44 protein-coding genes and 2 pseudogenes are annotated in these 50,198 nt (G+C 64.4%); 28 read left to right on the top strand and 18 right to left on the bottom strand.

Annotated features, from left to right (window positions below):
• Window positions 1–429 (bottom strand): SOS response-associated peptidase (locus IOC69_RS03040; RefSeq protein WP_290542052.1); only part of this gene is annotated, 429 nt, incomplete at its 3' end.
• Between the two features lie 19 nt (window positions 430–448).
• On the opposite strand from IOC69_RS03040, the gene IOC69_RS03035 reads away from it, so the two are divergent.
• Window positions 449–898 carry an NUDIX hydrolase gene (locus IOC69_RS03035; protein ID WP_290542051.1) on the top strand — a complete coding sequence of 150 codons (450 nt, stop codon included), beginning with the start codon at window positions 449–451 and terminating at the stop codon, window positions 896–898.
• A gap of 88 nt (window positions 899–986) precedes the next feature.
• Entirely contained in the window at window positions 987–1,244 is a 258-nt protein-coding gene (locus tag IOC69_RS03030) for a hypothetical protein (RefSeq protein WP_290542050.1), read from the top strand.
• Between the two features lies 1 nt (window position 1,245).
• On the opposite strand, the gene IOC69_RS03025 is transcribed toward IOC69_RS03030, so the two are convergent.
• The 3 genes from IOC69_RS03025 to IOC69_RS03015 all read right to left on the bottom strand — a co-directional run bounded on the left by IOC69_RS03025 (window position 1,246) and on the right by IOC69_RS03015 (window position 4,319).
• Entirely contained in the window at window positions 1,246–1,875 is a 630-nt protein-coding gene (locus tag IOC69_RS03025; RefSeq protein ID WP_290542053.1) for a LysE family transporter, read from the bottom strand.
• Window positions 1,876–1,895: 20 nt separating this feature from the next.
• The gene (locus tag IOC69_RS03020) at window positions 1,896–2,879 is read right to left on the bottom strand and encodes an MDR family oxidoreductase (RefSeq protein WP_290542049.1); all 984 of its coding nucleotides are present in this window, start codon (window positions 2,877–2,879) and stop codon (window positions 1,896–1,898) included.
• Window positions 2,880–2,993: 114 nt separating this feature from the next.
• Complete coding sequence (locus IOC69_RS03015) at window positions 2,994–4,319, bottom strand: dihydroorotase (RefSeq protein WP_290542048.1); 1,326 nt, start codon at window positions 4,317–4,319, stop codon at window positions 2,994–2,996.
• Between the two features lie 116 nt (window positions 4,320–4,435).
• Between IOC69_RS03015 and IOC69_RS03010 the strand changes: the two genes are divergently transcribed.
• From IOC69_RS03010 to IOC69_RS02980, 7 genes are all read left to right on the top strand, one after another.
• Entirely contained in the window at window positions 4,436–5,206 is a 771-nt protein-coding gene (locus IOC69_RS03010) for a folate-binding protein (RefSeq protein WP_366935497.1), read from the top strand.
• Window positions 5,203–5,787, top strand: a complete 585-nt coding sequence (locus IOC69_RS03005; RefSeq protein WP_290542046.1) for a DNA-3-methyladenine glycosylase I — start codon at window positions 5,203–5,205, stop codon at window positions 5,785–5,787. Before IOC69_RS03010 ends, IOC69_RS03005 begins: the two co-directional genes overlap by 4 nt.
• Window positions 5,777–6,382 carry an HD family hydrolase gene (locus tag IOC69_RS03000; RefSeq protein ID WP_290542045.1) on the top strand — a complete coding sequence of 202 codons (606 nt, stop codon included), beginning with the start codon at window positions 5,777–5,779 and terminating at the stop codon, window positions 6,380–6,382. Before IOC69_RS03005 ends, IOC69_RS03000 begins: the two co-directional genes overlap by 11 nt.
• Window positions 6,379–6,882 carry a protein-tyrosine phosphatase family protein gene (locus IOC69_RS02995; protein WP_290542044.1) on the top strand — a complete coding sequence of 168 codons (504 nt, stop codon included), beginning with the start codon at window positions 6,379–6,381 and terminating at the stop codon, window positions 6,880–6,882. The genes IOC69_RS03000 and IOC69_RS02995 overlap by 4 nt, the downstream gene beginning before the upstream one ends.
• A 558-nt stretch (window positions 6,883–7,440) precedes the next feature.
• Window positions 7,441–8,088, top strand: a complete 648-nt coding sequence (locus IOC69_RS02990; protein WP_290542043.1) for an MT-A70 family methyltransferase — start codon at window positions 7,441–7,443, stop codon at window positions 8,086–8,088.
• 115 nt (window positions 8,089–8,203) lie between these two features.
• Window positions 8,204–8,434 carry a type II toxin-antitoxin system VapB family antitoxin gene (gene vapB, locus IOC69_RS02985; RefSeq protein WP_290542042.1) on the top strand — a complete coding sequence of 77 codons (231 nt, stop codon included), beginning with the start codon at window positions 8,204–8,206 and terminating at the stop codon, window positions 8,432–8,434.
• Window positions 8,434–8,832, top strand: coding sequence for a type II toxin-antitoxin system VapC family toxin (locus IOC69_RS02980; RefSeq protein WP_290542041.1), 399 nt, complete (start codon window positions 8,434–8,436; stop codon window positions 8,830–8,832). Before vapB ends, IOC69_RS02980 begins: the two co-directional genes overlap by 1 nt.
• 4 nt (window positions 8,833–8,836) lie before the next feature.
• Here the strand turns inward: IOC69_RS02980 and IOC69_RS02975 are convergent, their stop codons facing one another.
• The 3 genes from IOC69_RS02975 to parE all read right to left on the bottom strand — a co-directional run bounded on the left by IOC69_RS02975 (window position 8,837) and on the right by parE (window position 12,475).
• Entirely contained in the window at window positions 8,837–9,553 is a 717-nt protein-coding gene (locus IOC69_RS02975; protein ID WP_290542040.1) for a hypothetical protein, read from the bottom strand.
• Window positions 9,525–10,073: a type II toxin-antitoxin system antitoxin SocA domain-containing protein gene (locus IOC69_RS02970; RefSeq protein ID WP_290542039.1), complete on the bottom strand. Its 549-nt coding sequence runs from the start codon at window positions 10,071–10,073 to the stop codon at window positions 9,525–9,527. The genes IOC69_RS02975 and IOC69_RS02970 overlap by 29 nt, the downstream gene beginning before the upstream one ends.
• Window positions 10,074–10,438: 365 nt before the next feature.
• Entirely contained in the window at window positions 10,439–12,475 is a 2,037-nt protein-coding gene (gene parE, locus IOC69_RS02965) for a DNA topoisomerase IV subunit B (RefSeq protein ID WP_290542038.1), read from the bottom strand.
• A gap of 107 nt (window positions 12,476–12,582) precedes the next feature.
• Between parE and IOC69_RS02960 the strand changes: the two genes are divergently transcribed.
• From IOC69_RS02960 to IOC69_RS02915, 10 genes are all read left to right on the top strand, one after another.
• Entirely contained in the window at window positions 12,583–13,092 is a 510-nt protein-coding gene (locus IOC69_RS02960; protein WP_290542037.1) for a hypothetical protein, read from the top strand.
• 157 nt (window positions 13,093–13,249) lie between these two features.
• A complete protein-coding gene (locus IOC69_RS02955; RefSeq protein ID WP_290542036.1) occupies window positions 13,250–13,534 on the top strand; it encodes a hypothetical protein in 285 nt (94 codons plus the stop codon).
• Window positions 13,535–13,536: 2 nt separating this feature from the next.
• Window positions 13,537–13,923, top strand: coding sequence for a hypothetical protein (locus IOC69_RS02950; protein ID WP_290542035.1), 387 nt, complete (start codon window positions 13,537–13,539; stop codon window positions 13,921–13,923).
• Window positions 13,924–13,933: 10 nt separating this feature from the next.
• Window positions 13,934–14,095, top strand: coding sequence for a hypothetical protein (locus IOC69_RS02945; RefSeq protein WP_290542034.1), 162 nt, complete (start codon window positions 13,934–13,936; stop codon window positions 14,093–14,095).
• A 10-nt stretch (window positions 14,096–14,105) separates the two neighbouring features.
• Window positions 14,106–15,509 carry an amino acid permease gene (locus IOC69_RS02940; RefSeq protein WP_290542033.1) on the top strand — a complete coding sequence of 468 codons (1,404 nt, stop codon included), beginning with the start codon at window positions 14,106–14,108 and terminating at the stop codon, window positions 15,507–15,509.
• Between the two features lie 59 nt (window positions 15,510–15,568).
• Window positions 15,569–16,249, top strand: coding sequence for a hypothetical protein (locus tag IOC69_RS02935; RefSeq protein ID WP_290542032.1), 681 nt, complete (start codon window positions 15,569–15,571; stop codon window positions 16,247–16,249).
• An 11-nt stretch (window positions 16,250–16,260) separates the two neighbouring features.
• Complete coding sequence (locus tag IOC69_RS02930; protein WP_290542031.1) at window positions 16,261–16,548, top strand: hypothetical protein; 288 nt, start codon at window positions 16,261–16,263, stop codon at window positions 16,546–16,548.
• 111 nt (window positions 16,549–16,659) lie between these two features.
• Window positions 16,660–18,090 (top strand): saccharopine dehydrogenase C-terminal domain-containing protein, encoded by a 1,431-nt coding sequence (locus tag IOC69_RS02925; RefSeq protein WP_290542030.1) that lies wholly within the window; start codon window positions 16,660–16,662, stop codon window positions 18,088–18,090.
• Window positions 18,091–18,181: 91 nt separating this feature from the next.
• Window positions 18,182–19,975: an extracellular solute-binding protein gene (locus tag IOC69_RS02920; RefSeq protein ID WP_290542029.1), complete on the top strand. Its 1,794-nt coding sequence runs from the start codon at window positions 18,182–18,184 to the stop codon at window positions 19,973–19,975.
• Between the two features lie 276 nt (window positions 19,976–20,251).
• The gene (locus tag IOC69_RS02915) at window positions 20,252–20,896 is read left to right on the top strand and encodes a DsbA family oxidoreductase (protein ID WP_290542028.1); all 645 of its coding nucleotides are present in this window, start codon (window positions 20,252–20,254) and stop codon (window positions 20,894–20,896) included.
• Between the two features lie 173 nt (window positions 20,897–21,069).
• On the opposite strand, the gene mfd is transcribed toward IOC69_RS02915, so the two are convergent.
• Together mfd and IOC69_RS02905 are read right to left on the bottom strand one after the other, a co-directional pair.
• Complete coding sequence (gene mfd / locus IOC69_RS02910; RefSeq protein ID WP_290542027.1) at window positions 21,070–24,543, bottom strand: transcription-repair coupling factor; 3,474 nt, start codon at window positions 24,541–24,543, stop codon at window positions 21,070–21,072.
• Complete coding sequence (locus IOC69_RS02905; RefSeq protein WP_290542026.1) at window positions 24,540–24,803, bottom strand: succinate dehydrogenase assembly factor 2; 264 nt, start codon at window positions 24,801–24,803, stop codon at window positions 24,540–24,542. Before IOC69_RS02905 ends, mfd begins: the two co-directional genes overlap by 4 nt.
• A gap of 61 nt (window positions 24,804–24,864) precedes the next feature.
• On the opposite strand from IOC69_RS02905, the gene recG reads away from it, so the two are divergent.
• Window positions 24,865–26,982 carry an ATP-dependent DNA helicase RecG gene (recG, locus tag IOC69_RS02900; protein WP_290542025.1) on the top strand — a complete coding sequence of 706 codons (2,118 nt, stop codon included), beginning with the start codon at window positions 24,865–24,867 and terminating at the stop codon, window positions 26,980–26,982.
• On the opposite strand, the gene IOC69_RS02895 is transcribed toward recG, so the two are convergent.
• Window positions 26,960–27,727, bottom strand: coding sequence for a DUF502 domain-containing protein (locus IOC69_RS02895; RefSeq protein ID WP_290542024.1), 768 nt, complete (start codon window positions 27,725–27,727; stop codon window positions 26,960–26,962). The genes recG and IOC69_RS02895 overlap by 23 nt on opposite strands.
• A gap of 21 nt (window positions 27,728–27,748) precedes the next feature.
• On the opposite strand from IOC69_RS02895, the gene IOC69_RS02890 reads away from it, so the two are divergent.
• A complete protein-coding gene (locus IOC69_RS02890; RefSeq protein WP_290542023.1) occupies window positions 27,749–28,126 on the top strand; it encodes a YbaN family protein in 378 nt (125 codons plus the stop codon).
• 73 nt (window positions 28,127–28,199) lie between these two features.
• Here the strand turns inward: IOC69_RS02890 and IOC69_RS02885 are convergent, their stop codons facing one another.
• The 4 genes from IOC69_RS02885 to IOC69_RS02870 all read right to left on the bottom strand — a co-directional run bounded on the left by IOC69_RS02885 (window position 28,200) and on the right by IOC69_RS02870 (window position 34,026).
• A complete protein-coding gene (locus IOC69_RS02885) occupies window positions 28,200–29,135 on the bottom strand; it encodes a tetratricopeptide repeat protein (protein ID WP_290542022.1) in 936 nt (311 codons plus the stop codon).
• 435 nt (window positions 29,136–29,570) lie between these two features.
• Window positions 29,571–31,517, bottom strand: a complete 1,947-nt coding sequence (locus IOC69_RS02880; protein ID WP_290542021.1) for an FAD-dependent oxidoreductase — start codon at window positions 31,515–31,517, stop codon at window positions 29,571–29,573.
• A gap of 41 nt (window positions 31,518–31,558) precedes the next feature.
• The gene (locus tag IOC69_RS02875; protein WP_290542020.1) at window positions 31,559–31,843 is read right to left on the bottom strand and encodes a chorismate mutase; all 285 of its coding nucleotides are present in this window, start codon (window positions 31,841–31,843) and stop codon (window positions 31,559–31,561) included.
• A gap of 32 nt (window positions 31,844–31,875) precedes the next feature.
• On the bottom strand, window positions 31,876–34,026 hold the full coding sequence (locus IOC69_RS02870; protein ID WP_290542019.1) for a ComEC/Rec2 family competence protein: 2,151 nt from the start codon (window positions 34,024–34,026) through the stop codon (window positions 31,876–31,878).
• 156 nt (window positions 34,027–34,182) lie between these two features.
• Here IOC69_RS02870 and gltX point away from each other — a divergent pair, with 156 nt between their 5' ends.
• Complete coding sequence (gene gltX / locus IOC69_RS02865) at window positions 34,183–35,607, top strand: glutamate--tRNA ligase (RefSeq protein ID WP_290542018.1); 1,425 nt, start codon at window positions 34,183–34,185, stop codon at window positions 35,605–35,607.
• A 251-nt stretch (window positions 35,608–35,858) separates the two neighbouring features.
• Window positions 35,859–37,160 (top strand): citrate synthase, encoded by a 1,302-nt coding sequence (gene gltA / locus IOC69_RS02860; RefSeq protein WP_290542017.1) that lies wholly within the window; start codon window positions 35,859–35,861, stop codon window positions 37,158–37,160.
• Between the two features lie 487 nt (window positions 37,161–37,647).
• Here the strand turns inward: gltA and IOC69_RS02855 are convergent, their stop codons facing one another.
• Together IOC69_RS02855 and IOC69_RS02850 are read right to left on the bottom strand one after the other, a co-directional pair.
• Window positions 37,648–39,027: a glutamine synthetase family protein gene (locus IOC69_RS02855; protein WP_290542016.1), complete on the bottom strand. Its 1,380-nt coding sequence runs from the start codon at window positions 39,025–39,027 to the stop codon at window positions 37,648–37,650.
• 12 nt (window positions 39,028–39,039) lie between these two features.
• Window positions 39,040–40,395: an aspartate aminotransferase family protein gene (locus IOC69_RS02850; protein ID WP_290542015.1), complete on the bottom strand. Its 1,356-nt coding sequence runs from the start codon at window positions 40,393–40,395 to the stop codon at window positions 39,040–39,042.
• 123 nt (window positions 40,396–40,518) lie between these two features.
• Here IOC69_RS02850 and IOC69_RS02845 point away from each other — a divergent pair, with 123 nt between their 5' ends.
• Complete coding sequence (locus IOC69_RS02845) at window positions 40,519–41,364, top strand: D-amino-acid transaminase (protein ID WP_290542014.1); 846 nt, start codon at window positions 40,519–40,521, stop codon at window positions 41,362–41,364.
• A 180-nt stretch (window positions 41,365–41,544) separates the two neighbouring features.
• Window positions 41,545–43,818, top strand: a pseudogene (locus IOC69_RS02840) (heavy metal translocating P-type ATPase); the annotation flags it as partial.
• A 454-nt stretch (window positions 43,819–44,272) separates the two neighbouring features.
• Here IOC69_RS02840 and IOC69_RS02835 read toward each other — a convergent pair.
• Window positions 44,273–47,317 carry an N-6 DNA methylase gene (locus IOC69_RS02835; RefSeq protein WP_290542012.1) on the bottom strand — a complete coding sequence of 1,015 codons (3,045 nt, stop codon included), beginning with the start codon at window positions 47,315–47,317 and terminating at the stop codon, window positions 44,273–44,275.
• Between the two features lie 54 nt (window positions 47,318–47,371).
• On the opposite strand from IOC69_RS02835, the gene IOC69_RS02830 reads away from it, so the two are divergent.
• Genes IOC69_RS02830 through IOC69_RS02820 form a run of 3 tightly spaced genes read left to right on the top strand, consistent with a single transcriptional unit; the run spans window position 47,372 to window position 49,977 of the window.
• On the top strand, window positions 47,372–47,599 hold the full coding sequence (locus IOC69_RS02830; protein WP_290542011.1) for a hypothetical protein: 228 nt from the start codon (window positions 47,372–47,374) through the stop codon (window positions 47,597–47,599).
• Window position 47,600: 1 nt separating this feature from the next.
• Window positions 47,601–48,557 (top strand): MBL fold metallo-hydrolase, encoded by a 957-nt coding sequence (locus IOC69_RS02825; protein ID WP_290542010.1) that lies wholly within the window; start codon window positions 47,601–47,603, stop codon window positions 48,555–48,557.
• A gap of 7 nt (window positions 48,558–48,564) precedes the next feature.
• Complete coding sequence (locus IOC69_RS02820) at window positions 48,565–49,977, top strand: sodium:proton antiporter (RefSeq protein ID WP_290542009.1); 1,413 nt, start codon at window positions 48,565–48,567, stop codon at window positions 49,975–49,977.
• Between the two features lie 102 nt (window positions 49,978–50,079).
• On the opposite strand, the pseudogene IOC69_RS02815 reads toward IOC69_RS02820, so the two are convergent.
• Window positions 50,080–50,198, bottom strand: a pseudogene (locus IOC69_RS02815) (IS110 family transposase); the annotation flags it as partial.

The raw sequence follows: 50,198 nt of genomic DNA, 5'->3' as shown, positions 1-50,198 counted from the left end.
GGTTTCGAGTTCGGAGCCATCAGCCCCCATCCAGTGCTCCCACAGGCCGGCGAGCGCGAAGAGGCCCTTGTCCGGGCGTTGCACGAAGAAGGGCGTCTTGCGGCCCTCGGCGCCTGACCATTCGTAATAGCCATCGGCCGGCACGAGGCAGCGGCGGCGGCGCATGGCGCTCCTGAAGGAGGGCTTCTCCATCACCGTTTCGCCGCGCGCGTTGATGAGCGGCTTGCCGGGCTTCACCTGCCTCACCCAGGAGGGGATGAAGCCCCAGCGCACCAGCGCGAAATGGCGGGCGCCATTGTCCATCCGCACCACGGCGATGGGCTGGCCCGGCGCCACATGGGCGCGCGGCGGGAAATCCTCATCCTCCGGGTATCCGAACCAGGCTTTGGTTTCCCGCGGCGTCTTCGACAGGCTATAGAGTCCGCACATGGGGCGGAGATAATCACGAATGGCGGATGAGCAACAGTGGCCGAAGCTCGGCGTCTCGGCCTCCATCTGGCGTGACGGCAAGGTGCTGCTGGTCGAGCGGGCAAAGCCGCCGAAGGGCATCTGGGCTTTCCCCGGAGGCCACGTGGAACCGGGCGAGACACTCCAAGACGCCGCCGCCCGCGAACTGCGCGAGGAAACGGGAATGACGGCGGAGTTCCGCGGCCTGCTCGGCCTTTATGACGTGATCCGCAGAGATGGCAGCGGCCTCCTCGCGGCGCACTACGTGATCGCCTCCTATCTCGGCGTTGCGGGCCCCGGGGAGCCCTTGCCTGCGAGCGATGCGGCGGCGGCCGTCTGGGCCGACCCGGACCGGCTGCAAGGCTTCAGGCTTGCTCCCAACATGCACGAAGCCATTGCCAGGGCGCGCCAGATGCTTAACGGCGTTCAAGATTTGGGCCGCGGCGGTTAACCCTCCTTTAAGCGGCGGCTGGCCCGCGCCGGGCCGCTTGCTATGATCGCCTCAGAGTGCGGAGCGATGCCGCGAAACGATGGACAGCATGCTGAAGAATTTCTCCCGCCCGATCGATGCCGGCGCCGCCGCCGAAAAGCAGCTGGCGCTGCAATTCCTGCGCGATGCCTGGGATGAAGCCGCCTATGAAGGCGTGGACCCGGACTGCATTGCCACCGCCGCGATCTTCGCCGCGCTGTCCGAACTCATCTCCACCTATGGCGAGGAGCCGGTGGCGGAGATGTGCGCGCGCCTGCCGGAGCGCGTGCGCAGCGGCGAGTTCTCGCTCGTCCGCGCCCGCCAGTAGGTCAGGCGAGCGCCTGCATCAGCAACGCGAAACCGAAGGCGGCGATCAGAATTCCCGTCCAGCGGCTGATGCGCGCCAGCATGGTTCCGCCGATCCGGGCGCGGAAGCGCGAGACCAGAAAACTCAGCAACAGCCACCATACAATTCCGCCCAGGGCCACGCCTGCGATCACCGTGGGCGGCCTTGCCGCATCCTCATGCAGCCGCAACACGCCGCTCATGGCGCCGAAGATGGCGAGGAACCCGAAGAACTCTCCCGGGTTCGAGATGGTGAGGCCGAAACCCGCCAATATATTGCTGGCAAGTTTCGCGGTCTGCACTTCGCCGACCCCGGTCATGGAGAGCTCCGGCCGCTTGCGCGCCAGCCAGACGCCGGTGATGACCAGCAGCACGCCGCCGCCGAGGAGCAGCGGCCGGGCATAGGCCCCGATCAGATGTGACACCCAGCTGACGCCGTAGGCAGCGGCCGCGGCATAAAGCACGTCCGCCGCCACCGCGCCGAAGCCCACGAGAAACGCCACCGCGAAGCCGCGCCGGATGGCGTTGCGGATGACGAGAATACTGACCGGCCCGAGCGGCGCTGTCACCGCAAGGCCGATGGCCATGCCGATGAAGAGCAGCGAGACATCCATCACTTTTTGCGGATCATGCCCTATGCGATATCGACGACGACCCGGCCCTTCACCTTGCCCGCCACGATGTCGGCGGCGACCCGCGGCACGTCTTCGAGCTTCACATGCGTCGTCAGCGCGTGGAGCTTCGCGAGGTCAAGGTCCTGCACCAGCCGTTCCCACACCTTGAGGCGGCGCGGCATGGGTGTCGAGACGGAATTGACGCCGACGAGTTTGACGCCGCGCAGGATGAAGGGGGCAACGTTGGTGGGAAGGTCCATGCCTTGCGCATTGCCGCAGGCGGCGACGGTTGCGTCCGGGTTCATCTGCGAGATGACATTGGCCAGCGTGGTGGAGCCAACGCTGTCGATGCAACCCGCCCAGCGCGCCTTGGCCAGCGCCTTCACCGGCCCGTTGAACCCGTCGCGGTCAACGACGCCGGCCGCACCGAGGCTCTTGAGGAACGGCTCCTCCGAGACGCGGCCCGTCGAGGCGATAACGCGGTAGCCGAGCCCGGCGAGGATGACGACCGCCGTCGTGCCCACGCCGCCCGCCGCACCGGTGACGAGAATCTCGCCATCCGACGGCTTCACGCCCTGCTCTTCCAGCGCCATGACGCAGAGCATGGCGGTGTAGCCCGCGACACCGGCCGACATGCAGTCGGCCGCCGTCCAGCCCTCAGGCGCAGGAACCAGCCAATCGCCGCTGAGGCGGGCGACTTCCGAAAAGCCGCCGTGGTGGCCCTCGCCCACGCCATAGCCGTTCAACACCACGCGGTCGCCCGCCTTCCAGCGCGGATTGGCGGAGGCGCGCACGACGCCGGCGAAGTCGATGCCGGGGATCAACGGAAAGCGCCGCGCGATCGGCGCCTTGCCGGTGATGTTGAGGCCGTCCTTGTAGTTGACGGAGGAGTGCGTGACATCGACGGTGACGTCACCCTCCATCAGGTCTGACTCCTCAAGGCGGGTCAGTTCCGCCTTCTGGCCGGCGTCTGTCTCGCTGATGAGAATGGCACGGAAGGACATGGTGTTTTCCTTTTTCTAAGCACTCTCAGGTCAAATGGACACCGGTTGACCGTCGAAAATGCGACCAAACAAAGAGACAGAGCAGGTTTCGAGTCCACTGAACCGAAACCCGCTCTAAAGCGCTTCCACGAAGCGGATGGGCCGGCCATGGGCCTTGCCGATGATCTCGCCGTTCCACATGACGCGGCGGCCGCGGATCATGGCACCGACGGGCCAGCCCGTCACCTCGCGGCCGTCATGCGGCGTCCACTTGCAGCGGCTTTCGATCCAGCCGTTGGTGATGGTGCGTTTCGCCTTCAGGTCGACGATGGTGAAGTCAGCATCATAGCCTTCAGCGATGCGGCCCTTGGAGGCCATGCCGAAGATGCGGTTGGGGCCGTGCGAGGTGAGGTCGACAAAGCGTTCGATGGTGAGGAGCCCTTTGTTCACGCAGTCGAGCATGACGGGCACCAGCGTCTGCACGCCGGGCATGCCCGAAGGCGAGGCGGGATAGGGCCTGGCCTTCTCCTCCAGCGTGTGGGGCGCATGGTCCGAGCCCAGCACATCGACGAGACCCGATTGCACAGCCTTCCAGATGCCGTCTTTGTGATGGGGCTCGCGCATCGGCGGGTTCATCTGCAGCAGGTTGCCGAGGCGGGCGTAATCCTCCGACGTGAAGACGAGGTGGTTGGGCGTCACCTCCAGGCTCGCCACGTCGCGCGCGGCGGCGAGAATGGGGAACTCGTCGGCGGTGGAAATGTGCAGCACATGAATGCGCTTGTGCGCCTCGCGGGCAAGCCTGACGAGGCGCTCGGTGCACAGCCGCGCGGCCTCGGCATCGCGCCAGACATAGTGGCTCGATGGGTCGCCCGCGACGCGCAGGTGCTTCCTTTCGTTCAGCCGGTCCTCGTCTTCCGAGTGGAAGGCGGCGCGGCGGCGGATATTGGCGAGGATGCGGGCCACGCCCTTGTCGTCATCAACCAGCAGCGAACCGGTGGAGGAGCCCATGAACACCTTGACGCCGACGCAGCCGGGCAGCAGCTCCAGCTCGCCCAGCATATGCGCGTTCTCCCGCGTGCCGCCCATGTAGAAGGCGAAGTCGCAATACATGCGGTTGGTGGCGCGGCGAACCTTGTCGGCGAGCGTGTCCGCGTCCGTGGTGAGGGGGCTGGTGTTGGGCATCTCGAAGACGCCGGTGACGCCGCCCATCACGGCAGCACGGCCGCCGGTTTCGAGGTCTTCCTTATGCTCGGCCCCGGGCTCCCTGAGGTGCACCTGGCTGTCGACGACGCCTGGCAGGATATGGAGGCCCGTGCAGTCGATGACCTCGCCCGCCTGATCCGCGCCAAAAGAGCCGATTGCGGCGATGCGCCCTCCGGACACGGCAATGTCACGCTGGCCCACCCCGTCATGGTTGACGACGATGCCGCCCTTCAGGATCAATTCGGCGTGGAACGGCATGGAATGGCCCGGCTTTCCTTGCAGGTTGTTCCCGGTCTTCGTAAATGTGGATCGCGAACGAAGCAACAGAGATGCAAAACTTTGATTTTCGGGCCGGACGCCTCCCCGGCCGGTCCGTGATTGCGGTCCGGGGGCCGGAGGCTGGCCATTTCCTGCACAACCTGCTCACGTCCGACATCGACCACCTGGGCCCGGGCCAGGCGGCCTATGCCGCGCTGCTGACCCCGCAAGGCAAAATCCTGTTCGACATCATGGTGCTGAGGGACGGCGACGGCTATCTGATCGACTGCGCGGCGGGGCAGCGGTCGGATTTGATGAAGCGGCTTGCGATGTACAGGCTCCGCGCCAAAGTGGAGATCGCGGCGCGGGACGAGCTTGCGGTTGGAGTTTCGCCGGTGGCGGCAGCCGGCGGCTACCGCGACCCGCGCAGTGAGGACATCGGCTGGCGGATGATGGGCGCGCCCGAGGGCGAGGCCGAGGGCTATGATGCGGCGCGCATCGCGGCGGGGCTTGCGGATTCGGAGGCCGACCTGGGTTCAGGCGAGTTCTTCCCGCATGAGGCCAATCTCGACCAGCTTGGCGGGGTGAATTTCAGGAAGGGCTGCTATGTGGGCCAGGAAGTGGTGTCACGCATGGAGCACCGGGGCACGGCGAGAAGCCGCATCCTGCCGGTGGTGGTGGGCGGAGCTGCGCCGCACAGGGGCACCGGGATCAGCTCAGGCGTCAAACAGATCGGCACCCTGCTCTCCTCATCAGGGACACGGGCACTGGCTCTTATCCGTCTTGACCGGCTGGCGGAGGCCACGGCCCCGCTTGTCGCCGATGGCGCGACCGTGACGGTGCTGAAGCCCGCCTGGGCCAGATACGAAGTTCCGGGGGCGGCATGAGCGCGGTGAAACACGCGGACGGCCTGTGCCGCTGCGGCTGGTGCGGCGCCGACCCGCTCTATGTGGCCTATCACGACACGGAATGGGGCGTGCCGGAATATGACTCGCAGGCACTGTTTGAGAAGCTGCTGCTCGACGGCTTCCAGGCGGGGCTGTCATGGATCACCATCCTCCGGAAGCGCGACAATTTCCGCGCCGCCTTCGACGGTTTCGATCCGGAAAAGATGGCGCGCTACAGCCCCGCAAAGCTCGAGCGCCTGATGCAGGATGCGGGCATCGTGCGCAATCGCCTGAAGATCGAAGCGAGCGTCACCAATGCGCGGGCCTATCTGGCGATTCCGGATTTCTCCGCCTATCTGTGGGACTTTCTTGACGGCGTGCCGCTGCAGAACCGCTTGCGGAGCATGAGCGACATCCCGGCCAGGACGCCGCTGGCCGAAAAGATGTCAAAGGACCTCGCAAAGCGCGGCTTCCGCTTCGTCGGCCCCACCATCGTCTATGCCTTCATGCAGGCCTGCGGGCTGGTGAACGACCACCTCGTCGATTGCCACCGGCACGAGGCGGTCAAGCATGCCGCGTGATGCGACGCCGCGCGCCTGGCAGCGCATGCTGTCCGGGCGCAGGCTCGACCTGCTCAACCCCTCGCCGCTCGACATTGAAATCGAGGACATTGCCCATGGCCTGGCGCGCGTGGCGCGGTGGAATGGGCAGACCAAGGGCGACCATGCCTTTTCCGTCGCCCAGCATTGCGTGCTGGTGGAGGAGCTGGCGGTGCATATCGACTCATCCCTCGACATCAAGGCGCGGCTTGCCGCCCTGCTGCATGATGCGCCGGAATATGTGGTGGGCGATATGATCTCGCCTTTCAAGGCGGCGCTGGGCCTCGACTACAAGGCTTTCGAGAACCGGTTGCTGGCGGCGATCCGCATCCGCTTCGGGCTGCCGCCGCAGGGCGCGCTGGCACTGGAGACCTTCATCAAGAAATGCGACCGCCTCGCCGCCTATCTGGAAGCAACACAGCTTGCGGGTTTCGCGGTGGACGAGGCGGAGAAATTCTTCGGCAAGCCGAAGGGTTTGACGGGCGAGGCCGCGCAACGCTTCTTCCGCCTCACGCCGCTGACGCCCAATGATTCGGCCGCGCTTTATCTCAGGACATTCAGGAAGCTTGCCCCATGATCGTCGTCGGCCCGCTCAATAAGGTTCAAGCCCTCGTCGATGAACACGGCGTGAGCCATGTGGTGACGCTGCTCGCACCCGACACGCCGCACGATGCGCCGGTGGGCATTGCACCCGGACAGCACCTCAGGCTCTATTTCCATGATATCGTGCAGCCCATCGATGGCCATGTGCCGCCGCGCGCGGCCGATGCGGAAAAGATGATCGCCTTTTTCCAGGACTGGGACCGGGCAGCGCCGATGCTGGTCCACTGCTGGGCCGGCATCAGCCGCTCCACGGCGGCGGCCTTTACCGCGCTCTGCCTGCTCCGGCCGCAGGCGGACGAGGAGGAGCTGGCCTTCGAACTGCGCGCCGCCTCGCCGTCCGCCACGCCGAACCGGTTGATCGTGTCGCTGGCGGATGAGGTGCTGGGGCGAAATGGCAGGATGGTGAAGGCCATCGAAAAGATCGGCCGCGGCGCGGATGCCTTCGAGGGCGCGCCATTCGTGCTGAGGCCGTAAGACTGTCTTCCGTGGCTCCCCGAGCAAGAGAAGAAGGGACACGTTGCCTGCCATGCAACGGGGAGATGAGGGGTTTACCATGGAGAACAGGAACGGCCTGATCGCCGGTTGCAAACTGACCAGGGCCACGGGCTCAACCGAACGCGGGGCCGCACGCGCCATGACCGGGCGCGGCTGGAAGACAGCCGATCCGCGGCGCTTCCGCAAAATCGTCCTCGCGATCTTCGCCGACCTGGCCATGCCGCCGACGGCGAAGGCTCCGCAAACCCGTTCGCACGGCATGCCGCGAAACCTGCGGGAGTTCCGGCGGGTCGAGGGGTTGAGGGTCGAGAGGCGGTGCGATCCCAGACAGACCGTTGACCGGGGGCATGAAAGAACATATCATGAACATTCTTTGGATTTGTCTTGCGACTTTACCCTGGACATCATCATGGCATGCAGAATCATCCGCTGGTCCCGCCGGACATTGCTGAGCGTTACGATGTCCGCGAATGGCGGAACGGGGCGGCGGCTGCCCGGTCGTGGTGATCGCGATCAGACCAGAGGCGTACAAGGACGATGGACAAGCTCAATAAGACGATCATCGATCTCGCCTCGTCCTTGCGGGGGCAAAGATTTCACACGGTGCTGGCCGATCCGCCATGGCGCTTCACCAACCGCACCGGCAAGGTGGCGCCGGAGCACCGCCGCCTGACGCGCTATGAGACCATGACGACGAATGACATCGGCGCACTTCCCGTGTCCGATGTGGTGAAGGAGCCCGCACATCTTTACATGTGGGTGCCGAATGCACTGCTGCCTGAAGGGCTGTCGGTGATGAAGGCATGGGGGTTCGACTACAAGAGCAACATCGTCTGGCACAAGATCCGGAAGGACGGCGGCTCTGACGGACGCGGCGTGGGCTTCTATTTCCGCAATGTCACCGAGATCCTGCTGTTCGGCACCCGCGGCAAGAACGCCCGCACCCTGGCACCGGGTCGGCGTCAGGTGAACATGATCGAGACTCGGAAACGCGAACACTCACGGAAGCCTGACGAGCAATATGATGTGATCGAGAGTTGCTCGCGCGGGCCGTATCTTGAGCTGTTTGCAAGAGGTACGCGCCCCGGCTGGACCTATTGGGGCAATCAGGCGAATGAGGGGTATGCCCCGACGTGGGATACCTACGCGAACCATTCGCAGGCAGGGCGGATTGCGGCGGAGTGAGCAGGCGAGGGTAGATTGGCAAGCTCAATCCGAGATACGTCCACTCTCCCACAATTCAGCGCGTTTGGCTTTCAGCACACTTGAATTGTATACACCACGGGTGTATACACACTCCATGAACAAATCCACCGTTTTCAAGTCCAATAAGACCCAGGCCGTGCGCCTGCCGAAGGCCGTGGCCTTGCCGGACCATGTCAAGAAGGTGGAGATCATCGCCAACGGCAGCGCCCGGCTGATCCTGCCAGCGGGCGGCACATGGGCGGATTTCTTCGCCGGACCGCGGCTGGACGATGATTTCCTCGGCGACCGCAAGCAGCCTTCGCCCCAGCGGCGCGGCGAGACTTGATGCTCGCCTATCTGCTGGACACCGACATCTGCATCCACGCCCTCAAACGGCGCAAGGCCGCGCTCGCCGAGCGGTTCAGCGCGCATGACGGCCGCATGGCCGTATCCGACGTGACGCTCTTCGAACTCTATTATGGAGCGGAGCGCTACGACGATCCGTCCGCCCGCACTGCCATCATCGAGAGCTTCGCGGCACGGCTGGAAGTTCTGCCATTCGACACTCGCGCCGCCCTCCATGCCGGAAACATCCGGGCCACGCTTGAACGCCAAGGCCAGATGATCGGCGCCTATGACCTGATGATCGCCGCCATCGCCCGCTCACAAGGGTTAGTGCTGGTGACCGGGAACGTGCGGGAGTTCGGGCGGGTGGAGGGGCTGAGGGTGGAGAGGTGGGGGTGACTAACTATATACCCAGTGACCCAACGCGACCACCGGCTGCCCTTCGCTTTTCCGCCTCGCGATCCGAAAGGACCTCTTCCCAAACCTCGTATACCTCTTGGATCATCTGCTCCAAGTCATCGTACGAATACAATTCAGCGCCATCGGAAGAGTGAATACTTAGACGCCTTGATTCAGCACCCTCGCTAGGGAATTTATAGATAGCGAACTCCGCCGATGCAAAATCCCCACCGTCTGCTCTGATCCTTTGATGCATCAAAGAGAATGCAACGTTTCGCGCAATCGGACCTAGTCCATTCGAGCGCCGGGGATCAATGAACGGGAAAACGGGCACACCATCGACAACGATGTAAAAGTCGCTCCACAGAACCGCTCCGCCAGAAATTCCGATTTTCAAGGGGAACAACTGATGTTGGTAACCAGTCAATCGACGCTGCGTTGAATCCTCAAATACCCGCTTCCCGACAGCGAGATTTTGTATTCTCTCAGCAACGTGCAGACACCGAGATGAGATTGCATTTGCGATTTCTGACCAGCAGCTGGCGGTAGGTTCGAGACAACCAGGCCGAACATTAAACAAATCCGGCGTTACTGCCCTGACCGCTCGATAAGTCAAGGTAGGCCGAAAAAACTTCACTTTCTGGAGCAACGCTCGCTTCTCTATGCGAGACAGCGGCATGGCTCTAACCAAATCAATCTGAGGCAAAAGGCGCTTCTTCATTCGGTTCTCCTGACCGCGGTTGATTCGCAACAGACACTTTGTGAAATTTGAAGCGCTCGCGAATTAGATTATCGCTGATTCGCAAGCCGAGCATTGGTCGCACCTTGGCGTTTTCCACAACATAGTACCAAGGTGAATTCGCTGCATGAGAGAGATCAACTAATCGGCCGGGACTTAGACCTCCATAGGCTTGAACAACCAGAGAAACGATCTGTTTCGCATTCGTGTCTTCGATAGGGGGAAATTCTTGAGGCACCCGTGTGACAGGATCAAAACCAGAGGCTCGGAATTCAATGGGTTTGTCACCTGCAGCTTTGAATGCCCCGTAGGCGGTAGGATGGACTGGACCAAATTGCCATGCTTCAAAATACCCCGACACCAACGGACTACCCGTCTTGAGTAAGTAGGAACCATGGCTAAAGTATAGCAACTTTTGCAAGCTTAAATTGGTTATCCGATACTCGGATTTCGCGGCAACCTCCAGAATTAGGTTTCCAACAGCTCTTGCATCAAATGCCATGATTACTCACGGATCTCCACAAAACTGGAACATACAAGGAACGTCCTGGGGCCTGCAACTGTTTTTTACCTTACCCCACGTTTTTTCCTCAAATCTCCAGACTTTATTCGCTCTCAAACTCAGGATGTATTGGGATGGATTGCTCCTCGGGCTTATAACCCATGAGATGATCCACAGTATTTGCAATCGCGGAACGGGCTAACAAAATTTCCGTCATTCCGGCGAAAGCCGGAATCCAGCTTTCTGCCCGCGTGGTTGCCGTCCAAAGCTGGACCCCAGCTTTCGCTGGGGTGACGGCGCTTGGAGGGGGTGGTGGACGGCGTACTGGGAGGTGGTGACGGCGCTGCCCGTACGGCGCTCCGGATCTAAATATCCAGCCCCTCCTCGCTCACGAACTCCGCCCGCTCCGAGATGAAGTTGAAGCGTTCCTCCGGCTTGTTGCCCATGAGTTGCTCCACGATTCTGGCGGTGTCGGCGCGGGCGGCGGTTTCGAGGGTGACGCGCAGCAGATGGCGCTTCCTGGGGTCCATTGTTGTTTCCTTCAGCTGGCTGGGAAGCATTTCGCCGAGGCCCTTGAAGCGGCTCACTTCGACCTTGCCGCGGCCGGTGAGTTCGGTGCGCATCAGTTCCTCGCGGTGCTTCTCGTCCCTCGCATAAGCAACCTTGGGGCCCTGGGCCAGCTTATAGAGCGGCGGCACGGCGAGGTAGAGGTGGCCCTGGTCGATCAGGAGCGGCATCTGGCGGTAGAAGAAGGTCATCAGCAGGGATGCGATGTGGGCGCCGTCAACGTCCGCATCCGTCATGATGATGATCTTGTCGTAGCGCAGGTCCTCCTCGCGGTAGGAGGAACCCGTGCCGCAGCCAAGGGCCTGGATGAGGTCGGCGAGCTGCTGGTTTCCGGCCAGCTTGTCCCTGGTGGCGGAGGCCACGTTGAGGATCTTGCCGCGCAAGGGCAGCACGGCCTGCGTCTCCCGGTTCCGCGCCTGCTTGGCGGAGCCGCCGGCCGAGTCGCCCTCGACGATGAAGAGCTCGGAGCCATCCTTCTGGGTGGCGGAGCAATCGGCCAGCTTGCCGGGAAGGCGGAGTTTCCGCACCGCCGTCTTGCGCGAGACGTCCTTCTCCTGGCGGCGCCTGATGCGCTCCTCGGCGCGCTCGACGATGAAGTTGAGAAGGCGGTCGGCCTGGGCCGGATGGCCGGTGAGCCAGTGGTCGAAATGGTCCCTGACCGCGGTCTCGACGATGCGCATGGCCTCGACGGTCGCCAGCTTGTCCTTGGTCTGGCCCTGGAACTCCGGCTCGCGGATGAAAACGGACAGGAGCGCTCCCGACGAGGTCATCACGTCATCCGCCGTGATGATGGCGGCGCGCCTGTTCTGGGTGAGGTCGGCGTAATTGCGGATCGAGCGGGTGAGCGCGGTGCGCAGGCCCTGCTCATGCGTGCCGCCTTCGGGCGTGGGGATGGTGTTGCAGTAGGACGACGAGAAGCCGTCATCGCCGCCGAACCAGGCCACCGCCCATTCCACCGTGCCGTGGCCGCCTTCCTTCTCCACACGGCCGGCGAAGATCTCCTCCACCACGCGGGTGGCGCCCTCCAGCCGCTCGGCGAGGAAGTCCCTGAGGCCGCCGGGGAAGTGGAGGACGGCCTTCTCCGGCGTCTCCTTGTCCCTGATGAGGGCGGCGTCGCAGGACCAGCGGATCTCGACGCCGCCGAAGAGATAGGACTTGGAGCGCGACATCCTGTAAAGCCGCGCCGCCTGGAAGGCGGTGTTGCCCCTGCCGAAAATCTGCTCGTCCGGGCGGAAGGAGACTTTCGTGCCGCGGCGGCCCGAGACCTTGCCGAGATTCTGGATGGTTCCCACGGGCTTGCCGCGGCGGAATTCCTGCCGGTAAAGCTGCTGGCCGCGCGCCACCTCGACGATCACGTGGTCCGACAGCGCATTGACCACCGAGACGCCGACGCCGTGCAACCCGCCTGAGGTTTCATAAGCGCCGGAATCGAATTTGCCGCCCGCGTGCAGCGTGGTCATGATGACTTCAAGGGCGGACTTGTCCTTGAACCTGGGGTGCGGGTCGACGGGGATGCCGCGGCCATTGTCCGTCACCGTCAGGTAGCCGTCAGCCGTATGGCTGACGTCGATCCAGGTGGCATGGCCCGCCACCGCCTCGTCCATGGCATTGTCCAGCACCTCGGCGAAGAGGTGGTGCAGCGCCTTTTCGTCCGTGCCGCCAATATACATGCCGGGGCGGCGGCGCACGGGCTCCAGCCCTTCGAGCACCTCGATGTCGGCCGCGGTGTAGCTCTCCTCGCCGCGCGACCTGGCAGGCCCCCTGGAAGGCTGCGGGCGCGGCGCGGCGGGAAGGTCGCCGAAGAGTGAGTCAGCGGTTTTGGCGGGCTTTGCCATTTTTGTTCCTGAATCGTTTCTGTCGGTGAGTATCCCCTCATGGGGGTGAGTTGCAACACTTGACTTCACAGGGCCGTCCCGGGCCTTCTTCCGCCATGCGAGCACCCGTGATCATCCCCAACCGCCCGCTGCTGCCCCGCCTGCTGCTGCTGTTCTGGGTGGCGGAAATTGCCGTAGGGTTGCTTTTTGCCGCCGCCGGTTATGAGCTGCTGGGCCAGGCGGGGAATGGCGGTGCCGCGGTGCTGATGCTGATGGGCGTGGTGCTGGCGGTGGTGGGGGCCGTGATGGCCGGCCATTGCTGGCGCAGCGCCCGCCTCGCCGGCAACGCCATTGAGATGACCGGGGCCGGGCTGATGGACCGCCGCCTCTCGGCGCACCCCATCCCGTGGGAAGCGGTCTCGTGGAAGGTGATCTTCAACGGCCGTTCCTATGCGCTGCAGATGGACATTGCCGAACCCGCGCGCAGTGCCGCCGCCATCGCCTGGCCCGCCCGCGCCCTGGGGGTGTTCAGCCGCATGCTCCGGCAACCGGAGTTCAACGTCGCCGCACTCGGCACCGCCATGACGGCCGAGGAGATCGGCAAGCGCATGGCAGGCTTCAAGCCCCCGACAGCCTGAATCCGGCCACGTCATGACTTTCAGCGTCTGACAGCTTGACATCGGCAACCAGCGGGAGTTTCCTCGCAGACAACTAAATTGCTTCGCAGCAATCGACTCACACAGGGGATTGGCCCAGCCGGCTGCGGGGAAAATGGCTGGTCAATGGGAGAAACGCATGTCTGACCTCAATCAACGCATTGAGGCGATGTACCAGGGCGATCGCCGTGGTGCATGGCTGTTCGTGATGGCGCTTTGGGTGGCCATCATCTTCGTCCTCGTCATGTCGTGGCCGTATATCCCGGACACCGGGGTGCGGGCCGTGGTGCTGATCGCGGCTGTCGCGCTGCTCATCTTCAACACGGCATCCGTCATCGCCATGCTGCGCCACTACGCGGAGGACAAGACGTTCATCTATTCTCTCGACATCAAGCATCTCGACGAGATGAGGAAGGGACGCTGACCATGGCCCGCTATACCCCTCCCGAACAAAGCCGCTTCATGCAATGGATCGACATCATTTTCGTGGTCGCCGCCATTTTCCTCGCCTTGTGGCTTCCGCTGCAGGCAGGCTGGGCGGGCGTGTCCCGTTCGATCGTGAAGATCGAGAACCCGACATGGGAAGCACTTGGCCAGACCCCGGCGCAGGTCGAGCAGTGGGTCAAGCTGGGCTTCGCCGACGCGGCAGCCGCGCATGACATCATCCAGAACAAGTTCGACTATTCGATCGACTGGGTGCAGCTCATCATCCTCGCGGCGGTGATCGCCGGTTATTTCATCTTCCTCTTCCGCGCCTCCGACAGGGAATACCGCGAGGTGATCGCGGAAAAATTCGACGGCAAGGGAAAGTGAGGGAACGGCCATGTGGATTACAATTGCGAATATCGGCTGGGTCCTGTCCGCCGCGCTGCTCCTCTGGATGCTCTATGACTGGTTCCGGGTCGATACGAGCTATTCGGAAGCAACCCTGACCTCTTCCCGCGAAGGCGAGATCGAGGGCGTCCAAGAATCCCACAAGGTCTGAGGGGGGTCAGATGTCGAACGCAACCGCTTCCGCCGCAGACACGGTGAAGAAAGTTTCTCTGCTGCGCATCCTCGGCCCCGGCCATGTCTGGGCGCTGGGTGTCGGCATCGTTCTCGTCGGCGAATACACCGGCTGGAACTTTGCCGTCGACAAGGGCGGCACGCTCGCCGCGCTGATCATCTGCTGGGTGATCGGGCTTCTTTACACCTCCGTCGCCATGATCGATTCCGAGGTGACATCAACCGTCGCCGCGGCCGGCGGGCAGTATGCGCAGGCCAAGCACATCGTCGGCCCGCTGATGGCGTTCAATGTGGCCCTCTACCTCGTCTTCGCCTACACCATGCTGGAGGTGTCCAACGCCATCCTCATCGCCGATACGGTGAAAGCCTATGCCGGCGACGGTTTCAGCGACTGGCACTACAAAGGCATCATCGCCATTGTCATCGTGGGCCTCGCCGCCCTGAACTACCGTGGCGTGCTGATGACGCTGAACGTCAACTTCGTCATCACGGCCATTGCCTATCTGGCCATCATCGTCCTGTTCTTCTCGGTCCAGCCGTGGAGCCAGGGAACGATCCTGAAGCTGAACGAGATGGTGACGCCGGAGAATGCCCTGCCCTATGGCTGGATCGGCGTGATTGCAGCGTTCCACTGGGGCATCTGGTTCTACCTCGGCATCGAGGGGACGACGCAGGCGGCGGAGGAAGTTCGCTCGCCTTCCCGCTCGCTGCCCTATGGCACCATGGCCGGCATGATCACGCTGCTCATCGGCGCGTCCCTGACCTGGTACATCTGCGCTTCGCTGATGCCCTGGCAGTATCTGGGATTCACCTATTACCCGCTCCTCGACGCCGGCAAACTGACCGGAAGCGCGCTGCTGGAGAATATGATGTTCACGGCCACCATCCTTGCCGCGCTGGCCTCGGCCAACGGCTGCATCAACGATGCGGCACGGGCGTGGTTCTCACTCGGCCGCGACCGCTATTTGCCGCCGTGGTTCTCGGCGGTGCACCCCGTGTACAGGACCCCCTACCGGTCCATCATCTTCCTGGTGCCGATCGCGCTGGCCTTCGCCTTCATCGCGAACCTGGGACAGGCGATCACGTTCTCGATCCTTTCGGGCGTGCTGCACTACACGTTCATGAGCGTCAACATCATGATGTTCCGGAACAAGTGGCCGCTTGGCACGATCCAGCGCGGATACACGCACCCCTTCCACCCGTTGCCGGCGATCATCCTGCTGGCGCTGTGCGTGGTGACCTATTTCGCCATCTTCCTCGGCTATGGAGCGCAGCTCACGGCCATGGTGGTGTTCTACATCATCATGTCGCTGTGGTTCCACTTCTACCGCTATCGCTATGTGAAGCGCGGCGACCAGTTCACCATGCCCTGGCCGAAGCCCCGGGGATACTGAGCATCGACAAGAAACCGGCCCGCCTTTCGAGGCGGGCCTCATAGATTCTGGCGGCCTGCATGTGGCAAGCGATCATCGGAACGGCTCTGGCCGCGGCCCTTGCGGGGCTCCTCGCGCGGCACGCGATCTCCGCGGCGCGACGGCGCAAAGCCGAGCCGGACCGCCTGCTCTCCGCGGCAGCCGCAATGCTGGACGAACCCCGCGTCAGCGCGGGCATAACGGCCGGGACATATGTCCTGACCGGCCGCTACAAGGGCCGCATCGCGGAGGTGAAGGTGGTGGCCGACACACTGGCGGTGCGCAAGCTGCCCAGCCTGTGGTTGATGGTTACCATGCCAGGTCCATTTCCGGTGAGAGCGACACTTGACTTGATGATGCGTCCCGCCGGATTCACCAGCTTCTCGAACTTCGATGATCTGCCGGTTACCGTTTCAAACCCTCCTGACTTCCCGCATGACGCCGTCATCCGAACGGACGACGCGGCGCACATGCCGGACCCGCGAATCCTCTCCCGCCATCTTGCGCTCTTCCGGGGACGACATGGCAAGGAACTCCTGCTCACTCCAAAGGGGCTGCGCGTTGTGTTGCTCGCAGGAGAGGCGGACCGGGCGCGCTATGGCGTGTTACGCCAAGCTGACTTTGGCGATGTCACCATCGATCCCCTGATGGTAACGGACAGCCTTGACCTTCTCATGGCTGTGCGCGCCGACGTCGAAACATCATCGGCGGCTTCATCATGATTGCAAAGCCCTTGAACCCCCATGCCGTGCTCGCCGCCGCCGTCATTCTGCCCGGCGCGGGCCATGTGCTGCTCGGCAAGGCGCAGCGCGGACTGATGTTTTTGTTCTTCACCGTCATTCTCGGATGGGTCAGCCTGCGTCTGACCCCGGAGACGGCAAGTTTCTTCACCCGTCATGCGGGCGGCATTCTGATCTACGGCTTTTCGGTGATAGATGCCTACAAGACAGCGCGGATCGAATGGGAAATGGCGAAGTTCTCCCGCCGCAAAGGCGAAGCACATCTTCCACCGGATGACTGATCGACACGGCGCAAGACCGGCCCGGTCGTAATCTCACAATTCTCTTTTGAATGGCGGGTCAAGGCGCTATAGGCGCAGTCTTCGACCCTCAAACACAGGAGTTCCGATGAAATGACCAACTGGCCCGTGCACGCCGCGTGGAAAGGCCCCATCGTGATGATCGGCTTCGGCTCGATCGGCAGGGGAGCGCTTCCCCTGATCTTGCGGCACATCGAATGCGATCCCAAACAGATCACGGTCATCGATCCCGACGCGACCCACAGCCAGCTGGCCGAAAAGCAGGGCGCCGCCTTCCTGAAGGCTGCGGTCACCCGGAAGAACTTCCGTCAGTTGCTGAAGCCGCTCCTCACGGCGGGTCCCGGCCCAGCCTTCATCGTCAACCTCTCGGTCGATGTCGACAGCCTCGACATCATGCGCCTGGCGCGCGAGACGCACGCGCTTTACATCGACACGGTGATCGAGCCGTGGCCGGGCTTCTACTACAACACCAGGGTTCCACAGGGCGAACGCACAAATTACGCCATGCGCGAGAAGATGCTCGACCTGAAGCGGGCGCTGGGGCCGGGCCCCACGGCCGTGTCCTGCTGCGGCGCCAACCCTGGCATGGTGTCATGGTTCGTCAAACGGGCGCTGATGGACATCGCCAGGGCCACCAAGACCAAGGCCGCCGAACCCACCACGCGCGACGGCTGGGCCAGGCTGATGATGAAGCTGGGCATCAAGGGCATTCACATCGCCGAGCGCGACACGCAGCGCTCCAGGCAGCCGAAACCCTTCGGCGCCTTCGTCAACACCTGGTCCGTCGAGGGCTTCATCTCGGAAGGCCTGCAGCCCGCCGAACTGGGCTGGGGCACGCATGAGAAGAAGCTGCCGCCCAAAGGCAAGCGCCACAAGACGGGCTGCGGCGCGGCGATCTATATCGAGACGCCGGGCGCTGACACGCGCGTGCGCACCTGGACGCCGACGGAGGGCCCGCATTTCGGCTTCCTTGTCACGCATAATGAGGCCATCTCGATCTCGGACCATTTCACCGTGCGCTCGGGCCGCAAGGTGACCTACCGTCCCACCTGCCATTATGCCTATCACCCGTCCAACGACGCCGTGCTGTCGTGGATCGAGATGCTGGGCAATGGCGGCAAGCACCCGAAGAACGCCTATGTCCTCGACGAGGCTCAGATCGCCGACGGGCGCGACGAGCTCGGCGTGCTGCTCTACGGCCACAAGAAGAATGCCTATTGGTATGGCTCGCAGCTCTCGATCGAGGAGGCGCGGACGCTCGCCCCCTACCAGAGCGCCACGGGCCTGCAGGTGACCTCCGCCGTGCTGAGCGGCATGATCTGGGCCATCGAAAACCCCATGGCCGGCATCGTCGAGACCGATGAGATGGACTACAAGCGCTGCCTCGAGATCCAATCGCCCTATTTGGGGCCGATGCGCGGGGTCTTTACCGGCTGGACCCCGCTTGACTCGGCCGTTGAACTCTTTGCCACCGGCCTCGACCGGAAAGACCCCTGGCAGTTCCAGAACATTCTCGTTCGCTGAGGGACGCTTTGCGCTGAAGCGGGACTTTCATGGCCGGGCTTGCCCGGCCATGATGTGTCCCGATTCGCATTGCAATCGAAGGTCCATGTTCATGCTCCGCCGCGCCGTCCTGCTCGCCATGGCCCTCCTCGCCACGGCCCTCCTGGCCTTCGCCCCGCCCGTCCGGGCCGAACCGAGGCACGGCATCGCCATGCTGGGCGAACCGGCGCTCCCGGCCGATTTCAAGAACCTGCCCTATGCCAACCCGGAGGCGCCCCAGGGCGGCGATCTGCGCCAGGCCATCACCGGCTCCTTCGACAGCGTCAATCCCTTCATCGTGAAGGGCCAGCCGGCCGACTTCGTGCGGACCTACGTCGTCGAGAGCCTCATGGGGCGAAACTGGGGCGAGCCCTTCTCCCTGTACGGTCTATTGGCTGAGTCCATCGACACCTCGGATGACCGGCAGACCTTTACGTTCCGGATCAGGCCAGAAGCCAGCTTCTCAGACGGCACGCCCGTGACAGCGGCGGACGTCGCTTTTTCCATGGAAACCCTGCGGGACAAGGGCAGGCCCAATTTCAAGACCAATTTTTCGAAGATCACCAGGGTCGAGACGCCGGATGACCGCACCATAACCTTCCATCAGGAAGCAGGCGACCGGGAATTGCCGATGATTGTGGGGCTGATGCCAATATTCCCAAGGAAGGCGTGGGAAGGCAAGGACTTCTCTGTCTCGTCGTTGAATCCAATGATTGGGTCCGGACCCTATGTGATGGACAAGATAAAGCCCGGTGAATCCATCACCTACCGCAAGAACCCCGGATATTGGGGCAGAGACCTTCCCCTGAACAAGGGCCTGTGGAATTTCGACACGGTGCGCATCGACTACTACCGCGATGCCAACGCCACCTTCGAGGCCTTCAAATCTGGCCTTGCGGACGTCAGAATCGAGACAGACCCCACCCGCTGGAGCTCTGGATATGATTTTCCCGCGGTCAAGGACGGCAAGGTCACGCTCGAGAAGATTGAGCAAAAGACTCCCTTCCCGGCATCGGGCTTCGTCTTCAACACAAGGCGCCCGATGTTCCAGGACCCCCGGGTGCGCGAGGCGCTCGCAATGGTCTTCGATTTCGAGTGGATCAACGCCAATCTCTTCGCCAGTGCCTATCGCCGGACCTACGGCTATTACGGCGGTTCGGAACTTTCTTCGCAGGGCAGGCCGGTGAACGAGGCCGAAAAGAAGGTGCTGGGGGATGACCTCGCGAAACTGCGCCCGGATTTCGTGGACGGCAGCTATGCAGTGCCCGTCAGCGACGGCTCCGGCCGCGACCGCAAGATTCTCGGAAAGGCAATGGCGCTGCTGGGCGGCGCGGGCTGGACAATGTCCGGCAACAGCCTGGTGAACGCCAGGGGCGAACCATTCGCCTTCACCATCACCCTCACCGATCCCCAACAGGAGAAGGTTGCGCTCGCCTATCAGAGGACACTCAGGTCGATTGGCGTCTCCGCCAGTGTGAAGTTCGTCGATGCGGCCCAATTCCTCCGGATACGGAACAGTTACGATTTTGACGTCATCAGCTGGACCTGGTTCAACTCGCTGTCGCCGGGCAACGAGCAGGTGCTGTATTTCGGCTCCGGGGGGCGCGGCAATGAGGGCACCCGGAACTATGCCGGAGTGGCCGATCCGGCCGTGGACCGGGCAATTCAGGCCATGCTGAGCGCCAGAACCCGCGACGAGTTCATCGCGGCTGTCCGGGCAGAAGACCGGCTGCTGACCGCGGGGTTCTACATGGCGCCCTTCTACAATGCCGGCGGCCAGTGGGTGGCGCGCTGGAATAGCATCGGCCGCCCGGATGCCCAGCCGCTGACGGGTTTCGAGGCCACGACGCTCTGGCGCAACAAGTGACCTTCACCGGCGCACCCCGCCGGGCGCGGCGGGGCTCCTCGACAATGGCGAACTGGCCGTGCATCGCAGCGACCCCGGCCTGTTGCCCGGCTTGAGCATCATCTTATCGCAAAACCAGTTCCACTTTTGCGGATCACGCTCTCATCGGGCGGAGAACGCCTTTCCGGGGAGCGGTTCGCGGCCTATAAGTTCCCGAAGCGGATATGGTTCGTGCCCGCGCTCCCACGGACCGCTAACGGCAAGCTCAACCGGAAAGCGCTGGAGAGGCCCTGAGCCATGGCCGGTCGTTTCGCCATCGACGTCGTGTCCGACGTCATCTGCCCCTGGTGCTTCCTCGGCAAGCGCCGCCTTGACGCCGCGCTCGCCGTCCTCGACATGGACGTATTGATCCGCTGGCGGCCCTTCATGCTGGACCCCGGCATCCCGCCGGAGGGCCTCGACCGGCATGACTACATGCTCAACAAGTTCGGCGCGGAGAAGCTGAAGACCATCCATGACCCGCTGATCGAGGCGGGCAAGGAACTGGACGTGCCCTACCGTTTCGACCTGATCAGGCGCACGCCCAACACGCTGGACGCCCATCGCCTGATCCGCTGGTCGCACACGGTGGACCGGCAGACCGAAATGGTCGAGCGACTGTTCATGGCCTACTGGAGCGAGGGCAAAGACGTGGGCGACCGCAACGTGCTTGCCGCCTGCGCGGGCGAGGCCGGCATCAACGCCCAGCAGATCCGCGAACTGCTCGACACCGCGCAGGATGTTGAGGAAACCAGGGCGGAGATCGAGCATGCAACCAACATCGGCGTGACGGGTGTGCCGACCTTCATCCTGGGGCAGAGCTATGCGCTGGCGGGCGCGCAGTCACCCGCCGTGCTGATCGATGCGATCTCGCGCGTATCGAAAGAGGTCGGCGAGGCGTAACGCATGATCGGATCGCAAAAGCGGAACCCACTTTTGCGGATCATGCGCCGGATCATATGCTTGAGCATGATCTTATCGCAAAAGCGGAACCCACTTTTGCGGATCATGCGCCAGATCATATGCTTGAGCATGATCTTATCGCAAAAGCGGAATCCACTTTTGCGGATCATGCTCTATGCCGCCAGTTTCACCAGCGTCTGCATCAGCTGTCTTGTCCCTTTCAGGCGCTCTTCCGGCGTCTCCCATTCGCGCATGACGACGAGCTTCATATCCGGGCGCAGCCTGGCCCTGGCGCCCTGCCCGGTAATCCACTGAACGAGGGCGCCGGGGTTGGCGAAGGCGCCGCCGCGGAAGGCCATGACGGCCCCTTTCGGTCCCGCATCCACGCTCTGCACATTGGCGGTGCGGCACAGGAGCTTGATCGAGACGACGGCGAGCAGATGGTTGACTTCTTCCGGCAGCGGACCGAAGCGGTCGCGCAGCTCGGCGCTGAACGCATCAACCGCCTGCTGGCCGTCCAGGTCCGCCAGGCGGCGGTAGAGGCCGAGGCGCACCTGCAGGTCCTCCACATATGTTTCAGGGATCAGGACCGAGGCGCCGATGTTGATCTGCGGCGACCACTGGCCATCCGTCTCCAGCGTATCCCCGCCGGTGCGCAGCTTGGCCACCGCCTCCTCGATCATCTGCTGGTAGAGCTCGTAGCCGACTTCCCTGATGTGGCCCGACTGCTCGTCACCCAGCAAATTGCCAGCACCGCGCAGGTCAAGATCATGGCTCGCCAGCGTGAAGCCCGCGCCCAGCGAATCCAGCGACTGCAGCACCTTGAGGCGCCTGTCGGCAGCCTGGGTGAGCGGCTTGTTGGCAGGCGTTGTGAAGATCGCATAAGCGCGCTGCTTCGAGCGGCCGACGCGGCCGCGCAGCTGGTAGAGCTGGGCAAGGCCGAACATGTCCGCCCGGTGGATGATCAGCGTGTTGGCGGTCGGGATGTCGAGGCCCGACTCCACGATGGTGGTGGAGAGCAGCACATCGAACTTCCGGTCATAGAAACCGGTCATGATGTCCTCGAGCTCGGTGGGCGCCATGCGGCCATGGGCCACGCGGAACTTCACCTCCGGCGCCGTCTCCTTCAGGAAGGCGGCGATCTCGTCCAGGTCGGAGATGCGCGGCGCGACATAGAAGCTCTGGCCGCCGCGGAAATGCTCGCGCAGCAGGCTCTCGCGGATGATGACGGGGTCGAAGGGGGTAATATAGGTGCGGACCGCCAGGCGGTCGAGCGGCGGCGTGGTGATGAGCGAGAGTTCGCGAACGCCCGACAGCGCCAGTTGCAGGGTGCGCGGGATGGGCGTGGCGGTGAGGGTGAGGACATGCACATTGGCGCGCATCTCCTTCAGCCGTTCCTTGTGCCTGACGCCGAAGTGCTGCTCCTCGTCGACGATCATCAGGCCGAGATCGCGGAACCTCACCGACTCCGCCAGCAGCGCATGGGTGCCGATGACGATGTCGATATCGCCCGCCGCAATCCCCGCCTTCACCTTGTCCAGCTCCTTTCTGGGCACCATGCGCGAGGCCTGGGCGATGTTGACGGGAAGCCCCTTGAACCGCGCCTCGAAGGTGGCGAAGTGCTGGCGCGAGAGCAGCGTCGTCGGCGCCACCACGGCCACCTGCTTGCCGTTCATGGCGGCCACGAAGGCGGAGCGCAGCGCCACTTCCGTCTTGCCGAAGCCCACGTCGCCGCAGACGAGGCGGTCCATGGGACGGCCCTTCTGGAAATCCTCGATAACGGCCTCGATGGCGGTGAGCTGGTCCTCCGTCTCCTCATAGGGGAAGCGGGCGGCGAATTCCTCGTAGGCGCCCTCGGGCGGCGGCAGCACGTCACCGGGCTTCAGCTCCCGCGCGGCCGCCGTATGGATCAGTCCCTCGGCGATCTTGAGGATGCGTTCCCTGAGCCTGGCCTTCTTGGCCTGCCAGGCGCCGCCGCCAAGCTTGTCGAGCTGCACGCCCTGCTCGTCCGAGCCATAGCGCGACAGGAGCTCGATGTTCTCCACGGGCAGGAACAGCCTGTCGCCGCCGGCATAGGAGAGGAACAGGCAGTCATGGGGTGCGCCCTGCACCTCGATGGTCTTCAGCCCCTCGAAGCGGCCGATGCCGTGATCGACATGCACCACAAGGTCGCCCGGCGAGAGCGCCGAGAGCTCGCTGATGAAGCCCGAGGCCTTGTTGTTGCGCCGGCCGCGGCGCACCATGCGGTCGCCGAGAATGTCCTGCTCGGAGATGATGGCGAATTCACCGGTCTCGAAGCCTTCTTCCAGCCCGAGCACCAGAAGGCCGGCGATGGCCTTGTCCCAGGCGAGGAACTCCGGCCAGTCCCTGGCGGCAGCGAGCGGCGCCACCTCATGGTCCCTCAGAATGGTCTCCATGCGCTCGCGCGAACCTTCGGTCCATGAGGCAATTGCCACGCGCCGCCCGGCGCGGCGAATATCGTCCGCATGAGCCCTGACGGCCTCATAAACATTGCCGCCCGTCTGCGCGCGCTCGGCGGCGAAGCTGCGGCCGCGGCGGCCTCCGAACGAGATGGCGTCCGGGCTCTCGAAGGGCGAGAAGGCGAGAACGGTATGATTCGTCTGCGCCTCCGCCCACTGCGCTTCGGTGACGTAGAGTGTCGCGGGCCTCACCGGCTTGTAGGGGGCCGCGCCATAGGTTTCCTTCTTGTCGAGGGCCTCGCGCCGGGCATTGTAGAACTCCGCCACCTGCTCCTGCCGCGCCGCCGCGGCTTCGTCCGCCGAATGGTCGAGCGTGATGACGGGGTCATCGAGATAATCGAACAGCGTCGAGAGCTCGTCGTGGAACAGCGGCAGCCAGTGTTCCATGCCCTGATACTTGCGGCCTGCGGTGACGCTCTCATACAGCGGATCGTTGATGTCGATGCCGCCGAAGGCCGCGGCATAGTTGACGCGGAATTTGCCGATCGAGGTTTCGTTCAGCAGCACCTCGCTGGCGGGGTTCAGGGTGAAGCGCCTGAGCGTCGACGTCGTGCGCTGCGACTCCGGGTCGAAGCCGCGGATCGATTCCAGCGTGTCGCCGAAAAAATCGAGCCGCACCGGCGCGTCCGATCCGGGCGGGAAGATGTCAATAATGCCGCCGCGCACCGCGAAGTCGCCGGGGTCCACCACCGTGCCGGTGCGCGAGAAGCCGTTCCCGGCGAGGAAGCCGATGAGCTGGCCGGAATTGACCCGGTTGCCCGGAGCGGCGGAGAAGCTCTGCCCCTCGATCAGCGGGCGCGGCGCCACGCGCTGCAGGATGGCGGGAACGGTGGTGAGCAGAACGGTGGGCTTCGTCACCGGCTCCAGGAGGCGCGCCAGCGTGGCGAGACGGCGGGCGACGATGACGGCCACCGGCGACACCCGGTCATAGGGCAGGCAGTCCCAGGCGGGCAAGCGCAGCACCTCGAGCGCCGGTGCGAAATAGGCAAGCTGGTCCGCGAGAACGGCAGCGCGGCTGTCGTCCACCGCCACATGCACAACCACGCGCCTGCCCGCCGCCCCAGCGATCCCGGGCAGCAGCATCGCATCCAGCCCCTGCGGCACGCCCGAGACGGCGGTGCGGCCGGGCTGTGAGAGCCTGGGCATCAGCTTCGAAAGATCGATCATGGCGTATGGGCGAGAAGGCGGGTCAACAATGGCGACACGTATTCGCGCGGCACGTCCACCTGCTTCGTGGCCCAGGAAAGCATGTCCTGGTCGGGAATCTCCATGATGCGCTCCAGTTCGGCGATCTCGACATCGGAGAAGCCATCGAGGTGCTTCACCACGAAGCCGCCGAGGATCAGGTCCATCTCCTTGATGCCACGATGGGTGGCGCGCCACAGCAGGCGCTTGCGTCGGGTGTGGGTTTCGGGGACGTGCGTCATCGCCCGGGTCTCATGCCCCAAGCGCTCTTGCGCCGCAACCGGTTCCCGGTGAAATAGGCCCATGCGCCCACCGCTCCTCAATCCGCTGTTTGCCGGGGCCGCCGGCCTCAAGGGAATCGGCGCCAGGCTGGACAAGCTGCTCACTTCTTTCCTGCGCCCGGCGCACGGAACGCCCGGGGATACGACGCGCATCGTCGACCTGCTGTTCCACCTGCCCTCCGGCATCGTCGACCGCCGCTTCCGACCGAAGATCAACGCCCTGCCGCGTGACGGCGTGGTGACGGTGGAAGCCACCGTCATGCGCCACCGCCCGCCGCCGCCCGGCAACAAGCGCGCGCCATACCGGGTGGACGTCTCCGACGGCACCGGGCCGCTGACGCTCGTGTTCTTCCACGCCTTTGCAGATTCGATCCGCCGGGCGCTCCCCGAGGGGGAAACGCGCTTCATCTCCGGCAAGATCGACTGGTTCAACGACGAGCCGCAAATCGCCCACCCCGACCACATCGTGGCAGCGGACGAGTTCGGGCGCATGCCGCTCATCGAGCCGGTCTATCCGCTCACCGAGGGCCTTTCGCCCAAGGTGCTGGCCAAGGCCATCGCCCAGGCGCTGGAGAAACTGCCCGGGCTTCCCGAATGGCAGGACCTGCCCTTCCTGCAGCGCCACGGCTGGCCGGACTTCGCGGCGGCGCTGCGCACGCTGCATCACCCGGTGGCCCCTGCCGCCGTCGGTCAGGAAAGTCCGGCACGCCGCAGGCTCGCCTATGACGAGTTGCTTGCGAACCAGCTGGCCCTCACCCTCGTTCGCGCCAACATGAAGCGCGCGCGGGGCCGCAAGTTGCCGGGCACGGGCGACCTCCGCGCGAAGCTCATCAAGGCCCTGCCCTACAGCCTCACCGCCGCGCAAAGCGAGGCGGTCAAAGACATCCTGCGCGACATGGCCTCGGGCGACCGGATGCTGCGCCTCCTCCAGGGTGACGTGGGTTCCGGCAAGACGGTGGTCGCCCTTCTGGCGCTCGCCACCGCCATCGAAAGCGGCGCGCAGGGTGCGCTGATGGCGCCCACCGAAATCCTCGCCCGCCAGCACCATGCGACGCTGTCGAAGCTGGGCGCCGCCGCGGGCATCTCCGTCTCGCTTCTCACGGGCCGCGAGAAGGGCAAGACGCGCGAGGATATCCTCGCGCTCATCGCGGCGGGCGAAACCTCCCTCGTCGTCGGCACCCATGCGCTGTTCCAGGAGCACGTGGCGTTCAGGGACCTGGGGCTGGTGGTCATCGACGAGCAGCACCGTTTCGGCGTCCACCAGCGCCTCGCCCTGCAGGCCAAGGGCGGCGGCGCGACCGATCTCCTCGTCATGACGGCAACACCCATCCCGCGCACTCTGGCGCTGACTGTCTATGGCGACATGGACGTTTCGAAACTCACCGAAAAGCCGGCAGGCCGCCTTCCCATCGACACCCGCGTCATCCCCATGGCGCGCATGGACGACGTGATCGAAGGCCTCGCGCGCTCCATGGCGCTGGGCAACCGCGCCTATTGGGTCTGCCCCCTTGTCGAGGAGAGCGAACAGGTGGACCTCGCCGCGGCCGAGGAGCGCTTCCTGCAGCTCGCCTCCCGCTTCAAAGGCCAGGCCGGCCTCATCCATGGCCGCATGAAGGGGCCGGACAAGGACCGGGTGATGCAGGAGTTCAAGGATGGCACGCTGCAACTGCTCGTCTCCACCACTGTCATCGAGGTCGGCGTCGACGTGCCGGAGGCGACGGCCATCGTCATCGAGAATGCCGAGCGCTTCGGCCTTGCCCAATTGCACCAGTTGAGGGGCCGTGTGGGCCGCGGTTCGGGCAAGTCATCCTGCCTGCTGCTCTATCAGGAGCCGCTGGGCGAGACAGCCAGGGCGCGGCTCTCCATCATGCGCGGGACGGAGGACGGATTCCGCATCGCCGAGGAGGATTTGCGGCTGCGCGGTGCGGGCGAGATGCTGGGCACGCGGCAATCGGGACTGCCGCTGTTCCGCATGGCGGACCTCTCCACCGATGGCGACCTGCTGCAGGCGGCGCGCGACGACGCCCAATTGGCGCTGAACAAAAACCCTGAACTGACAGGCCCCCGCGGCGAAGCGCTGCGCCTGCTGCTCTACCTCTTCGAGCGGGACGAGGCGATCAGGCTCCTGTCGGCCGGCTGACGGCGACGGCCGCCTCCTTTTCCGGCGGCAACGGCTTGTCCGGGAACACGAGGCCCATGGAAATGACAAGCTTCAATCCGTCCTCGACGCTCATGTCGATGATCTTGACGTCCTCCAAATCGACAAAAAACACATAACCCGACGTGGGATTGGGCGTCGTCGACATGTAGACAGCATACATCGCGCGCCCCTGCTCCAGCCCGATCTGCCCGCCATCCACCTCGCGCGAGATGAAGGCAAGGGACCACGTGCCGCGCCGGGGCCACTCGACCAGGCAGACATAACGGAAAGAGGCGCCTTTTTGCGAAAAAAGGGTCTCGAAAATCTGCTTCGAACCCTTATAGATCGATCTCACCACCGGGGTTGAATTAAGTATTTTATCCCATATTGCGATCATCGTCCGGCCAGCGAGATTGGCGGCCATGAAGCCGATCAGCGTGATGGCAAGGAGCGCGAAGATCAGCCCGAACCCCGGCACCTTGACCGGCAGATAGGTGTCCGGGTTATAGCTTGCCGGCAGGAACGGCTTGATCCATGAGTCGAAAAGCGTGACGAACCAGTAAGTTGCCCAGATCGTGATGGCGATGGGCGCGGTGATCACCAGTCCGGTGAAGAAATAGGCGCGCAGCTTGCTGAAAACGGAGCTGTGCGCCTTGATTTCGACGTCAGCGCCCTTCACGCGAGACTTGGGATTAATGGGATCGGGCATGGGACAATCACTAGACATGAATCGGCTTGCGATCACAAGCCCCGCAGGGGCGGAGCGGTGAAAGCCCTGCGCCGCCCGGTTCTTCCCTGCACCGGCTGGCTCTGCGCGGCGCTGGGGGTCTTCGGCATCGTCATGCCGCTGTTCCCGACCACACCCTTCCTGCTGGCGGCCATCTGGGCCTTCTCGCGCTCAAGTCCGGAGATGGCCCAGAAAATCCGCTCCCATCGCCATGCTGGCAAATATGTCCGCGATTGGGAAGACCATGGCATTATCCCCACCGGCGCCAAGGTCATCGCCGTGGTAATGATGACGGCGATGTTCGGTTACCTCCACTTTGTCGCCGAAGCCCCCGCCTGGGTCGAAATCGGCGCGGCGCTGGCAATGGGGGCGACAGCAGGATTCATCCTGTCGCGCCCGGGACGGCGCGCCTCATAGGCGCTTTCGCCCGCCCCTCCGGACACAAGCCGGATTGGATCGCCGGAGCATCGCGCGCGCCCGATGTTCTCGATCAGTCGCCCGCCGGCTTTGCCTTTTCGGCCGGATACTGGTCGTCCCACACTTTGGCGCGGGCTTCGGCCTCGATTCGTTCGTCCTCGCCCACGCTGGCCTCGATCTGCGCGGCGCGGGCATGGATTTCCGGGTTTTCGTCAGGCCGGGCCGATTGGCGCGCGAGGATGTACCACATCACGGCGCGGGTCCGGTCAGCATTGACGATCTGGCCAGACCAGTAGAGATCGCCGAGATAGGCTTCCGCAGGGGCATATCGTTTGCGGGCCGCGGCCATCAGCCATTTCAGGCCCTGGCTTGGATTTTTCTTCAAACCCTCGCCCTTGATGCTCATCACGCCAAGCGCGAACTGAGCGGCGGGGTGGCCATAGGCCGTGGCGATCTTGAGATAGTTCTGCGCCGCAGCCTTCGGGTCGGGCTGAAGGCCGGCATTGACAGCGCCGGTGCGCTGGTAGTCGGCCAGCCGCACCATGGCATCGACAGTGATTTTGAGGCGTTTCGGATCGGTTTCCTCGGGGTCATAGTGCTCGGCCACGCGCGTGTAGTAGGTATAGGCCATCGCGTCGTCGCGGGGCACGCCCACGCCCTGGCTGTACATGTGGCCAAGGTACCAGTCGGCCACGATGTTGCCGTCGTCAGAAACACGGCGGAACAGCGTCAGCGCACGGGCATAGTCGCCGTTTTTATAGGCGCGCTTCGCCTTCTTGAGGTCATCTGTCCAGAACGGGATCTGGATTTCTGGAAGATGGATGTCAGGCGCCGCGGGCAGGTAGGAATAGAATTCGGAAAGCGGTCCCTTTCCGTCATCATCGGCGGCGGCGGCGGGCGCCAGCGTCAGCATCAGCACGCCAACGGCAAGGGCGGCATGGCGGCTGCTGAACCGAACCCGATGCATGCCCCTGAGCAGCGCCGGCCACATCACGGTTCCCGGGCGCATGTTCCGTTCAGGCGGAATCGCCTGAACGAAAAGAACATGCGCCGGGTCAATAGCTTGAGCATGATCTTGTCGCAAAACCGGTTCCACTTTTGCGGATCACGCTCCAAGCCCCCCAGCCGTGCTTTGCGATTGCAAAGCTCAAGGTGTGAACGGGATGACCCATGCTCGACGACGCCACTTTTTCTCTTCCACATCACGCGGGACACGCCGACGGCCTCCGCCAACGCGACGCTTCCCCTCGCCCGGCCAATGTCCACGCGATGGTAAAGCGCCGCTCTGCCCTGAGCCCCTATCGACCGCGCAGATAGAGTTTTTTCCCCTGCACGCTGACCACGCTAAGCAGCAATTTGGGCGGATAAAAGATTGTGATTCTGGCGGAATTGGACAGTGCTCACAAATCGGGCGGCTGTTGCATCCGCGCCACAGTTGCGCCGGTCAAACCGCCAAAGCCGCGCGCATTCCCTCGTAGACAGCTTCCTCCGCGGTGCGCGGGGTCAAGGCGTCGCCGACGATCTGGTGGGGAATTCCAAATTCCTCCAGCACGGGCGCCAGCCCGTCCTCCTGCAGATTGGGGGTGTTGAGCACAATGGTGTCGACGTCCTCCATCACCACCGCCCCGCGCGAGGGCGTGTGAATGAAAAAAACCGTCCGCCCGTCGCCGCCGTAAAGCCGCAGCCACGGGTGAACCTCGACGCCCAGCTTGTGCAGGCGCGCGACCTGCTCGAAGCGGATATAGGCCTGGATCGAGGCCGAGGCGCAGTGGTGGTTCACGGCGAGGCGTATGTGGGCACCCTCGGCGGCCAGCTTCTCGGCGATGCCGGAGCCCGCCCAATCGCCCATCCAGTCATAAACCACCACCCTCTGGCCGGTGGTGGCCCGCCCGGCGAGGATGTCGGCGACATGGACCATCTGCGCCGCCTCGCCCTCGAAAGGCGGAGTGTGGGGCTTGGAGCCGGTGGCGAGGATGACGGCGTCCGGCTTCTCCGCCAGCAGCATGTCCCGCGTCACCTCGCTGCGGCGGTGGATTCTGGCGCCATGGCGTTCCGCCTCGGCCGTGAGGTTGGTGGCAATGCCGCCGAACTCGGCGCGCCTGGGGAGAAGCTGCGCCAGGCGGGTCTGGCCGCCGGTCTGGCGCTCGCGCTCATGGAGGTGCACCTCATGGCCGCGCTCGGCCGCCACGGCAGCCGCCTTCAGACCGGCCGGCCCGCCGCCGATGACAATGACCCTTTTGCGGATTGCGGCAGGCGGCTTGCGGGCATATTCCAGTTCGCGCCCGGTCTCCGGATGCTGGATGCAGGAGATCGGCAAGCCGAGCTGGAAGTGCCCGATACAGGCCTGGTTGCAGCCGATGCAGGCGCGGATGTCATCGACCTTCCCGGCCTTCGCCTTGTTGGCCATCTCGGGGTCCGCGATCATGGCGCGGGTCATGCCGCACATGTCGGCCGAGCCCGAAGCGAGCACCTGCTCGGCGATCTGCGGTTGGTTGATGCGACCCGCGACGAACACGGCCTTGCCCGTCGCTTGCTTCACTTTTTGGGCGAAGGGCGCAACATAAGCCGTTGAATTTGCCATGGAAGGAACGATGTGAGCAGCGCCCGAGGCGGTGGCCGACGTGCCGGCGATGACATTCAGGTAGTCAAGCTCCGGCGCCAGTGCCCGCGCGATGGCGACCGAGTCATCCTCCACCAGGCCGTCCTCGTCATGCTCGTCGCCGGACATGCGCATGCCGACGATGAATTCGCCTGGCGCCTGGGCGCGGATGGCGGAAATGACCTCGCGGGTGAAGCGCAAACGGTTATCGGGCGATCCGCCATACTGGTCCTGCCGTCGGTTGACCCAGGGGTTCATGAACTGGGCCGGCAGATAGCCGTGGCTGGCCACGATCTCGACACCGTCTGCCCCCGCCTCCGCCATGCGGCGCGCGGCCTGGGCGAAGCCATCGACGATTTCGCCGATCATCGATTGCGGCATCTCGCGAGGAATGACCTTGAAGCGCTCTGAAGGGGAATGCGACGGCGCGAAGGCCGGTTGCACCACGCCGTTGGGCCGGCCCAGCAGCTCACGGCCCGGATGGAAGAGCTGGATGAAGACTTTTGCACCCTCGCCGTGGATGGCATCCACCAGCCGGCTGAAGGGCTTGATGCAGTCATCCGAGGTGCCCATCAAAAGCGCCTCGGTGTAGCGCGAAGTCTCGTGCACGCCGACGACCTGGACGACGATGAGCCCCGCACCGCCCCTGGCGCGGGCGCGCTGGTAGGCGATCAGAGCGTCGGACGGCAGGCCGCCCTCCGGCAGATAGGTGTCATGCCCGGTCGAGAAAATGCGGTTGCGCATCTCGGTGGACTTAATTGTGAAGGGCGAGAACAGGTGCGGGAACATCATGATGGCTGATGATAACCAGCCGCCCCGCCCGCCGTCGAGCCTCACATCGAACGTTCCTCATATGCGATGAACCATTCGACCATTTCCGTCCACATGGTCTCGACCAGGGCCGGATCGACATGGTGGCCGCGGGCCAGAACGCGCACATGGTCAATGACCTGGCGCACGCGGGCGTCATCGCGCGCCGGAAGCCCGTCACGTTTCTTGACGACGACAGCCTTCTCGACCCAGCGCTGGCGCTCGGCCAGCATCTTGATGAGACTCTCGTCGATGCGGTCGATCTCCTTGCGGATCTCGCCCATGGTGAGGTTCGGGGGCTTGCTCATGGCCTGCCTCTTGCCTGCAACCGGTCCTGCCGTCAATCGGCGGGAGGGCGGGGTTCAGGCGCCACCACCCAGGGCCGCCGCCCCTGCGCACCGCGTGCCGTGGTCACCAGCGGCTCGGGACCGCTGAGGCCGATGGCATGCGCGCCATGCCGCCACAGATCGAAGCGGTCAATGCGCAAGGCCACGTTCCGGCAGTCGCCGCGCAACGGAAAACTTGCGATGAGAATGTCCACCCCTTCGCAATTCAAGGGTTTTCCCTCTCCTCCGGCGAGATAGACGACGGCCCTGCCCCGCACGGTGGCGGTGCAGCGCCCGTCGCTGCAGTTCCAGCCGGGGCGTTTGGCGGCCTCGGCCAGGCTCGCCTCCTCGCCATTGGCCTGCAGCCATTTCTCAACCGCAAAGCGCGCCCGGCGTGGCTGGGCGGGCACCAGTTGACCCGCCGTGTCGCGCAGCGCCACGTTGGCGCCCGCCGCCTCGATCAAGAGATCGGGCGGCGGCGGGGCCGGCAGAACGAGCAGCGCGCCCAGCGCCATCACCGCAAGCCCGGCAAGCCGCACCGGACCGGCCAGCAGGCAGAGCAGCACCATGCCAGCAACCATCGTCAGCATGGCCGTCAGCGGCGGCCGGGCAATGACTTCGTTGGCGCCCGGAAGCGCCGCAACGCCATTGGCAATCGCAATGACGAGTTCCAGACCCTTGCCCATCACCGTGAGCGGAAGCTGCTCCAGCCCGAACGGCATCAGCAGCACCGACAGCAGGGCGAAGGGCATGACCAGAACGCCGACCACGGGAATGGCCAGCCCATTGGCCAGCACACCATAGGGCGAGATGCGCCCGAAGTGATAGGCCGCTGGCAGGGATGACGAAAAACCGGCAATCAGCGAGGTGACGAGGCTGGCGATGAAGGCCGCGGCGGCCCAGCGCGCAATGCGCCACGCCCAGTGCGGCGTGGGTTCCTGCCCGGCGCCGTGTTCCTCCTTCCGGCGCGCCCAGAACTCATAGAAGGCGACAAGGCCCAGCACCGCCAGGAAGGACATCTGAAAACTCGCCTCGACAGCGGCCTGCGGATCGAGCACGAGGATCGCCACGGCGGCCAGCGCAAGGTTGCGCATGGAAAGCGCCGGACGGTCGACGATGACGGCAAAGAAAACAATGGCGACCATGAGGAAGGAGCGCGCCGTCGCCGTGCCGCCTTGCGCCAGCAGCATGTAGAACAGGCCCATCAGCAGCGCCGCTCCGGCAGCCCATTTGCGGATGGGAAAGCGCAGCGCCAGGCCGGGCGCCAGCGCCAGCCCCGCGCGCACCGCCCAAAACACGCTGCCCGCCACCAGCCACATATGCAGACCCGAGATCGAGAGGATGTGGTATAGCCCTGATATCAACAGGCTTTTGTTGACTTCCGGCGGAATGCTGCTGCGCTCGCCGGTGATCAGCGCCTCGGCGAAGGAGGAATAGGGTTCAGCAAGTGCGGCGCGGATGCGCGCGCCCATGGCGGCGCGGATGGCGGAGAGCCAGCTTTCGAGCGGCAGTATGGTCCGTGGAACATCAAGAATTTCAATGGTTTGTGAGGTCACCCGGCCGGTGCCGCCAACGCCGCCGAACCACAGGCTGCGGCCATAGTCGAAGGCGCCGGGCGCCACGGGTGAGGGCAAGGGCGCCAGACGGGCCCTGAAGGTGACGCGCGCGCCGGGCGGCGTGGCCCCGGCCCTCTCCGGCAGCGTAAGGCGCAAGTGATTTGGCAGGCGCTCCGGCGCAAGGCCCGCGATCTGCTCCGGTGCCAGGATCATCACCAGCCGGGTGCGCGACGAGCGATCGACGGAGACCGCCCGTCCGGTGACCGTGACCTCGCCCATGGTGAAGGCGAGGAGCGGCGTCGCGGATCGCCAGGACTGGAAACCCGCCAGTGCGAAGCCCCAGAACACAAGCCCCGCGAGCAGCAGCGGGCCTGTTGCGCGGCCCAGCCAGAAGAGCCCGGCACCCGCCGCCGCAAGGCTCGCGAGAAGCAGGGTTCCGGGCTCCTGGTCGAGGGCGAAATAGGCCCCGATTCCAAGGCTCAAGGCTGGCGCGGCCCAAAGGAAGCCGCGGCCCTGCTGGGCCTCCAGCGCCGCGCCGGTGGCGGCGGAAAACCACGCGCGGCGGGGCCGGTCATCCGCCGCCGCAGGGTCCAGCGTGGCAAGCGACATGGCACTCCCCTTACAGGCCGCGCACAGCTGTGCTAAGGCATGATCCGCAAAAGCGGAACCCGCTTTTGCGACAAGATCATGCTCAAGCTTTTGATCTGGCGGCCCGGAGCACGCAATCATCTTCCCCAACGTCAGTCAATAAGGAGAACGGCGTTCATGTCATCGCCAGTCGTCACGCGCTTCGCCCCCTCGCCCACCGGCTACCTTCACATCGGCGGCGGGCGCACGGCGCTGTTCAACTGGGCCTATGCGCGGCACATGGGCGGTAAGATGTTGTTACGCATAGAAGATACCGACCGTGAGCGGTCGACGGCGGAGGCCATTGACGCGATCATCGAGGGGCTGACCTGGCTCGGCCTGGACTGGGCGGGGGAGCCCGTCTCGCAGTTCGGGCGGGCCGGGCGGCACCGGCAGGTGGCGGAGGAATTGCTCGCGCAGGGAAAGGCTTACCGCTGCTATTGCACGCCGGAGGAGCTGGAGGCGATGCGGGCCAGGGCGGAGGCCGAGAAGCGGCCGATCCGCTATGACGGGACGTGGCGCGACCGCGCCCCCCAGGAGGTGCGGGCGGGGGTGAAGCCGGCCATCCGCTTCAGGGCGCCACAGCAGGGCGAGACCGTGATCGAGGATGCTGTCCAGGGCAGAGTCGTCTTTCCGAACAAGGACTTGGATGATCTGATCATCCTGCGCTCGGATGGCAATCCGACCTATAATCTGTCCGTCGTGGTGGATGACCATGACATGGGTGTGACCCACATCATCCGCGGTGTGGACCACCTGACCAACGCGGCCCGGCAGAGCCAGATTTACCAGGCCATGGGCTGGCGGGCGCCGCACATGAGCCATATCCCGCTGATCCACGGGCCGGATGGGGCAAAGCTCTCCAAGAGGCATGGGGCACTGGGTGTCGAGGCCTATCGGGCCATGGGCTATCTCCCTGAAGCGATGAGGAATTATCTGGCCCGCTTAAGCTGGAGCCATGGCGATGACGAGATCTTTTCGACCGGGCAGCTGGTCGAGTGGTTCGACCTCGACGCCATCGGCAAGTCGGCGGCGCGGTTCGATTTTGCCAGGCTGGAGAACCTGAACGGCCACTATATGCGCCATATGCCGGATGACAAGTTATTGATATCGTTCATTGATTTCCTGCCGTATGGTGAGGGCGGCAAGGCCATGAGGGCGAAGATCGACGACGCGATGAGAGTTAAGCTGCTGCGTGCGATTCCCGGATTGAAGGAGCGTGCCAAGACATTGGTGGAATTGAAGAATGGCGCGCAATTCCTGTTCGCGGAACGGCCCCTGCCGATGGATGACAAGGCGCGGCAGATCATCCGGGATGGCGGCGCCCACGTGCTGGGCGCGGTGATTCCGGTGCTTGAGCAGGTTGTGAACTGGCAGGCGCATGATCTTGAAACGGCTGTAAAATCCTACGCCGAGGCGGCCGGGCTGAAGCTCGGCAAGGTGGCGCAGCCCTTGCGCGCGGCGTTGACCGGCGCCTCGACCTCGCCCGGCATCTTCGACGTGCTGGACGTGCTGGGCCGGGGGGAGTCGCTCGGCCGGTTGCGCGATCAGGCGTCGTCCTGATGCAGTTTTCCGGTCGCAAACAGGTTGCTGCCGGTGCACAAAAGCGTTGTCGCCGTAGCGTGCCGGTTGCCGTCCGAAGTGCAACTGACTCATGTTGCGGCAGATGCCAAAATGCATGCCGCCGCAGGATGGCGATGGGCGGCGGACAGCCAGGCGGCCGGCGGACCAGCGCATCAGGTCAGTGACGTTGACCTTTCCATGGTGCGGTGCAATAGTCGGTAACGGAAAAAATTCAGACACGGGAGGCCGCAATGGCTGACGATCCGAAGAAGGCAGTTCTCGAATTCGCGGGAAAGTCGGTGGACATGCCGGTCAGATCCGGCACCATCGGGCCGGACGTGGTCGACATCACGAGGCTCTATGCCCAGACCGGCGCCTTCACCTTTGACCCCGGCTTCACCTCCACCGCCTCCTGCGAATCCAAGATCACCTATATCGACGGCGATGCGGGCGTGCTGCTCTACCGCGGCTACCCCATCGAGCAGCTGGCCGAGCACGGCGACTTCCTGGAGACCTGCTACCTGCTCTATTACGGCGAGCTTCCCACCCCCCCGCAGAGGCAGGAGTTCGACAGGAACATCACCTACCACACCATGGTGCACGAGCAGATGACCCGCTTCTACCAGGGCTTCCGCCGCGACGCGCATCCGATGGCGGTGATGGTGGCGGTGGTCGGCGCCATGTCGGCCTTCTACCATGACTCGACCGACGTCAACGACGCCCGCCAGCGCGAGATCGCCTGCCACCGGATGATCGCCAAGCTGCCGACGATCGCCGCCATGGCCTATAAGTATCACATCGGCCAGCCCTTCGTTTACCCGCGGAACAGCCTTTCCTACGCGGCGAACTTTCTGCGCATGTGCTTTGCCGTGCCGTGCGAGGACTATGCGGTGAATCCGGTCCTGGCGCGCGCCATGGACCGGATTTTCATCCTGCACGCCGACCATGAGCAGAATGCGTCCACCTCCACGGTGCGGCTTGCGGGCTCGTCGGGCGCCAACCCCTTCGCCTGCATCGCGGCGGGCATTGCCTGCCTGTGGGGCCCGGCCCATGGCGGCGCCAACGAGGCGGCGCTGGAAATGCTGCAGCAGATCGGCGACCCGGCCAGGGTTCCGGACTTCATCGCCAGGGTGAAGGACAAGACCTCCCACATCCGGCTGATGGGCTTTGGCCACCGCGTCTATAAAAACTATGACCCGCGCGCCAAGATCATGCAGAAGACGGCGCATGAGGTGCTGGCCGAACTCGGCATCAAGGACGACCCGCTGCTGGAAGTGGCGCGCGTTCTCGAACAGGCGGCGCTGTCCGACCCGTATTTCATCGAACGCAAGCTTTACCCGAATGTGGATTTCTATTCCGGCATCATCCTGCGCGCCCTTGGCTTCCCCACCTCGATGTTCACCGTGCTCTTCGCGCTCGCCCGCACCGTGGGCTGGATCTCGCAGTGGAAGGAAATGATCGAAGAGCCCGGCCAGAAAATCGGCCGCCCCCGCCAGCTCTACACCGGCGCGCCCCGCCGCGATTACGTGCCGCTGACAAAGCGCGGGACGTGAGCCGCGCCCGCGGGGGCAATTGGGATACTGCGGCGCGGCAACTCCGCTGGTCAGCAGGCAGACGCGCCAGTCGGATTGCTTTTTGTCGGCTTCCAAATCGCTTGGGGCATGATCCGCAAAGGTGAAACCGCTTTTGCGGATCATGCTCCTCGAGCGGCGGGCGGTCATGCAGAATCGGGGTCTTTTACCTCCCCCTCGTGGGGAGGCGAATCGCATATGGCGGCGGCGTGTCTTGTGCCATGTCAATTTTCCCTTCTCCCGTCGCGGTACGCGATGGGAGAAGGGAACCCATATGCGATAGCCCTGCCCACGAGGGGGAGGGAAATCCTAATGGAGTCAATTGACCGCCCGCCGCTCCAGCGGCAGACAAGTCCCCTCATCTCCCCGTTGCGTTCCGCAACGGGTCCCTTCTTCTCCCGCTGAAGGAGCGGGAGAAGACAGGCCGCACGTCGCAAGACCACATGATTCGACTTGAGCGCTCTTCGCTTTAGACTGTCCTGAGATACCATTCGAAGTCGCGCGCCGTGGGCTCGGCATAGAAGCGGTCGGCCTCGACTTCCTTCAGCGTGCAGTAAGTGTCGATGAATTCCTTGCCGAAATATTCCTTGAGGATCGAGGCGCGCCAGAAGGCGTCAATGGCGTCGAACCAGTTGCCCGGAATGTATTTGGCCCGCCGCTCATAGCCATTGCCGCTGACCGGGTTGCCGGGGTCGCATTTTCCGGTGATGCCGTGATGCATGCCCGCGAGGACCGCCGCCATCACGAGATAGGGGTTGGCGTCAGCGCCCGAGGGGCGATGTTCGATGTGGCAGGCCTCGGGCGGGCCGGCGGGAATGCGCAGGGACACCGTGCGGTTGTTGATGCCCCAGCTGGCCGAGACGGGCGCATAGGAGTTGCGGCGGAAGCGGCGGTAGGAGTTCGCATTGGGCGCGAAGATCAGCATCGACTCCGCCATCGCCGCCTTGAGGCCGCCGATGGCGTGCATCAGCAGCCCGTTCCGTGTGGGGTCCTCCGCGGCGAACAGGTTGTTGCCGTCTTGATCGCCGAGCGAGACGTGGATGTGCATGCCCGATCCCGTCCAGGCGGAATAGGGCTTGGCCATGAAGGTGGCGGCCAGGCCGTGCTTCTCGGCCACGTTCTTGATCAGCCGCTTCAGCAGGATGCCCTCGTCGCAGGCCTTGAGAACATCGGCGCGGTGGCGCAGCACGATCTCCATCTGGCCCGGCGCATATTCCGAGATCAGCGTCCTGGCCGGCAGACCCTGAACCCCGCACATGGCATAGAGGTCCTGGAAGAAGGGCGCGAAGTCCTCCGTATCCTGAAGATAATAGGCCTGGTAATGCCGAGGCCGCGCCTCGTTGATCAGCGACTTGGGCGCAACCGGCCTGCCGGCCAGCGCGGACGCCCGGTCCATCAGGAAGAACTCGAGCTCGACCGCGCCCACCGGCCTCATGCCGAGTTCGGTCTCGAAGCGCCTGACGATCTTCTCCAGCGCATTGCGCGGGTCGGCGTAATGCGGCGTGCCGTCGAGGTCATGCACGGTGGCGATGTATTGCGCGGTGGGCGCCTGCGCCCAGGGCACGCGCATCATGGAGCCCGGCACCGGCCACATCAGCATGTCGCGGTCGCCTTCGTCGAAGACGAGGCCGGTTTCCGGCACGTCCTGACCGGTCACATCGAGCACGAGCGCCGAGATCGGCAGGAAGCGGCCGTCCTTCCAGGCCGGCGCCGCCTCGTCGCGGCGCAGCACCTTGCCGCGGGCCACGCCGCACATGTCGGTCCAGATCACATGGACGCTTTCGATGTCCGGGTTCTGGTCGAGGAAGGCCTGCGCTTCCGCCTCCCGGCGGGGGAACACGAGTGTCATTCTGCTTGCTCCTCAGCCCATCAATTCAGCGAGACAGCGGTCGAGTCCATCGACCAGCCGGTCCACATGCGCCCCGACCGTCGCCGGGCAGATGAGCATCATGTTGTGGAAGGGGGTGACGATCACCCCGCGATTGAGCAGATAGTGATGCACGGCTTTATCGATGGGCCGATGGATCACTCTTGCGGCCTCGCCGCCGTTGCGGGGCCTTTGGGGAGTGCACATGAACTCCACCCGGGCGCCGGCACGGACGACGTGCCACGGCGCGTCATGTTTGATGATGACATCGGCAATCCCCTTCTCGAGGCGCCTGGCCAGCGCCAGGAGGGGACCGAACGCCTCCCCGGTGAAATAGTTTTCCAGCACGGCGCGCATCAGCGCCAGCTGGATCCTGGAGCCCGACAGCGTGGTGCCGATGCCGGAATGGCCGGGCGTGCGCGTCTCGAGGAACGTCCGGATGCGGTCCGCCACGTCCTGTGTGAAGCCATAGACCGCGGCGGGAATGCCCCCGGCAATGGGCTTGCCCAGCACCATGGCGTCGGGCTCCAGCCCATATTCGCGGGTGTAGCCGCCGGGGCCTGACGACATGCAATGCGTCTCGTCGATCGCCAGCAGCGTGCCGTATTCGCGGGTGAGGGCGCGGAGCGCCGCGTGATAGCCGTCATCCGCCAGCACCATGCCCACATTGGTCATGATCGGTTCGGCCAGCACGCAGGCGACGTCCCTGTCCGCCAGCGCCTTCCGGAGGGCCGGGATATCGTTGAACTCGACGGCCTTGGTGAACTGCGTAAGGTCGCGCACCTCGCCGATCAGGGCCGGGTCGGCATGGGGCGTGCCGCCATCGATGGTGACGTAAGTCTCGTCCACCGCGCCGTGGTAGCAATGGTTGAAGACCAGGATCTTGCTCCGGCCGGTGATCGCCCGGCACCATTTGATGACGGCGCGGTTGGCGTCCGACGCGGTGGCCGTCACCTGCCAGCAGGGCAGGCCGAAGCGGTCTTCCAGCAGCTTGCCGACAACCGCCGCATCGGGTGAGGGCATCATGGTGGTGAGGCCGTTCGCGCCCTCGCGTGCGAGTGCATCGGCCACGGGCGGCGGCGAATGGCCGAACATGGCGCCGGTGTCGCCCAGGCAGAAGTCGATATAGCGGTGGCCATCAGCGTCAATGAGGTCCACGCCTTGCGCATTGGCGATGAAGAGGGGAAAGGGGGTGCCCCAGTCCACCATCCAGTGCATCGGAACACCCTTCAGCCAGTTGCGCGCCGCGTCGTCCGAGAGCTTTTTGGAAGTGGGGTTGCGCTGGGTGAAGAGGGCCTCTTCGCGGCTCAGCATGGCCTTTATCGCTTGCTCCGGAATGCTGCGCGGCATGATATCCTTCTGGACGGTTGACGTTGGCCACTTTCCTAGCCCCCCGCCCCCGAAGCCACAACCCCCATGGATTCAGATGGCGGAATCATGCTTAGAGCGGGTCAGCATGAGGGAGCCCGGTCCATGGCCCGCACCGTCTTCGTGAACGGCGAGTATCTTCCGGAAACGGAAGCGAAAATATCGATATTCGACCGTGGCTTCCTGTTCGCCGACGGAGTTTATGAAGTGAGCGCGGTGATCGGCGGCAGGCTGGTTGACTACACCGCGCATATGGAGCGGCTTGGCCGTTCGCTGAACGAACTCCGCATGGCCTGGCCCTGCCCGCGCGAGGCGCTTGACGCGATGCATGCGGAGCTCATCAGGCGCAATGGGCTCGCGGAGGGCATCATCTACATGCAGGTGACGCGGGGTGCGGCGGACCGCGCCTTCAACTTCCCCAGGGGCGACGTGAAGCCAACCCTGATCGCCTTCACCCAGGCCATGAGCCTGGTCAGCAATCCCAATGCGGTGACGGGCATCAAGGTCATCACCACGCCGGACCTGCGCTGGGCGCGGCGCGACATCAAGACGGTGATGCTGCTGGCCCCCGCGCTGGGCAAGCAGGAGGCCTATGAGAAGGGCGCGCAGGAGGCCTGGATGGTGGAGCACGGCTTCGTCACCGAGGGCACGTCCTCCAACGCCTATATCGTCAAGGACGGCAAGGTCATCACGAGGCATCTCTCCAGCGAGATCCTCGCCGGCTGCACCAGGCGGGCACTGATGCGGCTGGCCCGGGAAGAGGGGGTCGAGATCGTCGAAGGCAAGTTCACGGTGGCGGAGGCGCTCGCGGCCGACGAAGCCTTCCTCACCTCCGCCTCGCAATTCGTCATGCCCATCGTGGAGATCGACGGCAAAAGGATCGGCGGCGGCCAACCGGGGCCGGTGGTCAGAAAGCTGCGCGAGCTGTTCCTGAAGGAAGCCGCGGCGTAGGCAGCGGCGCGCCCCGGACCCCCGATGCCGTCACCCCGGCGGCAAGCAGGACCCCAGCTTCGGGCGCAACCGGCTGAGGGGTGGCCGCCACGCCGGGCCACGCCCTGAATTGCCGCTTGACCCCTCATCATGGGAAGGTCCACACCCATGACCCAAATGTCACCCGCCCCGCTCCAGAGCCTCCCCGTGGAGGGCATGACCTGCGCCTCCTGCGTGCGCCGGGTGGAGAAGGCCATCGCCGCCGTGCCGGGCGTCGTCTCCGCGACCGTCAACCTCGCCACGGAGCGCGCCACGGTGGAGCTCCTCGCCGGCACGCCGCTCTCCTCCGTCGAGGCCGCCATTCGTCAGGCGGGCTATGAGACGCGTCGTCCCGATGCGGCCGATCCCGATGCGCTCCGGGCGGCTAAGGACAAGGAGCACGCCAGCCTCACGCGGGACTTTCTCATTGCCGCCGTCTTCACCCTGCCGCTTTTCATCATGGAGATGGGCGGCCATCTCATCCCCGCCGTGGGCCACTGGCTCCATGGCGTGGACCGCTTCAAGCTCCATCTCCTCTACTTCGTGCTGGCGACCATCGTGCAGTTCGGCCCCGGCCTGCGCTTCTACAGGACGGGCGTTCCCAACCTTCTGAAGCTCGCGCCGGACATGAATTCGCTGGTGGTGCTGGGCTCCACCGCGGCCTGGGGCTATTCCGTGGCCGCCACATTCTGGCCCGCGCTGCTGCCGGAAGGCACGCAGAACGTCTATTACGAATCCTCCGCCGTCATCGTCACGCTGATCCTCCTGGGCCGCCTGCTGGAAGCCCGCGCCAGGGGCCGCACCGGCGCGGCCGTCGCAAAGCTCGTCGGCCTTCAGGCCAAGTCGGCGCGCGTCGAACGCGATGGCATGACCGTGGAACTGCCTCTCGACCAGGTGGTGGTGGGCGACATCGTGCAGGTGCGACCGGGCGACCGGCTGCCGGTCGATGGCGTGGTGGTCGCGGGTTCGTCCTTCGTCGATGAGGCGATGATCACCGGCGAGCCCGTTCCCGTGGCGAAGGCACAAGGCGTGGAGGTTGTCGGCGGCACTATCAACAAGACCGGCAGTTTCACCTATCGCGCCACCAAGGTGGGGGCCGACACGCTCCTCGCCCAGATCATCCGCATGGTGGAGCAGGCGCAGGGCGCCAGGCTGCCGATCCAGGCGCTGGTCGACCGCATCACCGCCTGGTTCGTGCCCGCGGTGATGGCGGTGGCGGGCTTGACCTTCCTCGTCTGGCTCCTCCTCGGCCCGCAGCCCGCGCTTGCCTTCGGCCTCGTCAATGCCGTCGCCGTGCTCATCATCGCCTGTCCCTGCGCCATGGGCCTCGCGACGCCCACGTCCATCATGGTCGGCACGGGCCGCGCCGCCGAACTCGGCGTCCTCTTCCGCAGGGGCGAGGCGCTGCAAGCCTTGCGCGACGTCGCGGTGGTGGCGCTGGACAAGACCGGCACGCTCACCGAAGGCCGCCCGGAGCTCACCGATTTCGAGCTTCACGGCGTCCCACCCGGTGACGCGCTGGCCCTTGTCGCCGCGGTCGAGAACTCCTCCGAACACCCCATCGCCGCCGCCATCGTCTCCGCCGCCCGGGCAAGGGGCCTCGCCATTCCCGCCGTCCATGGCTTCGAGGCCATCCCCGGCTTCGGCGCGCGCGGGCTTGCCGGGGGCCATGACGTCGCCGTGGGTGCCGGCCGCTATATGGCGAAGCTTGGCCTCGACGTGTCCTCTTTCGCCGCAAGCGCCGAACGTCTGGGCCGGCAGGGCAAGACTCCGTTTTATGCCGCCATCGACGGCAAGCTCGCCGCCATCATCGCCGTGGCCGATCCGGTGAAGCCCACGACCCCCGCCGCCATCGCAGCGCTCCACGCCATGGGTCTCAAGGTCGCGATGATCACCGGCGACAACCGCCGCACGGCGGAGGCCATCGCCAGGACGCTGGGCATCGACGAGGTCGTCGCCGAGGTGCTGCCGGAGGGCAAGGTGGAGGCCATCGCGCGCCTCAAGGCGCAAGGCCCGGTCGCTTTCGTGGGCGACGGCATCAACGATGCGCCGGCACTGGCCGCGGCGGACACCGGCATCGCCATCGGCACCGGCACGGACATCGCCATCGAGAGCGCTGACGTGGTGCTGATGTCGGGCGACCTCCGCGGCGTGCCCACCGCCATCGGCCTCTCCCGGGCCGTCGTCCGCAACATCAAGCAAAACCTGTTCTGGGCCTTCGCATACAACGTCTTGCTCATACCCGTCGCCGCCGGGGCGCTCTATCCGGTCAACGGCACGCTCCTGTCGCCCATGATCGGGGCGGGGGCCATGGCGCTCTCCAGCGTCTTCGTCGTCAGCAATGCCCTCAGGCTCCGCCGCTACCGTCCGACGGAGGATCGCGCCGGAGCATGGCAAAGCGCCCCTCTGACAAGCCCCGCGAAAGCGCGGACATAACCACCCGATCGAAGTCGATTGTCATGGTGACAGCAGGCCCAGTTGTGCAATCACCGGGAGCCAGGCGGAGGGCTGCCCGCGTGCGACCCCCGGCCATCCCGGCAAGGGCTTCGCAAAACACTGCTCGCCGCCACCTCCAGAACGGGCGCGGGCAAGGTTTGCAACACCCGCATCATTGCCCCGAAGGGCAGCCGCGACAGCTCATCCATCACAAGCAACTCATTGAAAGCATTGCGTGTTTCGCTGTCGATTCCGGGCATGCCTGTGTCCAATCGTTTTCAGAGAACGATTGTAGCAGCATCCCGCAACGAGTCCCGCGGGAACCGTGGCAAGGTATGTGCATCCTCACCACGCCGGTTTGAACTTTCTGAAACTTTTCAATAATGACAATCAAGGGCGCGCCTCGCGGGCGGCTTCACCGTCAGACGCCGCACCGCGCCTCGGAACACGACCGTCACGCGCCGTCGAGCAGCCTTGCCACCAGCTTGTCGATCTTCTGGGCGATGCCGGCCTCGGTGAGGGCGTCACGGACCAGCCTCCTGGCGCGCTGGAACTTCATGCCATCGGGAATTTCGACTGTTGACGCCAGGTTCTCCGCATCAGCCGCTGCGGCAGCGAGACGCCGATGAAGATTTGAGTCCGGATCAAAAACGGGCCAATTCAAGTTAAACATAACTTTGGCAAAGTCTCGCGCACCCCATTGCCCCCGGCTCTGATACATCTCTACCCTTCTCCGCGACTCTTCACTATTGAAAAAGGCTGACAGATATCTTGCTTCCTCGATTGTCTTCACTTTCGACCAATAAAGAGCAAAATCGATAATTGTTCTGTCATCCTGCAGGATGGCGGAGGCTTGGAGACTGCCAGATCGGCAATAAAGTACCTTAATTCCGCCTATCGGAAACTGCGAACCGAGCTCATTGTGATAGTTCCATCTCCCGACAAGAGTCATTTTTCCGCTTTCGGCGTTCTCCTCCCACACCTTTTCCGCCCTCATCATCCAGGATGTCAGGCCGGAATATCCCCGGTTTGCGGCGGCATCCGCGTCGAGCACCGCTCCCTTTTCGGTCACGGGAACCACGCCCTCGAAGGGCCTCAAGACTCGGTAAGGCAAGATGCTCTCGCCCAGCAGCACCGGGCGGATGAATTCCGCCTCCACACGGCCTTCGATGCCGCTGAGTGACTTCCAGGGCTCCTTTTCCTGGCTGTTGCGGCGGCTGACGACGAAGGGTGAGGATCTATCGGGGGCCAGCCGTCCACCCGTCTGGCCGCGTTCGACGAGGCACAGCATGCGGGGAACCAGCGTTGCGCCTTGCCGGAAAGCCTTGCGGTAAGCCGAGCCGCTCTCGAAATTGGCCTCCTCCGGCCGCGGCGCATCGTTGCGGACCTGAAGATGCCGGTCGGCCAGTTCCTCCGGCGCATCGCGATAGGGTAGATTGCCGGCATAGGCCGTCACGATATCCGGCACGGGCCTGGCGGTGGCGCGCTTGCGCGCGAACAGCACGCAGGCCGGAACGGGAAACAGCGGCTGCACGCCGTCATCCATCGTCCAGGCTGCATCATAGGCAAGCCGGGTGGAGTGGAAGGACCCGCGGCGAAGCTCGGCGAATTGCCCGCGTGTGAGGGCGGCGAGCGGCAAGACAAACGCAATCCGGCCCGCCGCGCGAAGATAGAGATCCGCCGCGCGCACCATGAACAGGGCGCAGAGATCGTTCTGGGTGGCCAATTTGCCGCCCACATAGACCCGTTCGCCCCTGGCGAGTTCCCTGAACTTCTTCTGCAGATCAGCGCTCATGTGGCGGAAAGCGACCCAGGGCGGGTTGCCCACGGCAACATTCGCCCAGCCACCCGCCGCCGAGAAAAAGAGAGGCCGCGAGAGATTGCGGGCAACATAAGCCCAGACGGAGTCGCGTCCGTCGCGGCGCAGCCTGTCAAACACCACATAGGTCTTGCCCATGTCCTTGATGGCGAACTCTTCTTCCTGATTGATGTCGCGCTTGTAGTGCTGTTCCACGATCCGCTTGAGCGCCGCCTCGATTTGATCGCGCTTCATGCCTTCGAGAGACCCCGTGCGCATGCGCTCGATGGCTTTGTCGAACAGCGCCGGATCGCGGCAAAAAGTGTCCGGAAAATCCAGCTGCTCGCGCCCGTTTTCGCCTTCGCCGCTGGTGCTGTTGCCGGCGGACGACGGCGGAACCTTGATTGTGAGTTCCTTGCCGCCCATCCACTCCGAAATGGACAGCTGCATCGCGTCACCCAGATAGACGGGGATCGAAACCGCGCCATCGCGCGCGCCAAGCGCCGGGGCAAGCGCCAGAAGGTAGGTGACGCGGGCAATGATGACGGAGACGGGGTGAATGTCCATGCCGGCGACATGGGCCGTCACCTCGGCGGCCACCATGTTTGGCTTCATGCCCGCGTCCTCGGCCTCGGCGATGAAGTTCCGCACGGCGTGAAACAGAAAAGTTCCCGAACCGCAGGCCGGGTCCAGCACGCGTTGCTCAACCGGAGCGGTGACCGACTGCCGGACCACCTTCGCCGCAAGCCAGTCCGGCGTATAGTATTCTCCCAGGCCATGCCGCTCCGCGCGGTCTATCAGGGATTCATAGAGAACCTTGAGAACATCGGATTGAACTTCGCGCAGGCGGAAACGGCGAACATGCGCCATGATGCGGCGAACCAGGTCCTCGCCCTCGGCGCTCGCCGTCACCCAGTCGAAGAAGTCGCTTTCCACCGCGCCCAGGATGTTGAGACGCTGAAAGCTTTCGCCTGACAGCAGCCGCCTGGGATCATCCTCATTGACATCCAGAACCGCCAGCGCGATGGCCTTGGCCACGATCACGAGATAGCTGTGCTGCAACCAAAGTTCGTCGTTTTCGATCTCCTTGCCATAGACAAGCTTCAGGAGCGATGACCAGAGCTGCCGCTTCAGCATTGTGGCGCGGTCGGCCTTCAGCGCGTTCCACAGCTGGCGCAGCCCATCGCTGGCGCGCCGGTAGGCGACCGAGCCGTAGCCCAGTTCCGCCTTGATGTTGATGACGTCCGGCGGCAGAGACGACTTGAGGGCCAGCACGCCATCGAGCCATGCCAGAAACTCCGCCGCCTTTTCGGGATTGAGCTGGGTTTCCTTGAAATTCGAAAGCTTGCCCCCGGAAAGCTCGAAAACCGACCAGCGAAGTCCGTCGGAGGCAATGCCGACAAAGCGCTCGCCTTCCTCCGCCTCCCGGTCCCGCAGGTAGTCGGGCATACGGCGCTCGACGTCGGCCCACTCCCGCGCGAGGTTGGATTTCGCTTCGAAAACCGTTCTGCCGATCAGAGCGTCCAGACGGCCCCTCACCTCCGGTATGCGCCGCTCAAATTCGAGATTGGCGCGGTCGACCTGGAACTCCTCAATCAGCAATTCGCGGAAGTCGGCCTTGACTTCGTCATGGCCGGGCTGCGATGCGAGATGACGCAGAATGTCGAGGGTCCGGCTTTCGGCTTGTTTCGCGGAGTTCATAATTGCTTTCTAGAGTATGATCCGCAAAAGTGGAACCGCTATTGCGATAAGACCATGATCAACGTCCTGATCTGGCGCATGTTCCGGGAAAGGGACAGGAAGATGCCGCCGGATTTTGTCTATTCTCTTCCGCCGGGCGGCATCTTTGCCACCGTCCTGCCGGTGGCCGGGATCACGGTCGCGATCATGCTGTTCGTCATCGTGCAGCATGACAGGCCCTTCTCCGGGGCTGCCGCCATCCTGCCGGGGCCCATTCCGTGGGCGACCGGCGCGGAGATGTGACATGGTGCGGATCCTCCATGACGGCCGGCGCTACAGTCTCGAGGACCATAGGGGCGAAGCTTCATTGCTTGACCTGATGAAGTGGCAGATGGAGGGAAACCGCGCCCGTTGGCCCTGGCGCGTGAGCAACCGCGGCTTTCCGCCGCCGCCCCGGCGCGTCGAGGGCGATGCGCTGAAGGCCACCTGGGTCGGGCACGCGACGGTGCTGCTGCAGACGCGGGGTCTCAATATCCTCACCGATCCGTTTCTGTCGTCCAGGGCGAGCCCTGTTCCCTTCGCGGGTCCGCGCCGTGCAAGGCCTGCCGCTCTCACCGCCGAAACGCTTCCGCCCATCGACATCATCCTGCTCAGCCACAATCACTATGACCACATGGACCTGCCGGCGCTGCGGCGCATTGCAAGGCGCCACGCCGCGCATGTGGTGACGCCGCATGGCAATGCGCGCTGGGTCAGGCGCGCATCATCGTCCTTCGGCATCGACGAGCTGGGCTGGGGCGACAGCGTTGAGCACAAGGGCCTGCGCATTCATCTCACGCCCGCCCTGCACTGGTCGAAGCGCGGGCTGTTCGACGCCAACACCGCGCTGTGGGGCGCCTTTATTGTGGAGACGCCGGGCGGCCCCATCTATTTCGCCGCCGACACCGGCTTCGGCACGGGCTCAACCTTCAGCGATGTGCGCGGGCGTTTCGGACCGCCGCGCCTGTCGCTGCTGCCCATCGGCGCCTATGAGCCGCGCTGGTTCATGCATCCGCAGCACATGAACCCGGAGGAGGCGGTGAAGGCGCACAATATTCTGGAAAGCCGCGCCAGCCTCGCCATCCACCACGGCACCATTCAGCTCACCGACGAGGCGATCGATGCGCCGGTGGCGGCGCTGAAGAGCGCGCTCGAACAGTATTCGGTTGACCCCGCTTCCTTCCTGGTGCCTGATGCGGGCGAAACGCTGGACATCGACTGAGGCCATGATGACGACGGGACGCGCGGGGCTTGCCGCCGCATTCCTTCTGCTGTCCGCCGCTCCGGCCTTCGCCGCGGAGGGTCTTGACGGGCGCACGCTGGGCCTGCCCTGGGCCATCCCCTTCCTCGGCATGCTGCTGTCGATCGCCGTCTTCCCGCTGGTGGCGGCGGACTTCTGGCATCATCACCGCGGCAAGGTGGCGGCTTTCTGGGCGCTGCTCGCGCTGATCCCCATCGTGGTGACGCGGAGCCCCGGCACCGCGGGCGAAGCGCTGGTGCATACGGCACTCATGGAATACATTCCCTTCATCCTGCTGCTGCTGGCGCTGTTCACCGTGGCGGGCGGCATCGTGGTGCGGGGCAATCTGCATGGTTCGCCCGCCACGAACACCGCGTTGCTGGCAATCGGCGCGGGTCTGGCCTCCATCATCGGCACCACGGGCGCGGCGATGATCATGATAAGGCCGCTGATCCGCGCCAACGATGACCGCAAGCACAATGCGCATGTTTTCGTGTTCTTCATCTTCCTCGTGGCCAACGCCGGCGGCGCGCTCACCCCGCTGGGCGACCCGCCGCTGTTCCTGGGCTTCCTGCGCGGCGTGAGCTTCTTCTGGCCCACGGTGCACCTGCTGCTGCCCGCGCTCATGATCGTTGGCGTGCTGCTCGCCCTGTTCTTCGCGATGGACAGCGCCGTCTACCGCAAGGAAGGCCACCTGCCGCGCGACCCCACGCCGGACGGCGCGCCGCTGCGCGTGCTGGGGGGCATCAACTTCCTGCTGATCGCCGCGATCATCGCAACCATTCTGCTCTCCGCCTCGGTGGATTTGGGCGACGTGGTGATTTTCGGCACGCATGAACCCGTCGCCGCGCTGCTGCGCGATGGGGCCTTCATCGTCATCGTCGGCCTGTCGCTTGCCTTCACGCCGCAGGAACGCCGCGCGGCGAATAAGTTCGACTGGGAGCCGATCAAGGAGGTGGCGCAGCTCTTCGCGGGCATCTTCATCACCATCATCCCGGTGCTGGCGATGCTGAAGACGGGAATGGGCGGCGTCTTCGCGCCGCTCGTCTCGCTTGTCCAGGGGCCGGGCGGCGAGCCCGACAACCTCGCCTATTTCTGGATCACCGGCGGGCTCTCGTCCTTCCTCGACAACGCGCCCACTTACCTGGTGTTCTTCGAACTGGCGGGCGGCGACCCGCAATACCTGATGACCGAGGGAGCGACGACGCTCGCCGCCATCTCGGCGGGTGCGGTGTTCATGGGCGCCAACACCTATATCGGCAATGCGCCCAATTTCATGGTCTATGCCATGGCGCGCAACGCCGGCGTGAAAATGCCGGGCTTCTTCGGCTATATGCTGTGGTCAGGCGCGATCCTGCTGCCGCTTTTCGCGGTGGTGGGCTGGGTGTTTTTCGCGGGGTAGGGCGTGGCCGTCACCCTTCACACTCACCTTACGCGGGCTTGACCCGCGTATCCTTTCTGGTCACCGCGAAAGAGGATGTCCGGGTCAAGCAACTGTCGATTTTCAGTAGCTGTGGCGGAACTCCGTGTTGTCTCGCATGATGGCATTGAGGATGGTGAGGAACTTGTGCATGGCTGCGACGAGGGCGACCTTGAAGGGTTTTCCGGCTTCCCGGAGTCGTT

This window comes from Aestuariivirga sp., assembly GCF_020252405.1.
Classification (GTDB): Bacteria; Pseudomonadota; Alphaproteobacteria; order Rhizobiales; family Aestuariivirgaceae; genus Aestuariivirga.
Note: the sequence above shows the minus strand (reverse complement) of the source record. Positions and strands in the feature narration are given on the sequence as shown.

What these genes read in the sequence shown, in the direction of transcription:
- IOC69_RS02955 (WP_290542036.1), top strand. Translation starts at nt 13,250, where the DNA reads ATGTCTGACCTCAATCAACGCATTGAGGCGATGTACCAGGGCGATCGC.
- IOC69_RS03035 (WP_290542051.1), top strand. Translation starts at nt 449, where the DNA reads ATGGCGGATGAGCAACAGTGGCCGAAGCTCGGCGTCTCGGCCTCCATC.
- IOC69_RS02880 (WP_290542021.1), bottom strand. Translation starts at nt 31,517, where the DNA reads ATGATGTTCCCGCACCTGTTCTCGCCCTTCACAATTAAGTCCACCGAG.
- IOC69_RS02845 (WP_290542014.1), top strand. Translation starts at nt 40,519, where the DNA reads ATGGCCCGCACCGTCTTCGTGAACGGCGAGTATCTTCCGGAAACGGAA.
- IOC69_RS03020 (WP_290542049.1), bottom strand. Translation starts at nt 2,879, where the DNA reads ATGTCCTTCCGTGCCATTCTCATCAGCGAGACAGACGCCGGCCAGAAG.
- vapB (WP_290542042.1), top strand. Translation starts at nt 8,204, where the DNA reads ATGAACAAATCCACCGTTTTCAAGTCCAATAAGACCCAGGCCGTGCGC.
- IOC69_RS02835 (WP_290542012.1), bottom strand. Translation starts at nt 47,317, where the DNA reads ATGAACTCCGCGAAACAAGCCGAAAGCCGGACCCTCGACATTCTGCGT.
- IOC69_RS02855 (WP_290542016.1), bottom strand. Translation starts at nt 39,027, where the DNA reads ATGACACTCGTGTTCCCCCGCCGGGAGGCGGAAGCGCAGGCCTTCCTC.
- IOC69_RS02885 (WP_290542022.1), bottom strand. Translation starts at nt 29,135, where the DNA reads ATGCGCCCGGGAACCGTGATGTGGCCGGCGCTGCTCAGGGGCATGCAT.
- mfd (WP_290542027.1), bottom strand. Translation starts at nt 24,543, where the DNA reads ATGATCGATCTTTCGAAGCTGATGCCCAGGCTCTCACAGCCCGGCCGC.
- IOC69_RS02980 (WP_290542041.1), top strand. Translation starts at nt 8,434, where the DNA reads ATGCTCGCCTATCTGCTGGACACCGACATCTGCATCCACGCCCTCAAA.
- parE (WP_290542038.1), bottom strand. Translation starts at nt 12,475, where the DNA reads ATGGCAAAGCCCGCCAAAACCGCTGACTCACTCTTCGGCGACCTTCCC.
- IOC69_RS03030 (WP_290542050.1), top strand. Translation starts at nt 987, where the DNA reads ATGCTGAAGAATTTCTCCCGCCCGATCGATGCCGGCGCCGCCGCCGAA.
- IOC69_RS02990 (WP_290542043.1), top strand. Translation starts at nt 7,441, where the DNA reads ATGGACAAGCTCAATAAGACGATCATCGATCTCGCCTCGTCCTTGCGG.
- IOC69_RS02820 (WP_290542009.1), top strand. Translation starts at nt 48,565, where the DNA reads ATGACGACGGGACGCGCGGGGCTTGCCGCCGCATTCCTTCTGCTGTCC.
- IOC69_RS02920 (WP_290542029.1), top strand. Translation starts at nt 18,182, where the DNA reads ATGCTCCGCCGCGCCGTCCTGCTCGCCATGGCCCTCCTCGCCACGGCC.
- recG (WP_290542025.1), top strand. Translation starts at nt 24,865, where the DNA reads ATGCGCCCACCGCTCCTCAATCCGCTGTTTGCCGGGGCCGCCGGCCTC.
- IOC69_RS02875 (WP_290542020.1), bottom strand. Translation starts at nt 31,843, where the DNA reads ATGAGCAAGCCCCCGAACCTCACCATGGGCGAGATCCGCAAGGAGATC.
- IOC69_RS02995 (WP_290542044.1), top strand. Translation starts at nt 6,379, where the DNA reads ATGATCGTCGTCGGCCCGCTCAATAAGGTTCAAGCCCTCGTCGATGAA.
- gltX (WP_290542018.1), top strand. Translation starts at nt 34,183, where the DNA reads ATGTCATCGCCAGTCGTCACGCGCTTCGCCCCCTCGCCCACCGGCTAC.
- IOC69_RS02850 (WP_290542015.1), bottom strand. Translation starts at nt 40,395, where the DNA reads ATGCCGCGCAGCATTCCGGAGCAAGCGATAAAGGCCATGCTGAGCCGC.
- gltA (WP_290542017.1), top strand. Translation starts at nt 35,859, where the DNA reads ATGGCTGACGATCCGAAGAAGGCAGTTCTCGAATTCGCGGGAAAGTCG.
- IOC69_RS02830 (WP_290542011.1), top strand. Translation starts at nt 47,372, where the DNA reads ATGATCAACGTCCTGATCTGGCGCATGTTCCGGGAAAGGGACAGGAAG.
- IOC69_RS02935 (WP_290542032.1), top strand. Translation starts at nt 15,569, where the DNA reads ATGTGGCAAGCGATCATCGGAACGGCTCTGGCCGCGGCCCTTGCGGGG.
- IOC69_RS02925 (WP_290542030.1), top strand. Translation starts at nt 16,660, where the DNA reads ATGACCAACTGGCCCGTGCACGCCGCGTGGAAAGGCCCCATCGTGATG.
- IOC69_RS03005 (WP_290542046.1), top strand. Translation starts at nt 5,203, where the DNA reads ATGAGCGCGGTGAAACACGCGGACGGCCTGTGCCGCTGCGGCTGGTGC.
- IOC69_RS02825 (WP_290542010.1), top strand. Translation starts at nt 47,601, where the DNA reads ATGGTGCGGATCCTCCATGACGGCCGGCGCTACAGTCTCGAGGACCAT.
- IOC69_RS02870 (WP_290542019.1), bottom strand. Translation starts at nt 34,026, where the DNA reads ATGTCGCTTGCCACGCTGGACCCTGCGGCGGCGGATGACCGGCCCCGC.
- IOC69_RS02970 (WP_290542039.1), bottom strand. Translation starts at nt 10,073, where the DNA reads ATGGCATTTGATGCAAGAGCTGTTGGAAACCTAATTCTGGAGGTTGCC.
- IOC69_RS03000 (WP_290542045.1), top strand. Translation starts at nt 5,777, where the DNA reads ATGCCGCGTGATGCGACGCCGCGCGCCTGGCAGCGCATGCTGTCCGGG.
- IOC69_RS02945 (WP_290542034.1), top strand. Translation starts at nt 13,934, where the DNA reads ATGTGGATTACAATTGCGAATATCGGCTGGGTCCTGTCCGCCGCGCTG.
- IOC69_RS03015 (WP_290542048.1), bottom strand. Translation starts at nt 4,319, where the DNA reads ATGCCGTTCCACGCCGAATTGATCCTGAAGGGCGGCATCGTCGTCAAC.
- IOC69_RS02940 (WP_290542033.1), top strand. Translation starts at nt 14,106, where the DNA reads ATGTCGAACGCAACCGCTTCCGCCGCAGACACGGTGAAGAAAGTTTCT.
- IOC69_RS02950 (WP_290542035.1), top strand. Translation starts at nt 13,537, where the DNA reads ATGGCCCGCTATACCCCTCCCGAACAAAGCCGCTTCATGCAATGGATC.
- IOC69_RS02915 (WP_290542028.1), top strand. Translation starts at nt 20,252, where the DNA reads ATGGCCGGTCGTTTCGCCATCGACGTCGTGTCCGACGTCATCTGCCCC.
- IOC69_RS02975 (WP_290542040.1), bottom strand. Translation starts at nt 9,553, where the DNA reads ATGAAGAAGCGCCTTTTGCCTCAGATTGATTTGGTTAGAGCCATGCCG.
- IOC69_RS02905 (WP_290542026.1), bottom strand. Translation starts at nt 24,803, where the DNA reads ATGACGCACGTCCCCGAAACCCACACCCGACGCAAGCGCCTGCTGTGG.
- IOC69_RS03025 (WP_290542053.1), bottom strand. Translation starts at nt 1,875, where the DNA reads ATGGATGTCTCGCTGCTCTTCATCGGCATGGCCATCGGCCTTGCGGTG.